Annotated in this window: 54 protein-coding genes (2 of these 54 running past the window's edge); 26 read left to right on the top strand and 28 right to left on the bottom strand. The window is 39.4% G+C overall.

The annotated features are described in order from the left end of the window. The 3 genes from G3567_RS05390 to G3567_RS05380 form a co-directional block, all read left to right on the top strand. Nucleotides 1-688: the 3' portion of an acetyl-CoA C-acyltransferase gene (locus G3567_RS05390; protein WP_164004289.1), read on the top strand. It extends 500 nt beyond the left edge of the window; 688 of the gene's 1,188 nt are visible here — the last part of the coding sequence; its start codon lies beyond the left edge, outside the window; it ends in the stop codon at nt 686-688. A 32-nt stretch (nt 689-720) separates the two neighbouring features. Next, nucleotides 721-1,020 (top strand): four helix bundle protein, encoded by a 300-nt coding sequence (locus G3567_RS05385; protein ID WP_164004288.1) that lies wholly within the window; start codon nt 721-723, stop codon nt 1,018-1,020. Between the two features lie 121 nt (nt 1,021-1,141). Next, nucleotides 1,142-2,950, top strand: a complete 1,809-nt coding sequence (locus tag G3567_RS05380; protein WP_164004287.1) for an acyl-CoA dehydrogenase family protein — start codon at nt 1,142-1,144, stop codon at nt 2,948-2,950. A 75-nt stretch (nt 2,951-3,025) separates the two neighbouring features. On the opposite strand, the gene G3567_RS05375 is transcribed toward G3567_RS05380, so the two are convergent. The 3 genes from G3567_RS05375 to aroC form a co-directional block, all read right to left on the bottom strand. After that, nucleotides 3,026-3,904: an SMP-30/gluconolactonase/LRE family protein gene (locus G3567_RS05375; protein ID WP_164004286.1), complete on the bottom strand. Its 879-nt coding sequence runs from the start codon at nt 3,902-3,904 to the stop codon at nt 3,026-3,028. Nucleotides 3,905-4,039: 135 nt separating this feature from the next. Continuing rightward, the gene (locus G3567_RS05370; RefSeq protein WP_164004285.1) at nt 4,040-5,356 is read right to left on the bottom strand and encodes a dicarboxylate/amino acid:cation symporter; all 1,317 of its coding nucleotides are present in this window, start codon (nt 5,354-5,356) and stop codon (nt 4,040-4,042) included. A gap of 1 nt (nt 5,357) precedes the next feature. Then, nucleotides 5,358-6,416 (bottom strand): chorismate synthase, encoded by a 1,059-nt coding sequence (gene aroC / locus G3567_RS05365; protein WP_164004284.1) that lies wholly within the window; start codon nt 6,414-6,416, stop codon nt 5,358-5,360. 208 nt (nt 6,417-6,624) lie between these two features. Between aroC and G3567_RS05360 the strand changes: the two genes are divergently transcribed. Beyond that, on the top strand, nt 6,625-6,942 hold the full coding sequence (locus G3567_RS05360; RefSeq protein ID WP_262887111.1) for a UDP-2,3-diacylglucosamine diphosphatase: 318 nt from the start codon (nt 6,625-6,627) through the stop codon (nt 6,940-6,942). Between the two features lie 81 nt (nt 6,943-7,023). After that, nucleotides 7,024-7,815, top strand: coding sequence for a hypothetical protein (locus tag G3567_RS05355; protein WP_164004283.1), 792 nt, complete (start codon nt 7,024-7,026; stop codon nt 7,813-7,815). On the opposite strand, the gene G3567_RS05350 is transcribed toward G3567_RS05355, so the two are convergent. Then, on the bottom strand, nt 7,810-10,731 hold the full coding sequence (locus G3567_RS05350; protein ID WP_164004282.1) for an FAD-binding and (Fe-S)-binding domain-containing protein: 2,922 nt from the start codon (nt 10,729-10,731) through the stop codon (nt 7,810-7,812). The two genes, G3567_RS05355 and G3567_RS05350, sit on opposite strands and share 6 nt — an antisense overlap. Nucleotides 10,732-11,007: 276 nt before the next feature. Between G3567_RS05350 and hpf the strand changes: the two genes are divergently transcribed. After that, nucleotides 11,008-11,310 carry a ribosome hibernation-promoting factor, HPF/YfiA family gene (hpf, locus tag G3567_RS05345; RefSeq protein ID WP_164004281.1) on the top strand — a complete coding sequence of 101 codons (303 nt, stop codon included), beginning with the start codon at nt 11,008-11,010 and terminating at the stop codon, nt 11,308-11,310. 75 nt (nt 11,311-11,385) lie between these two features. Here the strand turns inward: hpf and G3567_RS05340 are convergent, their stop codons facing one another. After that, complete coding sequence (locus tag G3567_RS05340) at nt 11,386-13,347, bottom strand: aconitate hydratase (RefSeq protein ID WP_164004280.1); 1,962 nt, start codon at nt 13,345-13,347, stop codon at nt 11,386-11,388. 134 nt (nt 13,348-13,481) lie between these two features. Here G3567_RS05340 and upp point away from each other — a divergent pair, with 134 nt between their 5' ends. Next, nucleotides 13,482-14,138, top strand: a complete 657-nt coding sequence (gene upp / locus G3567_RS05335; RefSeq protein ID WP_164004321.1) for a uracil phosphoribosyltransferase — start codon at nt 13,482-13,484, stop codon at nt 14,136-14,138. A 71-nt stretch (nt 14,139-14,209) separates the two neighbouring features. On the opposite strand, the gene G3567_RS05330 is transcribed toward upp, so the two are convergent. Continuing rightward, nucleotides 14,210-15,055: a dienelactone hydrolase family protein gene (locus G3567_RS05330; protein WP_164004279.1), complete on the bottom strand. Its 846-nt coding sequence runs from the start codon at nt 15,053-15,055 to the stop codon at nt 14,210-14,212. A gap of 5 nt (nt 15,056-15,060) precedes the next feature. Continuing rightward, nucleotides 15,061-15,495 (bottom strand): DUF2452 domain-containing protein, encoded by a 435-nt coding sequence (locus G3567_RS05325; protein WP_164004278.1) that lies wholly within the window; start codon nt 15,493-15,495, stop codon nt 15,061-15,063. Nucleotides 15,496-15,683: 188 nt separating this feature from the next. Between G3567_RS05325 and G3567_RS05320 the strand changes: the two genes are divergently transcribed. The 5 genes from G3567_RS05320 (at nt 15,684) to G3567_RS05300 (ending at nt 18,688) form a co-directional block, all read left to right on the top strand. Beyond that, nucleotides 15,684-16,118, top strand: a complete 435-nt coding sequence (locus tag G3567_RS05320) for an FKBP-type peptidyl-prolyl cis-trans isomerase (protein WP_164004277.1) — start codon at nt 15,684-15,686, stop codon at nt 16,116-16,118. Nucleotides 16,119-16,228: 110 nt separating this feature from the next. Further along, a complete protein-coding gene (locus G3567_RS05315) occupies nt 16,229-16,774 on the top strand; it encodes a carboxymuconolactone decarboxylase family protein (RefSeq protein WP_164004276.1) in 546 nt (181 codons plus the stop codon). A 116-nt stretch (nt 16,775-16,890) separates the two neighbouring features. Continuing rightward, complete coding sequence (locus tag G3567_RS05310; RefSeq protein WP_164004275.1) at nt 16,891-17,277, top strand: alkyl hydroperoxide reductase; 387 nt, start codon at nt 16,891-16,893, stop codon at nt 17,275-17,277. Then, on the top strand, nt 17,277-17,705 hold the full coding sequence (locus tag G3567_RS05305) for a hypothetical protein (RefSeq protein WP_235923479.1): 429 nt from the start codon (nt 17,277-17,279) through the stop codon (nt 17,703-17,705). Before G3567_RS05310 ends, G3567_RS05305 begins: the two co-directional genes overlap by 1 nt. 116 nt (nt 17,706-17,821) lie before the next feature. Further along, nucleotides 17,822-18,688, top strand: a complete 867-nt coding sequence (locus G3567_RS05300) for a sigma-70 family RNA polymerase sigma factor (protein ID WP_093368251.1) — start codon at nt 17,822-17,824, stop codon at nt 18,686-18,688. Nucleotides 18,689-18,760: 72 nt separating this feature from the next. Here G3567_RS05300 and ribB read toward each other — a convergent pair whose 3' ends face one another. The 9 genes from ribB to G3567_RS05255 form a co-directional block, all read right to left on the bottom strand. Beyond that, entirely contained in the window at nt 18,761-19,894 is a 1,134-nt protein-coding gene (gene ribB / locus G3567_RS05295) for a 3,4-dihydroxy-2-butanone-4-phosphate synthase (protein ID WP_164004274.1), read from the bottom strand. After that, entirely contained in the window at nt 19,887-21,443 is a 1,557-nt protein-coding gene (locus G3567_RS05290; RefSeq protein WP_164004273.1) for an LptF/LptG family permease, read from the bottom strand. The genes ribB and G3567_RS05290 overlap by 8 nt, the downstream gene beginning before the upstream one ends. A gap of 10 nt (nt 21,444-21,453) precedes the next feature. Continuing rightward, nucleotides 21,454-22,107 carry a LolA family protein gene (locus G3567_RS05285; protein ID WP_164004272.1) on the bottom strand — a complete coding sequence of 218 codons (654 nt, stop codon included), beginning with the start codon at nt 22,105-22,107 and terminating at the stop codon, nt 21,454-21,456. Between the two features lie 9 nt (nt 22,108-22,116). Further along, nucleotides 22,117-24,498 carry a DNA translocase FtsK gene (locus G3567_RS05280; protein WP_164004271.1) on the bottom strand — a complete coding sequence of 794 codons (2,382 nt, stop codon included), beginning with the start codon at nt 24,496-24,498 and terminating at the stop codon, nt 22,117-22,119. A gap of 50 nt (nt 24,499-24,548) precedes the next feature. Further along, complete coding sequence (locus tag G3567_RS05275; protein WP_164004270.1) at nt 24,549-24,923, bottom strand: diacylglycerol kinase family protein; 375 nt, start codon at nt 24,921-24,923, stop codon at nt 24,549-24,551. 92 nt (nt 24,924-25,015) lie between these two features. After that, the gene (locus G3567_RS05270) at nt 25,016-25,264 is read right to left on the bottom strand and encodes a DUF6952 family protein (protein ID WP_164004269.1); all 249 of its coding nucleotides are present in this window, start codon (nt 25,262-25,264) and stop codon (nt 25,016-25,018) included. Further along, entirely contained in the window at nt 25,245-25,559 is a 315-nt protein-coding gene (locus G3567_RS05265; protein ID WP_164004268.1) for a thioredoxin family protein, read from the bottom strand. Before G3567_RS05265 ends, G3567_RS05270 begins: the two co-directional genes overlap by 20 nt. A gap of 36 nt (nt 25,560-25,595) precedes the next feature. Then, nucleotides 25,596-26,234: a peroxiredoxin gene (locus G3567_RS05260; RefSeq protein ID WP_164004267.1), complete on the bottom strand. Its 639-nt coding sequence runs from the start codon at nt 26,232-26,234 to the stop codon at nt 25,596-25,598. Between the two features lie 116 nt (nt 26,235-26,350). Then, the gene (locus G3567_RS05255; RefSeq protein ID WP_164004266.1) at nt 26,351-27,502 is read right to left on the bottom strand and encodes a trans-sulfuration enzyme family protein; all 1,152 of its coding nucleotides are present in this window, start codon (nt 27,500-27,502) and stop codon (nt 26,351-26,353) included. A 110-nt stretch (nt 27,503-27,612) separates the two neighbouring features. Between G3567_RS05255 and G3567_RS05250 the strand changes: the two genes are divergently transcribed. After that, a complete protein-coding gene (locus G3567_RS05250; RefSeq protein WP_164004265.1) occupies nt 27,613-28,554 on the top strand; it encodes an arginase family protein in 942 nt (313 codons plus the stop codon). Here G3567_RS05250 and porQ read toward each other — a convergent pair whose 3' ends face one another. After that, nucleotides 28,555-29,577, bottom strand: a complete 1,023-nt coding sequence (gene porQ, locus G3567_RS05245) for a type IX secretion system protein PorQ (RefSeq protein WP_164004264.1) — start codon at nt 29,575-29,577, stop codon at nt 28,555-28,557. Nucleotides 29,578-29,716: 139 nt separating this feature from the next. Next, a complete protein-coding gene (lon, locus tag G3567_RS05240) occupies nt 29,717-32,164 on the bottom strand; it encodes an endopeptidase La (protein WP_164004263.1) in 2,448 nt (815 codons plus the stop codon). Nucleotides 32,165-32,367: 203 nt separating this feature from the next. Here lon and G3567_RS05235 point away from each other — a divergent pair, with 203 nt between their 5' ends. Genes G3567_RS05235 through G3567_RS05210 form a run of 6 tightly spaced genes read left to right on the top strand, consistent with a single transcriptional unit; the run spans nt 32,368 to nt 37,030 of the window. Then, nucleotides 32,368-32,910, top strand: a complete 543-nt coding sequence (locus G3567_RS05235; RefSeq protein WP_164004262.1) for a DUF1599 domain-containing protein — start codon at nt 32,368-32,370, stop codon at nt 32,908-32,910. A 34-nt stretch (nt 32,911-32,944) separates the two neighbouring features. Next, nucleotides 32,945-34,039, top strand: a complete 1,095-nt coding sequence (locus G3567_RS05230; protein ID WP_164004261.1) for a BT_3928 family protein — start codon at nt 32,945-32,947, stop codon at nt 34,037-34,039. Between the two features lie 6 nt (nt 34,040-34,045). Continuing rightward, nucleotides 34,046-35,113 carry an ABC transporter permease gene (locus G3567_RS05225; protein WP_164004260.1) on the top strand — a complete coding sequence of 356 codons (1,068 nt, stop codon included), beginning with the start codon at nt 34,046-34,048 and terminating at the stop codon, nt 35,111-35,113. Nucleotides 35,114-35,130: 17 nt separating this feature from the next. Beyond that, nucleotides 35,131-35,883, top strand: coding sequence for a triose-phosphate isomerase (tpiA, locus tag G3567_RS05220; RefSeq protein ID WP_164004259.1), 753 nt, complete (start codon nt 35,131-35,133; stop codon nt 35,881-35,883). Nucleotide 35,884: 1 nt separating this feature from the next. Then, nucleotides 35,885-36,709: a 50S ribosomal protein L11 methyltransferase gene (prmA, locus tag G3567_RS05215; protein WP_164004258.1), complete on the top strand. Its 825-nt coding sequence runs from the start codon at nt 35,885-35,887 to the stop codon at nt 36,707-36,709. Between the two features lie 45 nt (nt 36,710-36,754). Beyond that, entirely contained in the window at nt 36,755-37,030 is a 276-nt protein-coding gene (locus tag G3567_RS05210; protein WP_164004257.1) for an ATP-dependent Clp protease adaptor ClpS, read from the top strand. Nucleotides 37,031-37,221: 191 nt separating this feature from the next. Here G3567_RS05210 and G3567_RS05205 read toward each other — a convergent pair whose 3' ends face one another. Both G3567_RS05205 and G3567_RS05200 read right to left on the bottom strand, forming a co-directional pair. Continuing rightward, entirely contained in the window at nt 37,222-37,779 is a 558-nt protein-coding gene (locus tag G3567_RS05205; RefSeq protein WP_164004256.1) for a hypothetical protein, read from the bottom strand. A gap of 227 nt (nt 37,780-38,006) precedes the next feature. Then, on the bottom strand, nt 38,007-39,173 hold the full coding sequence (locus G3567_RS05200; protein WP_164004255.1) for a DegT/DnrJ/EryC1/StrS family aminotransferase: 1,167 nt from the start codon (nt 39,171-39,173) through the stop codon (nt 38,007-38,009). Between the two features lie 86 nt (nt 39,174-39,259). On the opposite strand from G3567_RS05200, the gene G3567_RS05195 reads away from it, so the two are divergent. Next, a complete protein-coding gene (locus G3567_RS05195) occupies nt 39,260-40,495 on the top strand; it encodes a 3-deoxy-D-manno-octulosonic acid transferase (protein WP_235923477.1) in 1,236 nt (411 codons plus the stop codon). Between the two features lie 29 nt (nt 40,496-40,524). On the opposite strand, the gene G3567_RS05190 is transcribed toward G3567_RS05195, so the two are convergent. Genes G3567_RS05190 through G3567_RS05180 form a run of 3 tightly spaced genes read right to left on the bottom strand, consistent with a single transcriptional unit; the run spans nt 40,525 to nt 43,455 of the window. Beyond that, nucleotides 40,525-42,015 (bottom strand): BCCT family transporter, encoded by a 1,491-nt coding sequence (locus G3567_RS05190; protein WP_235923475.1) that lies wholly within the window; start codon nt 42,013-42,015, stop codon nt 40,525-40,527. A gap of 9 nt (nt 42,016-42,024) precedes the next feature. Continuing rightward, the gene (locus G3567_RS05185) at nt 42,025-42,681 is read right to left on the bottom strand and encodes a DUF2461 domain-containing protein (protein WP_164004254.1); all 657 of its coding nucleotides are present in this window, start codon (nt 42,679-42,681) and stop codon (nt 42,025-42,027) included. After that, nucleotides 42,682-43,455: a LexA family transcriptional regulator gene (locus tag G3567_RS05180; RefSeq protein WP_164004253.1), complete on the bottom strand. Its 774-nt coding sequence runs from the start codon at nt 43,453-43,455 to the stop codon at nt 42,682-42,684. Between the two features lie 342 nt (nt 43,456-43,797). Between G3567_RS05180 and aroQ the strand changes: the two genes are divergently transcribed. The 6 genes from aroQ to G3567_RS05150 all read left to right on the top strand — a co-directional run bounded on the left by aroQ (nt 43,798) and on the right by G3567_RS05150 (nt 52,341). Next, nucleotides 43,798-44,214 (top strand): type II 3-dehydroquinate dehydratase, encoded by a 417-nt coding sequence (gene aroQ, locus G3567_RS05175; protein ID WP_164004252.1) that lies wholly within the window; start codon nt 43,798-43,800, stop codon nt 44,212-44,214. Nucleotides 44,215-44,225: 11 nt separating this feature from the next. Continuing rightward, complete coding sequence (locus tag G3567_RS05170) at nt 44,226-44,798, top strand: hypothetical protein (protein ID WP_164004251.1); 573 nt, start codon at nt 44,226-44,228, stop codon at nt 44,796-44,798. A gap of 2 nt (nt 44,799-44,800) precedes the next feature. Next, the gene (locus G3567_RS05165) at nt 44,801-45,481 is read left to right on the top strand and encodes a DUF2490 domain-containing protein (protein ID WP_164004250.1); all 681 of its coding nucleotides are present in this window, start codon (nt 44,801-44,803) and stop codon (nt 45,479-45,481) included. Nucleotides 45,482-45,489: 8 nt separating this feature from the next. After that, nucleotides 45,490-46,701: an exonuclease subunit SbcD gene (gene sbcD, locus G3567_RS05160; protein WP_164004249.1), complete on the top strand. Its 1,212-nt coding sequence runs from the start codon at nt 45,490-45,492 to the stop codon at nt 46,699-46,701. Next, nucleotides 46,698-49,721, top strand: a complete 3,024-nt coding sequence (locus G3567_RS05155) for an AAA family ATPase (protein WP_164004248.1) — start codon at nt 46,698-46,700, stop codon at nt 49,719-49,721. Before sbcD ends, G3567_RS05155 begins: the two co-directional genes overlap by 4 nt. Before the next feature lie 208 nt (nt 49,722-49,929). Then, nucleotides 49,930-52,341 carry an alpha-ketoacid dehydrogenase subunit alpha/beta gene (locus G3567_RS05150; protein WP_164004247.1) on the top strand — a complete coding sequence of 804 codons (2,412 nt, stop codon included), beginning with the start codon at nt 49,930-49,932 and terminating at the stop codon, nt 52,339-52,341. Between the two features lie 98 nt (nt 52,342-52,439). Here the strand turns inward: G3567_RS05150 and G3567_RS05145 are convergent, their stop codons facing one another. From G3567_RS05145 to G3567_RS05125, 5 genes are all read right to left on the bottom strand, one after another. After that, nucleotides 52,440-53,468, bottom strand: coding sequence for a PAS domain S-box protein (locus G3567_RS05145; protein WP_164004246.1), 1,029 nt, complete (start codon nt 53,466-53,468; stop codon nt 52,440-52,442). A gap of 376 nt (nt 53,469-53,844) precedes the next feature. Beyond that, the gene (locus G3567_RS05140; protein ID WP_164004245.1) at nt 53,845-54,876 is read right to left on the bottom strand and encodes a PAS domain-containing protein; all 1,032 of its coding nucleotides are present in this window, start codon (nt 54,874-54,876) and stop codon (nt 53,845-53,847) included. Between the two features lie 128 nt (nt 54,877-55,004). After that, nucleotides 55,005-55,754, bottom strand: a complete 750-nt coding sequence (locus tag G3567_RS05135; RefSeq protein ID WP_164004244.1) for a hypothetical protein — start codon at nt 55,752-55,754, stop codon at nt 55,005-55,007. Nucleotides 55,755-55,770: 16 nt separating this feature from the next. Then, nucleotides 55,771-57,138: an alpha/beta hydrolase family protein gene (locus G3567_RS05130; RefSeq protein WP_164004243.1), complete on the bottom strand. Its 1,368-nt coding sequence runs from the start codon at nt 57,136-57,138 to the stop codon at nt 55,771-55,773. A gap of 28 nt (nt 57,139-57,166) precedes the next feature. Next, nucleotides 57,167-57,671, bottom strand: partial view of an MBL fold metallo-hydrolase gene (locus tag G3567_RS05125; RefSeq protein ID WP_164004242.1) — the 3' portion only. Its footprint extends 260 nt past the window's final position; only the last 505 of its 765 coding nucleotides appear in the window; its start codon lies beyond the right edge, outside the window; the stop codon is at nt 57,167-57,169.

The following is a 57,671-nucleotide window of genomic DNA, read 5'->3' as shown; positions in this document are numbered from 1 at the left end:
AAATGAGTTTGCTTACCATTCTCATCAGAAAGCTATAAAGGCTCAAAAAGAGAATCGTTTTCAGGATCAAATCGTTCCAATTGAGGTTGAGGATATTTTTGTGGATTCCAAAGGGAAAAGACAATCTAAAACCTATACCGTAGATAAGGACCAGGGTCCCAGAGCAGATACTTCCGAACAGGTATTGAATAAACTCCGGCCGGTTTTTGCTGAAGGGGGTAGCGTTACAGCTGGAAATTCATCTCAAATGAGTGATGGTGCAGCTTTTGTCATGGTCATGAGCGAAGAGATGGTCAAGGAACTGAATCTTGAACCTGTAGCAAGACTTGTGTCTTATGCCACGGTTGGCGTAGAACCAAGAATAATGGGTATTGGTCCTGTTAAAGCCATACCAAAAGCTTTGGATCAAGCCGGGCTGAAACTGAATGACATTGAACTCATCGAATTGAATGAAGCTTTTGCTTCTCAATCCCTCGCCGTAGCCAGAGAACTGGATATCAATCAGGATATTTTAAACGTAAATGGAGGCGCTATTGCACTTGGACATCCACTTGGCTGCACCGGAGCAAAATTATCTGTACAGATCTTTGATGAGATGAAGAAAAGACAGTTGAAAAATAAATACGCGATGGTTACCATGTGTGTGGGAACCGGACAAGGTGCTGCCGGGATATATGAGGTGTTTTAGTGTAGAGGAACTGGTATTTAATAAATAGATTTATGCATGATTTTAAAAATTTTAAAGTTTGGCAAAAAGCTATTGAGTTGATAAAATCTGTTTTTAAATCTTATGAACACTTACCAAATGATGAAAAGTTTGGTATAAAAAGCCAAATAAAACGTTCAGCCGTATCTATAGCTTCAAACCTTGCTGAAGGTGCTGGAAGAAATACTGATAAACAATTCGTGAATTTTATTAACATGAGTCAAGGGTTCAGTTTTGAACTAGAAACTCAATTTATTTTAATTCAAGATCTCTTTAATATAGAAAATCAAGATGAATTTGTTAAAATATTTTGATAAAATAATGAAATTCAGCGAATGCTATACAAACTGATACTTTCAAAATCATAACTGTAAGTTTTATCATTAATACTGCTTACTTGATACTTAATAGAGAATAAATTATAAAAAAGAAAAAATGGAAACAAAAGAAAAACTAGATGACATGATTCGCGGAGGTCAGTTCATCGTAAAAGAAACCAAAGCTGAAGAAGTTTTCACCCCTGAAGATTTTTCTGATGAACAAAAGATGATGAGAGACTCTGTAAAAGAGTTTGTCGACAGAGAAATCTGGCCTAAAAAAGAAGAGTTTGAGAAGAAAAATTACGACTTGACTGAAGAAGTTATGCGTAAGGCTGGTGAATTAGGATTCCTGGGCGTTGCCGTACCTGAAGAATACGGCGGGCTGGGAATGGATTTCGTTTCTACCATGCTGGTTTGTGACTATATTTCAGGTGCTACCGGATCTATCGCAACAGCATTTGGTGCGCATACAGGAATTGGTACGTTGCCTATTACCTTATATGGTACTGAAGAGCAAAAGCAAAAATACATTCCGAAATTAGCAACCGGTGAATGGTTTGGGGCTTATTGTCTTACTGAACCTGGCGCAGGATCTGATGCTAATTCTGGAAAAACCAGAGCTGTTTTGTCCGAAGATGGTTCGCATTATAAGATTACAGGTCAAAAGATGTGGATTTCCAATGCTGGATTTTGTGATATATTCATCGTATTTGCACGAATAGAAGATGATAAAAACATCACAGGATTTATCGTTGAAAAAGATTTGGAAAACGGGATCTCAATGGGAGATGAAGAGAAAAAATTAGGTATTCACTCCTCTTCTACCCGCCAGGTTTTCTTCAATGAAACCAAAGTCCCTGCTGAAAATTTACTTGGAGAAAGAAATGGCGGTTTTAAAATTGCTATGAATGCCTTAAACGTAGGACGAATAAAGTTAGCCGCTGCTTGTCTCGATGCTCAGCGTCGCGTTATAGGTTCAGCGGTAAGTTATGCTAACGACAGGGTTCAGTTTGATACGCCTATTTCAAAATTTGGGGCCATTCGATCTAAACTGGCTGAAATGGCTATGTCCACTTACGCTGGTGAAGCGGCTTGTTATAGAGCTTCAAAGAATATCGAAGACCGCATCAATTTGAGAATGGAAAGTGGCAGTTCACATCAAGAGGCCGAGCTTAAAGGTGTTGAAGAATTCGCTATTGAATGTTCTATTTTAAAAGTAGCGGTTTCAGAAGATATTCAGAAGTGTACTGATGAAGGTATTCAGATTTATGGAGGTATGGGATTCTCTGCAGATGCTCCCATGGAATCTGCCTGGAGAGATGCCAGAATTTCAAGAATATATGAAGGAACCAATGAAATCAATAGAATGCTTTCTGTGGGTATGTTAGTCAAAAAAGCGATGAAAGGTCATGTGGATTTACTGGGTCCCGCTAAAGCGGTTTCTGATGAACTCACCGGCATTCCTTCGTTTGAAACTCCAGATTACTCAGCCCTTCTTTCAGAAGAAAAAGCGATGCTGAAAAAACTCAAAAAAGTGTTTTTGATGGTGGCAGGAAGCGCTGCTCAAAAGTATGGAGAAGAACTTGATCAGCATCAACAATTGCTATTGGCGTCTGCCGATATCTTGATCGAAACCTATATGGCAGAATCTGCCATTTTAAGAGCAGAGAAAAATGCAAATCGTTTTGGTGAAGAATCTCAAAACGTTCAAATTGCCATGGCTAAACTGAGATTATATAAAGCTGTTGATAAAATCAATGAAAAAGCTAAAGAAGCAATTATTTCTTTTGCTGAAGGCGACGAGCAAAAAATGATGTTGATGGGATTAAAACGTTATACCAAATACGAAAATTTCCCCAATATTGTTGAACTTAGAAATACCATTGCGGATAAAATTGTAGAAGACAATAAATATGCAGTGTAGTCTGAACGAAAATTCTTAAAGTAAAAAAGCTGTCTCTTTCAGAGACAGCTTTTTTGTTTTCAAGAATGTCTTGAATCAATTCTGAAGCTCAACCCTGTATACTTTGTCTGAAGCGGTTATATACAAGGTTTCACCAATAGTTTTCCCCCATGACAGATTGGTGATTTGTTCGTCAAACTTCAACTGAGCTATCTGCGTACCGGATTCATCGAATACCATCAAACCATTGGGACCCGTAGTATAAAGACGCTTATCCGTATCCAGCAGCATACCATCAGCTGCCCCCAATTGAGTTGGCTTACCAATATTGGCAAAAAATGCTTTAGAAACAACTTCTCCTTCTTCATCGAGATTGAACTTTATAATGTCCCCTGTTTCAGAGTCGCCTGCAAATAGTAAGCGCTCATCAACAGACAAGGCAATGCCATTTGGCAGATTAAATTCATCATAAATTAGATGTAAACTATCGTTTTTCAGCTGGTAAACCCCAGAAAAATCCAATTCAGGCTCGCCAGTTACTCCATAGGTAGGATCGGTAAAGTAAACGACACCAGCCGATGTAATGGCTAAATCGTTTGGACTGTTTAGTTTTTTCCCCTTATAAGTAGATACGAGTACATCTGTGCTTTTATCTGAATTTACAAGACTGATTTTGCCGGAATGTTGTGCAATAATAATATCTCCGTTCGGCATTTCATCTATACCATTTGAACGACCAGAAGGGTCTAGCCACACCTCGACAGTGTCCTGATCAGCTTTCCATATGTAAATTTTACTTGCTGGAATATCACTAAAAATCAAACCTTCCCCCTCAAGCCAGTGGGGACCTTCCGTAAATTGAAATCCACTTGCGATGACTTCAGGTTCTCCAAATATTTTTTTTTCTTCCGCTTTGCAGGATACCAGTAAGGTGACGGCACTAAGGACAAAACATAAGTGATTAAATAGTTTCATGTTCTTTTTTTTTATAACAAGGTTAATGACGTTTAAACCTTAATTTTCAAACCCAATTCAAGGATTATCCCAGCTGAAATCAAATGCTTTAATAAACAGCAGTATTCGGTTTATATCAGGCTTTATTTAGTCAATTTATTTTTCAGATTCTTCTTTTTTATAGTTATCATCCCAATCTTTAACCTGAGGGTCTCCCAGCTTATCCTGTGATTTGGCAACTAACATGGCAACGGCTGCATCACCAGTTACATTGACACTAGTTCTCAACATGTCTAAAGGTCTGTCTACCGCAAAGATGAGGGCTAGACCGGCTTCAGGTATACCTGCCTGACCTAAGACGATAACCAGCATCACCATTCCTGCCCCAGGCACTGCTGCAGAACCAATAGAAGCTAATGTAGCTGTGGCAATAATACCCAGTTGGGCGGCAAAACTCAACTCTATTCCGAAGGCCTGCGCAATAAACACAGCAGCAACCGCCTGATAAAGGCTTGTTCCGTCCATATTAATCGTCGCACCAATAGGCAGGACAAAACTCGACACCTGTGGATGTACACCTAAGTGTTCCTCTACGCGTTCCATGGTGACCGGTAATGTAGCAGCACTGGAACTTGTAGAAAAGGCTAATAATTGGGCTGGAGAAATTCCGTTAAGAAAAAATCGAGGGGTTTTTTTAGTAAAAATTCCAACGATCAAAGCGTAAATCCCTATCATAAGGAGCAATCCACCAACCACACAAAGCGCATAATAGGCTAAAGCTATAAATAAATCTGCGCTTGGAGCTTCTACAACGAGTGCTGCCAGTAAGGCAAAGACCCCGTAAGGTGCCGCAAGCATGATGAGGTCTATCATCTTTAAGATGACTTCATTGAGCGAATCAAAAAATTCCTTGATGGGTCTCGATTGTTTTTCTGGAATTAAAATCATACCTATCCCAAAGAAAATGGCAAAGAAAATAACCTGCAACATATTGGAATTGCTTGAAGCAGCTCCAAAAATATTCTCTGGCACCAAATCTTCTAGCGCTTGTAACGGACCAGATTCCTTTTGTTTTTGTGCACTTTGACGAGTCGTTTCAGCATCGCCACCGTAACTTTCCACTAGTTCTTCTCGGGTATCACTCTCGATGCTTTTTCCAGGTTCAAAAACATTTACAATGATGAGACCTATACTTACAGCAATTACAGTTGTCGTCAGATAGGTTAATATGGTTCGCAGCCCCATTTTGGAAAGGCTTGAAATATCCTTCAAATCTGATACGCCTTTAATAAGTGAAGCAAGAATTAAAGGAACGGCAATCAGTTTTAGAGCATTGATAAAGATCGTACCAAAGGGCTTGATCCAGTCTGTAATAAAACCGCTTCCCCATTCAAAATAGGATAATATAAACGCAAATAATACTCCAAGGCCCATTCCTATAAGGATTTGCCAGTGTAGTTCTAATTTTTTCATCTTAATGGATTGATTTATTTAATAAATAGGCATCTGCCAAAACTAAGGCAGACATAGCTTCAACGACAGGAATGGCTCTGGGAACCACACAGGGGTCATGTCGCCCTTTGCCCTGCATTTCAACTTCTTCAGCGTTTTTATTGATGGTTTGCTGCTTTTGCATGAGTGTAGCTACGGGTTTGAACGCTACCCTGAAAGTGATATCCATACCGTTGGAAATCCCACCCTGTATACCACCGCTATGATTGGTTTTAGTACTCCCGTCGGTATTGAACAAATCATTATGTTCACTTCCTCTCATGGAAACACCTTCAAATCCGGAACCGTAATCAAAGCCTTTTACTGCATTGATGGTCATCATGGCTTTACCCAGATTGGCGTGTAGTTTTTCGAAGATAGGATCACCCAGATTTTTAGGAACGTTTGAAATGACACATTTCACAATCCCTCCAATGGTATCTCCTTCTTTCCGAATCTGTCTGATATAGTCTTCCATTTGTGAAGCCACTTTTTCATTCGGGCAACGCACAGGATTTTTCTCGATCACGTCAAAGTCAACGGTATCTTTCGCTGTCAATTCAAGAGCACCTACAGCATGGGTATAGGCCGTAAATTTGACGTCACTGAGTATTTGTTTGGCAATAGCTCCTGCTACTACCCAGGAAGCCGTTTCTCTGGCGCTGGATCTTCCTCCTCCCCGATGATCTCTCTGTCCGTATTTTTGGTCGTAAGTATAGTCTGCATGATTTGGCCGAAATACATCTTTAATATGTCCGTAATCGTTTGATTTATTATCGGTATTTTGAATTTCAAACCCAATAGGTAAGCCTGTGGTTATTCCTTCAAAGATTCCGGATTTAAAATGAACTATATCAGATTCTTTTCGCTGTGTCACTATAGACGATTGCCCAGGTTTTCTCCTATCCATTTCGAGTTGAATTTTATCCAAATCCAGTTGAATTCCGGGGGGCACCCCGTCTAAAATACCTCCTATAGAAACTCCATGAGATTCACCATAGGTAGTGAGCTTTAAAAAACTGCCGAAACTATTTGATGCCATGTGTTGTTTTGAACAAATGTAATTGTTTTAAGCAATAATCAAAAAGCAATTAAACCAGATAATTAATAAATATAGCCGGAATGCTCCAAAACGTAAAGTTGAAGTTAACCAACACCTCTGTGAGATAACACACAGGTAGAATTATAGTAATCTTCAGTTTACTAGATTAGGCTTTAGCTTTTGTTTTTTTTATAGAAAACTATATAGTTTGAAGAGAAAAGTTGATTTAGTTGTTTTATCAGATATCCACTTGAGTACTTTTGGCTGTCATGCCCAGGAACTATCGAATTACCTTAATTCTATAATTCCTAAAAAAATAATTCTCAATGGTGACATCGTGGATATATGGCAATTCAGAAAAAATTACTTTCCAAAAACACATTTGGAAATCATCAGAACATTTATTGAATTTTCGATGTCCGGTACGGAAATCGTTTACATTACCGGCAACCATGACGAAATGTTAAGGAAACTAAGTGATTTTGAAAAAAAAAGAAGAAGACATCTCCACTGCCATTTTGGTTAATTTTGTTGATGAATCTACCGTATTTACTGAGAAGAGAACAAAAAACGTTGAATTTCCGCCTTTATTTGTATATTCATGCCTATGAAAAAACACAGGCTTTCCCTTATAGTAATACTAATCATCTTTTGTTCATCCTGTTCAGAAGAAGAAGATACTTTTTTAAATTCAGATGTTGACTATTTACCTCTTGACATTGGTAATTCCTGGGTTTATGAAAATCATTTAAGTCAGAATGCCAGCAATATTCAAGGAACTGAAATACTGTCTGTCGATGAAAAGATTCAAAACAGATATGGCTTCACTCAAAGCAGTGATGAACTTTTAGGAATTTTTAGCAGTATGCTGGCTGGTGGCAAGGTTTACAAACAAAATGGAAATCAAAAGATAATTCTGGATGGCGAATACAGCATAGATTTAGAAAATGGCTTGTCCCCTCTTCAACTGCCTCTGGAAGATATTGTGCTTTACGATGATTTTTCATCTCAGGGAGATATCATGTCTTCATCCTCCGGGGAATTTCAACAAAGCATCAATGATTATCCTGTAGATTTTATCTTTAAAATCAGCTCAGTAAATAAAGGCTTCTCTACTTCGAAAGTCGTAAATGAGGTGAGTTACGAAAATATTTTTGTCTCAGAAATTCAGATAACGCTTTCAGCAGAGGTGTTCATCGTTTTCACTGATTTCACCTTATTGCAGGAACAACAAATTACGAGTATCACCAATTATTTTGCTGAAGATATTGGTCTTATTTTAAGTGAAGTGAATACGGAAATTATTTTTGAAGATATTCTGGAGCAATTGGAAATAGAAATTCCTGACTTGGATTTTAATTCTTCTCAGGAACTTGACAGTTACCTGCTCGACTCATAATACATATTTATTCAATATGGAGACGGGATGAAGGGCTTCCTTTTGAGTCCCGTCCTTTATCTGATGCCTGCAGCTGGTACCGTTTGCACAAATAAGTCCATTCGATTTTCTCACCGCAGGAAATAAAATCAATTCTCCGATATCCTGACTTACTTTATAGTGTTCTTTCTCATAACCAAAGCTGCCAGCCATACCACAGCAGCCTGACGGGATTAAGGTCACTTTAAAGTTTTTCGGTAAATTCAAGAGATTAAACGTATGAATTTGATTGGATAAAGCTTTCTGATAGCAATGGTTATGAATTTTAATGGCTTTGGATTCTTCTGAAAACTGATCTGATTTTAGATTTCCAGATTGAATTTCAGCATTGAGAAACTCTTCTATCAAAAACACATGCTTAGAAAGTTGTTCTGCTGAAGTTTTGTCTGAGGCCAATTTTAAATATTCATCCCTGAAACTTAAAATGGAAGAAGGCTCAACTCCCAGCAAAGGGGATTCTTGTGAAACTTTAGTGGAAAAGACAGCTACATTTTTATCTACAATTCTCTGACCTTCGTCAAGCAATCCTTTTGAAAAATAAGCCCTTCCGCTTTCTTCATGCCTGAGGACCTTGATTTCATAGCCGAGTTTAGTGAGTAATTCTATGGCATCGATTCCTATTTCAACATCCAGGTAATTCGTGAATTCATCGATGAACAGGTAGACAGATTTCTTTTTCTCTCCGATTGCCTTTAATGAAATCAAGCCTTTGTCGATTTTATACCTCAGGGACTGAGAGCTCAGTCTTGGTAAACTTCGTTCTTTGGCTATTCCGGCTATGCGCTTAATCAAATTCGAGGTCAGTGCATTGGTATTTAACCAGTTATAAATCGGAGCTGCCGGAGAAGCGAGTTTATTGATGAGATTATTATTTGCAAAAACTCTGGTTCTCAGTTCAGTTCCATTCGCTTTTTGATACTGATAAAGAAATTCAGTTTTGAAAGCACCAACATCGACATTGCTGGGACATTCGTTTTTACAAGCCTTACAATTAATACAGAGGTCAAAAACTTCTTTAAGATTCTTATCATCAAAGGCATTCTTATCCTGATGCTTTTGTGTCAGAACTTCCCTTAACATATTAGCTCTTGCCCGTGTCGTGTCCTTTTCATTTTTGGTGGCCTGATAACTCGGGCACATGCCCCCTTCGAATTCATGAGACTTTCTGCAATCTCCACTCCCATTACATTGCTCAGCAGCTCTGAGAATGCCTAGATTTTTAGAAAAATCGAGTTTGGTAGAAATCTCAGGCTCATCCCTGTTCACTTCATACCGTAAATCGGTATCGATAGGCTTGGGGTTGACAATTTTGCCGGGATTGAACAGATTTTTAGGATCGAATACCTGCTTTATCTCCTGAAATATCCTGTAACATTCTTTACCTACCACCAGCTCCGTAAACGGCGCTCTCACCCTGCCGTCTCCATGCTCGCCGCTCAGAGCGCCTCCGTAAGATTTCACCAAATGAGCAACATCGCTGGATATGTTTTTAAACTCTTCAACCCCTTTAGATGTTTTCAAATTCAATATGGGTCTTAAATGTAGTTCACCGGCACCGGCATGAGCGTAATACACTGCTTTTTGATTGTAAGAGGTCATGATTTTGGAAAAATCTGCAATGTAATGCGGTAAATCTTCGATGGCAACCGAGGTGTCTTCTATACAGGCGACAGCTTTTTCATCCCCTTTAAGATTTCCCAGCAAACCAAGACCCGCTTTTCTCAACTCTACCGCAAGATCTATTTCTCCGGCTTTTAAAACCGGCGACGCGTAGGATTTGGTCGAAGACTTTAAATCTGCAAGCAGAGTCTTGACCTGTATTTTCAAATCCTCCAGTGCGTCTGATCTGAGTTCAAGCATCAAAATAGCTTCAGGATCTTTTTCAATAAAAAATCTATGCCCTTTATATTTCATGCTGTCTTTCGTGCAGTCCAGGATGGTTTTATCCATCATCTCACAGGTAAATAACTCATGAGACATGCAGGTTTTTACAGACTCAAGACAGTCTGAAATACTTGTGAAATGCGCTGCCACCATAGCGGAATGCTGAGGCTGTACGGCATCCAGTCTCAATTCAAGTTCTGTGGCTATAAATAAAGTGCCTTCACTACCACACAAGAGTTTATTGAGATTAAAATAGAGGTTAGAATCCGATTTAAAGAAAGATGAGTTATACAGCTCATCTATAGAATATCCCGTGTTTCTTCGATGAATGGAAGATTTCGGAAAGCCTTCTTCAATGAGAGCCTCGATATCTTTTTGCTGAAAAAGCCGGTTGAAGTACTTATAAATTTTGCCTTCAAGTGAATCTGATTTTAATTTGTGCTCAAATTCGGTTTTTGTAAGCGGTTTGACTTCGATAAAGCTGCCATCGGAAAGAAAACCTTTGGAAGATATAATTTTATCGCGTGTCACCCCGTATTTGATAGAGGTTGTTCCTGAGGAATTGTTCCCAAACATACCCCCCACGTTACAACGGTTGCTGGTAGAGGTATTGGGTCCAAAAAATAATCGATTTGGTTTCAACCTGTTATTTAACGCATCCCTTACCACTCCGGGCTGTAAGCGTATGGTCTTTAACTCGGAATTGAAATCGATTTCATCTGTAAAATATTTGCTCAGGTCTAATACAATCCCGTCTGTAACACACTGACCGGCCAGGGAGGTCCCTGCTGCTCTGGGTGTGATGGAAAGTTTGTGTTTTCTTGAAAATTCAATGACCTTTTTTAAATCTGAAAAGGTTTTAGGATATATCACCGCAGCAGGAATTTCCCTGTAAACCGAGGCATCCGTGGCATAAATGGATCGGTGTAATTCATCTTTATAAAGATTTCCTTCTAGTGAATCGGATAAGGTTTGAAAAAGGGAATTTTGCATCTGTTTAAAATCAAATTCAAAAATAACATAGAAGGGCTAACATCAAATGTAAACAAACGATAATTTTAAACAGAAATTCAATTCATGCTCTAGCAGAATACGCTTTTAGATATTAAAAATCAAAAGTTAAATACCTTAATTATAAAATTAAAGTTTCAAAAAAAATCAAGTGACTAACTTTAATTTCTTAAATTTATAATTTAAGTTAACAAAAGTTAGAATGGGCTATAATGGCATTGTAGCCAAATATAAATACACAATTAAAATATATAAACTATGGACATTAATTTCAATTACGTACACGTTACAGCAAGCGACAGACTTGAAGACTTAGTCACTAAAAAATTAGAAAAACTCGAAAACAGGTACGACTGGATCGTAAGAGGTGAAGTATTTTTTAAAAAGGAGAACACCTCAAGCCCTGAAACAGGAATGATTTGCGAAATCAAGCTGAGTGCACCGGGTCAAAATGTGTTTGCTTCTTCCAACGAGAAAGCTTTCGAAATGGCTATTACCAATACAGTTGATGACATCCAGAGACAACTTCAGAAGAAAAAAGAAAAAATGTCAGCTCGATAATAGTTTTAGGCATAAACTTTAAAACCCAGTCTCAAATAAATTGAGACTGGGTTTTTTTTATATTGAAAAATCCGTTTATAATTTTTCCCTGAAATCGTTGATAATACCACCTTTTATCAATACATCTATTTGCCGACCGCTTAAGCTATGCTTGGTCTGTATGGTCTTCTGCTCGCCATTGGATTTATGGATAACCACTTCAATCGGTTCTTTAGACCTCACTGAACTGATGACGTCTTTCAATTCGATATCATCTCCCTGTTCAATCAGGTCATAATCGGACTCCTGTGTAAATTCAAGAGGAAGAATTCCAAAATTAATCAAATTCTGCCAGGCAATCCTGGCGTAACTTTTAGCAATGACAGCTACTTGTCCAAGGTATTTTGGAGCCAGGGCTGCATGTTCACGACTAGAGCCCTGAGCATAATTATCGGCTGCGACAACAACATGACCACCCCGGGAATCTCTAACTTCCATAGCTCTGTCATAAAAGGTTTCATCGATGACTGTATAGGAATATTTACTGATTTCGGGAAGATTACTTCGGAAGGGCAGCACTTCTGCTCCGGCTTTCAAAATTTCATCTGTAGAGATATTATCCCCCATCTTAAGCAGTACAGGGACTTTATAAGATTCTTTAAGTTCAGGGATTTCCGGAAGTGCTTTTATATTTGGTCCTTTTTGCAATTCAACCGATGTATTATCCTCAACCGGCGCTACAAGCATATAGGTATTGATAATTTCGTAAGTCGGGTACTCAAATTTCGGATACTGCATTCCAAATTTTTCTTCCATATCTCTTGGATCGGTAATTTTACCCGTTAATGCAGAAGCTGCTGCGGTTTCCGGACTACAGAGGTAAACCTGATCATCTTTGGTTCCACTTCGATCGGGAAAATTACGCGGCATGGTTCGCAAACTTATCGTTCCACTTGCGGGAGCCTGTCCCATACCAATACAGCCCATGCATCCCGACTGGTGAAATCTGGCACCAGACTTTATCAGATTTCCAAAGGTTCTGTTTTCAATCATGTTTTGCATGATTTGTCTTGAAGTAGGATTAACATCAAAACTAACGTCAGAACTTATGCTTTTATCTTTTACAATAGCGCTTGCCATCCAAAAATCACGTAATCCGGGATTGGCTGAAGACCCAATCACAACCTGACCGATTTCTTTTCCGGCAACTTCAGAAACGGGAACTACATTGCCGGGACTTGTAGGCAGGGCAATGAGAGGGACGAGGTCATCCAAAATGATTTCATCATGGAATTCATATTCACATCCTTCGTCTGCAAGTAATTCTGTCCAGTCCTCTTCCCTGTTTTGAGATTTCAAAAAACGTTTAGTCTCTTCATCACTAGGGAATACAGATGTGGTTGCACCAAGTTCAGCACCCATATTAGCGATGACATGGCGGTCCATAGCGCTTAGTGCTTTAAGACCATCTCCATAGTATTCAATTATCTTTCCAACGCCACCCTTTACATCATGGCGTCTCAGCATTTCTAAAATCACATCTTTTGCGCTTACCCAGTCTGGAAGTTTACCCGTAAGCTTAACCCCCATGACTTTAGGCATTTTTACAAAATAAGGCTGTCCTGCAATAGCAGCGGCTACATCCAGACCGCCTGTACCAATAGCCAGCATACCGAGTGATCCGGCAGCACAGGTATGAGAATCTGAACCTACCATGGTTTTTCCAGGTTTTCCAAAACGTTCCATATGCACAGGGTGGCTTACTCCGTTGCCCGGCCTGCTAAACCACAAGCCGAATCGCTGTGAAGCAGATCTCAAGAATTTATGATCATCTGCATTTTTAAAGTCAGTTTGAAGCAGATTATGATCCACATACTGAACAGCTACTTCTGTTTTTGCCCGGTCTAAGCCCATGGCTTCAAGTTCGAGCTGCACTAAAGTTCCTGTTGCATCCTGTAATAAGGCCTGATCTATTTTAATACCGATTTCCTCACCTGGCTTCATTTCTCCGTCTAACAAATGAGATTCAATTAATTTCTGCGTCACATTCTTTGCCATGATTATGTTTTAAATTTGAATTCATTTAAAAATACCATTATCAAAAGCAATTTTAATTTCAATTAACAAAGATTAAACTCTTAATTTCTATTGGATACAAGACTTAAAATCCATTACTTTTGAAAAAAAATCCTATGACCGTTCATAATTTAAGTCAAACCAACTCAATCCTTAATCGCTTTTTACATCAAATTCGAGATGAAACCATTCAGACCGACCGTATGAAATTCAGAAGAAATATTGAGCGAATTGGTGAGATCCTGAGTTATGAAATGAGTAAAACATTAAATTTTGAATCCCGTTCTTTTCAGACGCCCCTAAGCTCAGCCCGTTTTAATGAACTCACTGAAAATATTGTAGTATGCTCCATTCTAAGGGCTGGAATTCCACTTCATAACGGCGTACTCAATTATTTTGATGAAGCTGATAATGCGTTTGTGTCTGCATTCAGAAAAAAGACAACTACTTCTGAAGAGGATTTCGAAATCGTTGTGGAATATTTAGCATCGCCTGGGCTCGAAGGCAAAACACTTGTTTTGGTAGATCCGATGCTGGCTACAGGACTATCTATGCTCAATGTTTTAAAGGCCCTGAAAAAGCTGGGGAAACCTAAATCCATTCATATTTTATCTGTAATCGGGGCTCAACCTGGAGTGGACTTGATCCAGGACTATTTACCCGAAAATGCTCACCTTTGGATTGGGGACATAGACAAGAAATTAAACGACAAAGGATATATTATCCCAGGACTAGGTGATGCGGGTGACTTAGCTTACGGACAAAAATTATAACTTTAATCCTGAAAAATAGAAAAGCCTGCTTAATTGAAACCAAGCAGGCTTTTCATTGGCAACAAACTTAACTAGTTGCTATAAAGTTCTTCAAAAAACTGAGCCATTCTTTCCCAGGATTTCATGGCGGCGTCCTTATCGTAAGCTAAAGGAAGGTCATATTCCTTGGCGATACTATCTGCATCTTTATTCGTAAAGGAATGCTTCACACCTTCATAAGCTATATACTTATAATCTGCATTAACAGCATCCAATTGGGCTTTTAAGTTCTTAATCTGTTCATCGGTGACCATCGCATCTTCAGCCCCGTTTTGAATTAAAAGTTTCGCTTTCAAATCTTCACCGGGCATAACTGGCAAACCTAATCCGCTATGAAAAACCGCTACGGCATCCAAATCGACTCCGGTATTCGCCATGGCTAAAGCTACACTTCCGCCAAAACAAAATCCAATCGCAGATATCTTTTCGGGATCTACGTTTTCATTTGCTTTCAAAGTTTCCATAGCGGCTTTGAAGCGTTTTTGGGCAGTATCAAAATTATTCATCACGTTACTGGAAAACTCCATGGCCTCCTCCGGGTGTTGTGCTTGTTTACCCTGACCATACATATCCACAGCAAAGGCAACATAGCCTAATTCTGCAAGCTGATCTGCTTTAGTTCTGGCAAATTCATTATGCCCCCACCATTCATGTACTACCAGTATACCAGGTCTTTTTTCTTCCAGATCTTCCTGATGAGCAATGTATCCGGTCATTACTGTAGAATCCGTTTCGTAAGAAATTTCTTCTCCTATCAGTTTAATTTCGTTTTTTTCAGATACAACATTGATTCCCTCTTCGGATTTATCCTTTTGTTCAGACTTGCATGCGGTTAAAACAATCGCGAAAGTCAATAAAATTAGTTTATAAATTTTCATAGGTTTTATTTTAATGATTTACTGTTGGTTTTAGTATCCAGGCGTACCCACATCTTATCTTCATTCAATTTGAAGCTTCCCTTGAATTCAAAATTACATTCGTTAGGAGAAATTATGGATAAAAAGATATTACCATCTTTCTTATTATACAAATGGTAGGTTTGACCTACAATAGGTTCAAAACTAAATTCAGCACTATAAATGAGATTGTTATATTCAAACTGAGCCATCAATTTTTCATACTGGCTTTTCAGTTCTTCATATTCTGTTTTGATTTGATGATTGACTTTACTCACGTTAGAATTTTTCCAACCGGTCAAATCTGTTGGCGTAATTTTGGGAGCACCAGAATTTGTTGCATAAGGCAATAATCCAGCCTCATATTTTTCGGTTTTTTCGTTGTAAACGACTTGGTCTGGCTTTTTGGACTTTTCTCCCATGTTCTTTAATACGTTATATATAAAGCGAAATTAAATTCAATTCTTTCAATAAGCCTTCTAGCTAAGGTTAAAATTCCTTTAAAATACTGAATTTAATGCCTATAAAATTGGGTTTGGTGTTGTAAATCATACCTTTGCAGAGAATTTGAATAGAAATCTAATTAATTAGAAATCAATAAATTAATATTATGAGTCAAGTTAAAGAAAAAGACACAGTAAAAGTTCATTACACTGGTAAACTAGCTTCAACAGGTCAGGTTTTCGATAGTTCTCTGGAAAGAGAACCCATTGAATTTACACTTGGTGAAGGAACCATTATTCCAGGTTTTGAAACTGGGGTCCTTAATATGAAAGAAACCGAGAAAAAAACCATTGAAATACCAAAAGAAGAAGCTTACGGTGAAGTAAGAAAAGATCTTTTTCAAGAAGTACCAAAAGATCAGCTTCCTGAAGAAATCAAACCAGAAGTAGGAATGGGATTGGTTTCTCAAAACCCTGATGGTACCGAGCGTCAGTTAAGAGTTGCTGAAGTTAAAGATGATCACATCATTGTAGATGCTAACCATCCGCTTGCAGGACACGATTTAACTTTTGAATTAGAATTGGTTGAAATTAAAAATTAAGCCTTCCACTTCAAAAAATTTAAGCTATTAAAACCACTCCTTCGAGTGGTTTTTTTTGTAAGCTAATTTAGAAGCTTTCGACTAATGGTATAAATCTAAAAACAACAAAAATGAAAGCATTAGAAATAAGCGAAGCTAAAGCGCCAGCTAAAGACATTCTGGAAGCTACAAAATCTAAGATGGGAGTTGTTCCTAATATGTTTAAAATGATGGCTAACAACCCTTCATTGCTGAAGGCTTATACACAGGCAGACGACACCTTTAGAAATGATTCTGGTTTTACTTCACAGGAGCAGGAAGTCATTCTATTGTCCGTTGCTATTTATAATGGTTGCCGGTATTGCGTGGCAGCACACAGCTTTATAGCTAAAAACCAGAGTGGTGTAGCCTCCGAGGTTTTAGACGCCCTGAGGCAGCAAAAGGAATTACCCGACGCTAAGCTTGATGCCCTTTCAAACTTTACGACTTCTGTAGCCAAAGAAAGAGGTTATCCAACCGAAACGGCTACAAAAGCACTTAAAGAGGCCGGGTATACTGACCAGCATATCGCAGGAGTTATCACCGGCGTGGGGATGAAAACCATGAGTAACTACCTCAATCATATCGCCGAAACTGAAGTAGACGACATGTTTGCTGAGTTTAAGTGGGAAAACTAAGTTAGCAGAGTTCATAATTCCATTAGCGTTCAACCTAATCGTTGAACGCTTTTTTGTTTAAAGTATTTAAATAATATTTAAACTTGTTTCATAGAAGACGAAGTAGATTTGCAGCTATGAAATTAACATTACAATTAGCCGCCGTTTATAATATCCTCTGGGGAACCTGGGTAGTTATTTTTCCAAATCATTTCTTCAATCTTGTCGGGATGGAGCTTCCCTCCCAGCCTATGATCTGGCAAGGAATGGGAATGGTTATTGGCGTTTTTGGACTGGGATACTGGTGGGCCTCGTATGACCCGTTAAGACACTGGCCAATCGTGGCTGTTGGCTTTCTGGGAAAGATTTTCGGCCCGCTGGGTTTCGTCTTCAATTATGCAGAGGGAAAAGTTCCATTTGAATTCTTCTATACCTTGATCACGAATGATTTTATATGGTGGATTCCTTTTTTTCTTATCTTGAAAAAAGTACATCAGGATTATAACTGGAAACTCACAGCCTAATGACTTCAATTTTAGAGTACATACATTCCATCAGAATGGTTATAGATTTTGGTCTTGTCGTTCTTATCTGGATGGTTCAGCTTATTATTTATCCCGGATTTTTATTTTACGGAGACTCCGATCTTTTGAAGTGGCATAAATATTACACACCCAGAATTACTTTTGTGGTAGCGCCTTTGATGTTTATTCAGATGGGAATTGCCATCTATTTATCCGTTTTTGAATTTTCACTCTTAAATCTGATCTATGCCCTACTCGTGCTTTCCACCTGGGCGAGTACCTTTCTTTATTTTGTTCCCCTGCATCAAAAAATAGAAGGCAATCGAGACCTGAAAATCTCAGCTGACCAATTGGCTTCACTTAACTGGATAAGGACTTTACAATGGTCTTTTATCTTCCTTTACGGATTATTCCTTTTGACTTCTTAATTATATAATAAAATACTGAGTCTGACAGACATATAAAACTAATATACTTGACTTTCTTAGTTTAAAGTTGTATTATAGCAAGATTTCAGTTATTAACTATACTATAAAAATTATATATGAGACAGCTTAAAATTACCAAACAAGTCACCAATCGTGAATCTAAGTCCTTAGACAAGTATCTCCAGGATATAAGTAAAGTTGACTTAATAACCGCTGAGGAAGAAGTAGAGTTAGCTCAGCGAATCAGAGAAGGTGATCAGGCAGCTTTGGAAAAGTTAACCAATGCTAACTTAAGGTTTGTCGTCTCAGTTGCAAAGCAATATCAAAATCAGGGTCTAAAACTTCCAGATTTAATAAATGAAGGAAATGTTGGTCTGGTGAAAGCAGCCAAGCGTTTCGATGAAACCCGGGGTTTCAAATTTATATCCTATGCTGTCTGGTGGATCAGACAGTCTATTTTACAAGCTCTCGCAGAACAATCCCGTGTGGTAAGACTTCCGCTGAATAAGATTGGAGTCATCAATAAAATAAATAAAACCTTTTCGCATCTTGAGCAGGTTAACGAGCGTCCACCTTCGGCCATTGAAATTGCCAAGGAACTGGATATGAGTGAATCTCAGGTTAAGGTAGCTCTCAAGAATTCCGGGCGCCATCTTTCGATGGATGCGCCGTTTAAAGAGGGAGAAAATGATTCTAACCTTTACGATGTCCTGAGTTCCGGAGATTCTCCTACGCCAGATGATCAATTGATGAGAGACTCTTTGAGTATCGAAATCAACAGAGCGCTTGAAACTTTGTCTCAGCGTGAAGCTGATGTGATTCGCCTTAATTATGGTATTGGAAATCAGCCTGCCATGACGCTTCAGGAAATCGGGGATACCTTTGATTTGAGCAGAGAACGCGTCAGACAAATAAGAGAAAAAGGGATTAGACGCTTAAAGCATCAGTCCAAAAACAAAATGCTTAAAAAATATTTAGGTTAAGAGTTTGTCCTCAAACTAAAAAACCATCCACCTAAGGCGGATGGTTTTTTTTTTTGATCTCAATCCTAAGTGTTAATAAGTAACGTAATCGATGATTTCCAAACCATAGCCTATCATCCCCACCCTTTTCTTTTGCTGAGAATTGGACATCAGTTTAATTTTATGCACGCCCAGGTCATGTAATATCTGAGCTCCAATACCAAAGTCCTTTTCATCCATGACGACTCCCGGTGCCTTGGCTACACCTTCGTTTTGATTCTTTTTCAGTTCTTTCAGTCTGGAAATCAGGTTCAATCCCTGAACATCCTGGTTAATAAAGACAATAGCCCCTTTGCCTTCAGCATTGAGCTGCTTAAACATATTATCAAGTTTTTGATCTGCATTGGAAGTCAATGTACCCAGAATATCGTTATTGACAAGGGTGGAGTTCATACGAACCAAAACCGGTTCATCGGTTTTCCACGTGCCTTTGGTTAGAGCTAAATGGACCTGATCGTTGGTCGTTTGATGATAAGCTCTCAATCTGTACTGACCAAATCTTGTATTGCATTCAAAATCCTCAGATTTCTCAATAAGTGAATCGTGCTGCATTCTATACGCCACAAGGTCTTCAATAGAAACCAGTTTGAGATCGTGTTTTCTGGCTACGTCCACCAGCTGAGGCAGTCTGGCCATACTCCCGTCCTCATTCATGATTTCACAAATGACACCGGCCGGTTTTAAACCTGCCAATCTTGCAAAATCTATAGAAGCTTCTGTATGTCCCGTACGCCGTAAAACGCCTCCCTCTTTAGCGATTAAAGGGAAGATATGTCCTGGCCTATTGAGGTCATAAGGCTTAATGCTTTCATCACAAAGTGCTTTGATCGTCTTGGCTCTGTCGGAGGCAGAAATACCTGTAGTGACACCATGCCCTCTTAGATCTACAGAAACAGTGAAGGCCGTTTCCAAAGGGTCGGTATTGTTACCAACCATGGATGTAAGATTTAAATCCTTACACCGACTTTCGGTAAGCGGGGAACAAATAAGACCTCGTCCATATTTAGCCATGAAATTGATCATTTCAGGAGTCACTTTTTCTGCGGCTGCCAGAAAATCTCCTTCATTCTCCCTGTCTTCATCATCTACCACTATGATGATCTTGCCTGCTCTCACATCATCTATGGCTTCCTGTATAGCGTCTAGCTTAATTTTTCCTTCAGTCATTTTTTTTAGTTCTAATATTAAAAACCTTCGTTTTAATCTTGTCTATAATCTTCTCAATGGGTACGGTTATAACATCTAAATTTACAAATCCTTGATCTGTCGTCGCTCTGTATGTGAGGTAAACACTTAATGGAAAAAGAATAATGGTTGACAACCAGGATCCCAAAAACGCAGGGATACTTCCTCCTTCCGCACTGTTACCAGCAAATAAGCCTATAAAATGATAGGTTAAAAAAACCAGTATGGCTACGACCATAGGCAGACCCAAACCACCTTTCCTTATGATAGCACCCAAAGGTGCACCTACAAAAAACAAAATGACACAGGCAAATGGTAAAGCATACTTATTATGCATAGACATTTCTATCTTGTTTAACAGCATTTCTTTCTTTTTCAATCTGCTTTTTTTTGAACTTATCTGTGGAATAATGCTATTGACTGAGTTTTTAGCCACATTGAAAAGTTGTGTACGTTGCCTGTAATCATATTCCCAGAATAAGCTGTCCAGTGATAAATTGGCATACACATCGTAGGTACTGTCTTGCTCTTTTTTAGCAATGAATGTTGAATCCTTAGCTCTTCCTTGCCCTTGATTGATATTTCTAGGCTTTTTTATCTCTTTTGCAGGTTTATTTACGTTTAAAGCTCTTAATACACCACTTCGTTGTTTGACTAACCTGTCATAATTCTGCTGACTTCTCTTATAATCTATGGAAAACGAATCTAATTGAATTTTAAGTTCGTTTACATTCAACATTTTATAAGGGTGCTTTAAACTTTCATCTTCGAGGTCAACATCATTAAAATTGGAAAGGTCAATATTTAAGACATACCTGTCAAATGCAGACTTTACAAAGGGAGCCTTTAAGCTCTGCTGGTAGGTTTTCGTACGAATTTCATCGTAATAATTGCCATCAAACAACACAAGAGACAGCACATTGGAATTCAATCCGGATTCCAAAACACCTCGATCTGCTTTGATCACGGTATAGTTACCTATCCTGTTTTCAGACTTTTTATGAATAATGACGTCCTCCAGGTTTTCACCATTCGGACCGCTTTTTTCACTGACTTTGATATTGATATTTCCCAGTTCATTGAAAGCACCTTCAACAATAGCCATAGAAGGTTTTACCTGAGCAATATTTTTTCGCATATTGAGCACCTTGCCTTCGGCATGTGGAATGACAGTATTGGCAAAGTAAAACGTAACAACGGCAAGCAGTAAAATAAAAACAATTAAACTTCGCATTGCTCTTTGCAACGAGATGCCCGCAGATTTCATGGCTGCAAATTCGTATTGTTCTGCAAAGCTGCCAAAGGTCATGATTGAAGCCAGTAAAATGGTCAATGGCAAAACCATGGGAATCAGGTTGGGAAGAAGAAAAAACAAAAACTTGGAAATGATTTCCAGATCGATATCTTTTCCGGCAAATTCTTCAATAAATCTCCAGACCGACTGGAGAATGAATATAAACATCAAAATTATAAAAACAGAAAGAAAGGTTTTTATAAATGAGGTGAGAATATAGCGATCTAAAATTTTCAATACCTGAAATTTAATCTAATTCGTTGATGTAGTAATCTGCATATTTAGATCTGTCAAATTCAAAATGCTTAGCCGATAAAGGTTCATTTGTTTTAAATTTTGTCACTCTAAACTCAATCTTCGTGTCGTCTGGCTGAATTTGAATCAGATTATAGATATGCTTAGTTTGCTTATCAATACCGAGTAATATTTTCTTCATTTCATTGTTTGAATCCATCGGAATTAACTCCACATATTGGATTTTTCTTCCTTTAACATCTTGTAACAAATCCATTTTAAAGCGGTAACCGTCTTTGTAAAATGTCAGCATTTTGGAAGGTGTGATTTGGTCGTCATTGGTTTCATCGTAATCTGAAATGGTCACCTCATCATCCTCCGGAACGATGGTGTATATTTTTTCACCGTCAAAAATCTGAGTGGTTCCCAAAAGGTTCAAAACATATTTTTCGCCTTTGATACTGACGTCACCGCGGGTTTCCTGGCTCATATTTTGCTCGGTGTTCTTGAGTGAGTAGATGAAATCAATCACGAAGTTATCGTAGGACTCCACTTTATCCAGCACCTCTTTTACCAAGGCTTTCGCCTCATTATCATTTTGAGCAAACGCAATATTAGTAAGGGGCAGGGTCAAAAAAATCAAGCTTAGTATGTATGTTATTTTCATGATATTGGATTATGAATTTTGTTCTTTTTTAAGTAATTCTTCAAGAGCTAGAAGATCTGGAACAAGCACCTGTCTGGCTTTACTGCCCTCGAAAGGGCCAACTATTCCTGCGGCTTCAAGCTGATCTATGATTCGACCAGCACGGTTATAGCCAAGTTTTAATTTTCGCTGTAAAAGCGAAGCGGAACCCTGCTGAGCAGTAATGATCACTTCTGCAGCATCTTTAAAGAGTTTGTCTCTGTCTTCGATATCATTATCAACACCTATGCCAGATTCCTCCCCAGAATACTCGGGTAAAAGATGAGCGTCGGCATAGGCTTTTTGGGAACCGATAAAGTCTGTGATTTTTTCAACTTCCGGAGTATCCACAAAAGCACATTGCAAGCGTATTAAATCATTACCCTGGGTAAACAACATATCTCCCCGACCTATTAACTGGTCTGCTCCACCGGCATCCAGTATGGTTCTCGAATCGATTTTGGATGTCACTCGAAAAGCCATTCTGGCCGGGAAGTTAGCTTTAATCATCCCCGTAATGACATTTACAGAGGGACGCTGCGTAGCGATAATCAGGTGAATACCAATGGCTCGTGCCAGTTGAGCCAGTCTGGCTATAGGGGTTTCCACCTCTTTGCCTGCGGTCATGATAAGGTCGGCAAATTCATCAACCACCAGAATGATATAGGGCAAAAACTTATGACCGTTTTCAGGATTCAATTTTCGAGCCTTAAATTTCGTATTGTATTCCTTGATATTACGAACCATGGCATCTTTCAATAAATCGTAACGATTATCCATTTCGATGCAAAGCGAATTCAAGGTATTAATCACTTTGGTATTATCTGTAATAATAGCTTCTTCGGTATCGGGAAGCTTCGCCAGGTAATGTCTTTCAATTTTATTGAACAAAGTCAGTTCTACCTTTTTGGGATCCACTAAAACGAACTTGACTTCAGCAGGGTGCTTTTGATACAAAAGCGAAGTCAGTATGACGTTAAGACCGACAGATTTTCCCTGCCCTGTTGCCCCTGCCATAAGCAGGTGAGGCATTTTGGCAAGATCCACAGTATAGGTTTCGTTAGAAATGGTTTTCCCCATGGCAATGGGAAGTTCCATCTCTGCATTTTGAAATTTATTGGAGGCTACAACAGACCGCATTGGAACCACAGACGGATTTTGGTTAGGAACCTCTATCCCTATCGTTCCTTTCCCTGGAATTGGAGCAATGATTCTGATGCCCAGCGCTGACAGCGATAAGGCGATATCGTCTTCCAGGTTTTTAATTTTTGAAATTCGGATTCCCGCTTCCGGTACGATTTCGTAGAGCGTGACCGTGGGTCCAACCGTCGCTTTGATTTGAGCAATCTCAATTTTATAGTTCTTGAGTGTATCTACAATTTTATTTTTATTCTGTTCCAGTTCCTTCTGGTCTATGGTAATACCACGTCCGGAATTGTAGTCTTTAAGTAATTCTATACTTGGAAACTGGTAATTAGCCAATTCCAGGGTTGGATCGAATTCACCGAAATCCTCAACTAATTTTTTACTGAGCAGATCGGATTCTTCTTCATCCTGGGCAGTCTCTACCTCCATTTCAACATCGTCCTCATCTTCAGACCTGATGACAATTTTCTCTTTTTCGGCTGGTGTTTCCGGTGATTTTTCACTGAAGCTGTGCTCAATCTCTACATCTTCATCCTGGCTGGAAGGGGATTCGGAAGGCGTAACTTTAGCTTCGCTCTCTTCCGTAGCGGTATGGCCTTCAAATTTCACTTCAGAAACCTCTTCTTTTACGTTTTCATTCTGTTTAGAGAAGGATTTTGATAAGGCATCCGGAGTCCAGTTTAATCTGGTGACCAAATAGATGATCAGCATAAATATCAAAACAAGAATAACGCCTAATTTACCTATATAATCCTGAAGAAAATCATTGACTTCATAGCCTACCACACCCCCTAAGATGGGATTTGAACTGGCAAAAAAACCAAAGCACAAAGAGAACCACAGAATGAGATAGGCACCCCAAAACCAAAGCGATCGGATCTTAAACAGTTTTAAATTCAGGAATAAATATATGCCGGTAACAAATAACATGGCTGGCAGACTAATGATGGAAACTCCAAAGCCCTTATAAATCAACAAATGACTGATATAAGCTCCAAATTTACTAAGCCAGTTTCTGGCGGTTTCTCCCCGTTCCAAAACATTTCCCAGCATGGATTGATCGGCCTGCCAGTTGAAAAAGTAAGAAATAAAGGAAATAAAAAGACCTACAGAAAAAAGTATAAGGAAACTACCAAATATAATTTTGGTACGCTTAGAGGTTTTAAAACTAAAGCTTTTCCGGGGTTGCTTTGGTCCAGTTGTTTTACTCCGTTTTGTTTTGGCCATAGAGATTGTAAGTAGGAAACAAAAATACAAATATTAACCGCTTTAACTAATCAAATTAAAGCAAGGATGTAGGGAATATAAATAATTATACCGATGATGAATGCAAAGATGCCGGCGACCAATACGGCGCCTGCAGAAATATCCTTAATTTTACCTATGGCCAGGTCATGTTCAGGCTGATTATAGTTTGCCAGTTCTTCTATAGCAGAATTGATCCCCTCTAAACTCAACACCAGAGCCATCATACCGAGTTGTGCAAACCATTCTGAAGGCGTTATTTTAAAATAAAAGCCCGCCATTACAAAAAGGACGGAAAACAGCACCTGAAATTTAAAACTATCTTCTTTTAAGCACAAATGGGATAAGCCTTTCCAGGCAAACACAAAAGATCTGAGGCGTCCCTTAATGGTTTTCAGCTTAAACATAGTCCTGATTTTTAATTTAAATTTATCATTTATTTATGCAAAAAAAAAGGAAACTGAGTTAACAGTTTCCTTTTAAAAATATGGAATGCATTTTATCTGTCGATTGAACCTAAAACCCGCTGGGCAAAGGTGTTGGCGGCGTCTTTTTCAGACATGCCTTCTTTCACCAACTTGTCCATTTCAATAGCTCCGGCTATGTTTGTAATAAGCTCTCCAACAACATCCATTTCTTCTTCTTTTACAGATCTGTGCTCGGTAAAAGATTCCAAAACTTCAATGCTATGTTCAAGTTTTTGAACATCGTTGTTTTTTTGAAAATGCTTAATTATCGGTAACTTCATTGACTAATTCTTTTAGAGATTCAAACTTGTTGGTTTGAACCTGATTCTTAAATTCTCCGTTTACAAATGTTGCAAAAGTAGGAAGGTTATCGACATTCGCCAATTTTCTAGATTCAGGATATTTCTCTGCATCTACCATGATGAATGGAATATCTTCATTCTCTCCTGCTAACTTTTTAAATTTTGGCTTCATCAGTCTGCAGTTTCCACACCAGGAAGCTGAGTATTGAACGACTACAACATCATTTTCCTTAACTGATTCCGCTAAATTATCTTGATCTAATTCTTTAAACATAATTTTAAATTTTTATGGATTCTGTAATTCAGACAACTAGTTGCTGGATAAGTAAGAAGCCACACCTTCACGGTCTGCTTTCATGCTGTCTTTACCTTCTTCCCAGTTTGCCGGACAAACCTCACCATGTTTTTGAACGTGCGTGTAGGCATCAATCATTCTAATGAACTCATTCACATTTCTTCCCAATGGCATGTGGTTAATGCTTTCCTGGAATACTGTGCCTTCTTCATCTATCAGATAAGTAGCTCTGTATGTTACATTATCTCCATCTACAGTAAGGTGTCCTTCTTCGTCGTCATACCGTTCATTGGTGACATCGAGGATGCCTAATCTGTTGCTCAAGTTTCTGTTAGAATCTGCCAGGATCGGGTAAGAAACCCCTTCAATTCCTCCGTTGTCTTTAGAGGTGTTTAACCATGCAAAATGAACTTCAGCAGTATCACAGGAAGCCCCTATAACAATAGTATTTCTTTTTTCAAATTCTGGTAAAGCTTCTTGAAAAGCATGTAGTTCAGTAGGACATACATAGGTGAAGTCTTTTGGATACCAGAATAAAACAATTTTCTTATTTTCTTTTTGAGCTTTTTCTAAAATATTAATTTGAAACGTGTCTCCCATTTCATCCATGGCATTTACTTTCAAATTCGGGAATTTTTTACCTACTAGTGTCATATGTATTTGTTTAGCTAATTATTGATTTACACGCAAAAATACATTACAGAAAGCCTGTTAACCTATAAAAATTAACATCTCTTCTTATACTGTAATAAGTTCTGCTTATAATCTTTTTATTTCGTGTTCAAACTCGAAGCAAAAGCCATTTGCAAATCTCTCTTAAGGTCCTTTGTATCTTCAATCCCCACAGAAAATCTGACGAGATTTGACTTTATGCCCTGAGCTTTACGCTCTTCGGGCGTGAGAAGCGAATGTGAAGTTTTTTCAGGTGACAAAACCGTGCTCTCCACGCCGCCCAGACTCAATACATTTTTGATGAGTTTAAGCCCGTCAAAAAACTTTTTTACATCGCATTTATCATTCAAATCGAATGACAGCATTCCTCCAAAACCATGCATCTGCGCTTTGGCAAGTTCATGCTGCGGATGTGATTTTAAGCCGGGGTAATACACGCGATCCACATAGTCGGAATTCTCCAGATATTCGGCCATGTCCTGTGCATTTATAGTTTGCTGAGTAACACGCAAATTCAAGGTTTTCATACTGCGTTCTAATAACCATACAGTCTGGTCTGCCAGGCTGCCTCCAAAGTTTTTAGCCTTGGAAAATACCTTTTTCATGATTGCTTTGGAAGAGGCTACTGCCCCTGCTGTGATGTCGCTATGTCCGCCGAGGTACTTGGTTGCACTATGAATGACGATATCGACTCCAAAATCAATAGGTGTTTGGTTGATAGGACTGGCGAAGGTATTGTCTGCCATCGTAAGCACATTATGTGTTTTGGCAAATTTAGTAACCCCTGCCATATCCGTTATTTCTAATAAGGGATTGGAGGGTGTTTCAATATAAATCAGTTTGGTTTCAGGCTTTAAAGCGGACTTTAATTTCTCCAGATTATTTACATCTACAAAATCATAGTGGATTCCATACTGCTCACATTCTTCTATTATGAAATTTCGTGTCCCTCCATAAATTTGATTTTGAAGAATCACATGATCACCAGACTTCAGGATACTCAGCATAGCAGTAGTAATTGCAGCCATTCCACTGCCAAAAATCAATGCGGATTCTGCATGCTCCAACTCAGCTACCTTTTCGGCTAACATGTGCTGATTTGGACTATTGAAATATCTTGGGTAAATAGAGGTCTCTAAACCGTCATACGCATAGGCTGTAGATAAATACATCGGAGACACTGCTCCTTTATACACTTTATCTTCTACTTCTCCGCTGTGAACACATATTGTATTAAGTCCTTTTTTCATTTTCTTTTTTTCCAAATTTAATTCTTTAGAAACAACTGGTAGATTTTGACTTTAAAATTTTTAGATAAAGGAATTTTTATCTAATTTCAGAAGCTATAAGCAAAGCCCTTATGAACTATTTCAAATTCAGTGATACTCCAGGTCTTTTAAAATACATTGATTCTGAGTCAAAAGGTCAGCCCTTTGGAGAAAAAGTGGTCAGCCTTACAAACCTCAGTGAACTCGAAACAACAGATGCTGAATATGTATTGTTTGGAATACCCACGCTTTCAAATTCAGCAGATGAATTTAAACCTGGTGATTTTAAAATGTTTCAGGCAGTCTTGCAAAGTTTATTGAATATTCAGCACAATGACTTTAACCGGGCAGAAAACCTGGTGGTTTTAGGTGAACTGGATGTAGAACTTATTTCTCATGAGATCAATCAACTGAAAACAGTTTCAGAAAAGAAAGAGCGCTATGAGCAGATCGTGAAAGAGACCACGCATAGCATCACTCAGGCCATTTGTAATCTGGGTAAAATTCCCATAGTCATAGGGGGTGATTCCGGCGATACCCTCAATCTCCTGAAAGCATCGAATTCTACAGAACAGTCCCCGCTCAACCTTTTAGACCTTTCAACACACGTCACTTTTGAACTTGAAAACTCAGGCGAATTTTTTGACAAGTACAGTGGGTTTGGTCTTCATAAAAATACGACCACGCAGGCAGAACTGGACGTTTCAACTACTTCTAAAAAACTGTCTTTTCAATTTTATGAAGATTGTTTACACCTGACCACACTGGATAAGTGCGTCAAATTTAAAAATGCCGTCGATTTTTTGAATGGACATCTCGGATTCAAACTGGATTTACAATCCATTCAGGGCATGTCTACCAACTGTGACTCATCATCTGGATTTAGCGTGAGAGACATCAGGACCTTCCTGAAAGTGATTAGAAAAGAGCAGGCAAAATTTTTCCATATGTGTGGCTTTGAAGTCTATTTGAAAGAGAACACCGGGTTTATCCTGAGTTATTTCATCTCTGACTTTATCAGAAAAGAGAATTAATTACTGCAGGTTAATCGTTAGTCCAAAAAAGCTGGAGCTTGCTGCCCTGTTGAATTGAGCATACGAATAACTAAATCTGAAGTTGTTAAATCGAACGCTCAAACCTCCTGTAAGACCTGAAAAGGCGCGTTGATCCTGAATTCTGAGCTCCTCTCCCCTTCTGAAATTATAACCAACCTGAATACTGAACACCCCATCGGGAAATAGCTCGGCCCCCAAAATAGCATGTCGCAGGGTGTTGTTGATGAATCCAGGATCATCTGCAGTTACGTTTCCACTTAAATCCTCTACATCTCTGGCTGTGTTTCTAAAGGCTATATCCCATTCCTGAAGGTTTTCAAGGGTGATATGCCAGCGGATAGGGGCATTTTTTAAAGTCTGAGAAATTCCAATCAAAACTTCGAAAGGCAGAGGTTCTCTTACTTCATCAAAAGCTTTAAACTGTGTCCCGGCGTTTCTCACAACACCCGAAACAATCAGATCCCATTCGGGATAAATGTAGCTGACACCCAGGTCTAAAGCACCGGCAAAAGAGGTGTACTGTTCTAGCTTGGAAGATATTAATTTAAGATTGGCACCCACATAGAAGTCTGTTTTTCCTATGCGTCTTGCATAACCTACAGATAATGCAGCTTCCTGTCCTCCAAAGCCAAAGGTAGAATTTCCCGACTCGTCGTAACCATCAAAACGGCCATAATCTATAAAGGTGACCCCGGCTTGTATGACCTGTGTCCTCCTGCCAAGCTCATAAGCATAAGAAGCCGTACCATAATTGACATCTGCAAAATAATTCATGTAATTGGCAGACATTTGATTGTGCATTTCAAAATTAATCAAAGCCGGATTGGCCAGAGCATTGGCAGGATCGGATGAGTAGGACGTGATGTTTTTTCCCCCAAGAGCAGAAATTTTTGGAGAAACAGGCAGGTTTAAAAACTGATACGTATTCTGACCCCCAACCTGGGCTAACGAAGGCCAGGTCATGCCCAAAAGTATGACCAAAAAAAATAACTTAAGTTTCATGAAAGTCGGTAATGCCCTGTATAAAACGAATCGCAATGTAATTTATTTTGACTTTGTGAGTATAATCGAAGTCAGGTTATTAATAAAAAACCAGATGAATTGCTCATCTGGTTTAAATATATTTCCAAATACTTAAGGATTAAAGAACCTTAGCATCTTTTACCTTTTGTTTTAAAAGCGCCAAATCCAAAACTTCATACATATCACTGACATAATTTATAGTAAGGCCTTTCAGGTATTCTTCTTTTATTTCTTCGATATCTTTTCTGTTCTCTTCACAAAGTATAAGCTCTTTGATTTTAGCACGCTTAGCCGCCAGGATTTTTTCTTTGATTCCTCCTACCGGTAAGACTTTACCTCTTAGTGTAATTTCTCCGGTCATGGCCAGATTCTTTTTCACTTTACGCTGGGTGAAAAGGGATACCAAAGAAGTTAACATGGTGATTCCTGCACTGGGACCATCTTTGGGGGTTGCGCCTTCAGGAACGTGAATATGCACATTGTAATCTGTAAAAATATCTGGGTTCAGATCAAATTTATCGGCGTTGGACTTGATGTATTCCATCGCGATGGTAGCCGACTCCTTCATGACTTTCCCCAGGTTTCCTGTAATGCTAAGATTCCCTTTTCCTTTGGATAAAATAGACTCGATAAATAAAATCTCACCCCCAACACTTGTCCAGGCTAAACCTGTGACTACGCCAGCAACTTCGTTGTTTTCATACGTATTTTTAGGTCTGTAAGGCCCCAAAATTTTCTCCAATTGTTCACTGCTCACCTTAGGCTCGTAGTCTTCTTCCATAGCGATACTTTTGGCTATGTTTCTGACCACTTTAGCGATTTTCTTCTCGAGATTACGCACCCCGGATTCTCTGGTATATCCGTCAATAATCTTTTCCAGTTGTTGCTTACCAAGCTTGATGTCTTCTTTTTGGATACCATGCTCTTGGATCTGCTTGGGAAGTAAGTGTCGCTTCGCAATTTCAATCTTCTCTTCAACCGTATACCCATTCACACGGATGATCTCCATCCTGTCCTTAAGCGCAGGATGAATAGAAGACAAATCATTGGAAGTCGCAACAAACATGACTTTGGACAAGTCATAACCGACTTCTAGGAAGTTATCGTGGAAATCGTCGTTTTGTTCGGGATCCAGTACTTCAAGCAAAGCCGAAGAGGGGTCGCCCTGATGGCTATTGCCCAGTTTATCGATCTCATCCAAAACAAAAACAGGGTTATTGGTGCCCACTTTTTTCAGGCTTTGAATAATTCTACCCGGCATGGCTCCGATATAGGTTTTACGGTGTCCGCGTATTTCAGCTTCATCGCGTAAGCCGCCAAGAGAAATCCTGGCATATTTTCTTCCCAAAGCTTCAGCTATGGATTTGCCCAAAGAGGTTTTACCTACGCCGGGAGGTCCATATAGACAAAGTATAGGCGATTTCATGTCTTTCCTCAATTTAAGTACAGCCAGGTACTCCACTATTCTTCTTTTGACATCTTCCAGACCATAATGATCTCGATCGAGTATTTTTTGAGCTCTCTTTAAGTCAAAAAGATCTTCACTGGTCTTATCCCAGGGCAGATCTAAAAACAAATCCAGATAATTACGCTGAATGGAATATTCAGCGACCTGAGGGTTCATTTTTTGAAGTTTGGCCAATTCCTTTTTAAAATGAGAATTTACAGACTCTTTCCAGGTTTTGGACTTAGCCCGCTCGCGCATGTCTTCAATTTCACCTTCCGAAGAAACCCCACCCAGTTCTTCCTGTATGGTTTTCATCTGCTGATGAAGAAAATACTCGCGCTGCTGCTGGCTCATGTCACTTTGAACTTTGGACTGAATGTCGTTTTTGAGCTCCAGCTTTTGAAACTCCACATTCATATACTTTAAAGTAGAAAGCGCTCTTTCCTTGAGATCGCTGGTTTCCAAAAGTTTTTGCTTGTCTCCCACATCTACATTCATATTGGAGGACACAAAATTGATTAGAAATGAAGAACTCTCAATATTTTTGATTGCAAAAGAAGCTTCAGAAGGAATATTTGGGCTGTCCTTGATGATACGAAGCGATAAGTCCTTAACAGAATCAATAATGGTATTGAATTCTTCGTCATCCGGAACAGGTTTCAACTCTTCAAATTCTTCAATCTTACATCTTAAATAAGGCTGATCTGTTACAGGTTCTGTGATTTTAAATCGCTTTTTTCCCTGGATAATGACGGTAGTATTCCCATCAGGCATTTTTAAAACCCTGAGAATTCTTGCCACAACACCTACTTTATGAATATCCTGAAAGCTAGGATGTTCGTCTTCATCATTTCTTTGAGCAACAACACCAATGATTTTATTGCCATTGTTGGCATCGTTAATCAATTTGATAGACTTATCTCTGCCGGCAGTTATTGGAATAACAACTCCAGGAAAAAGGACGGTATTCTTTAAGGGAAGAATGGGTAAGTCTTCTGGTAAGACTTCACGATTAATTTCTTCTTCATCTTCAGAGGTCATGAGAGGGATTAACTCTGCATCTTCATCTATGTTTTCTGTTGATAAATTATCTAGATTAAATAGTCCGGATTTTGCCATAATTATTTTTTTGTCAAAATGTCAGTTAATACTGACTCAGCTTCTCTTTTTGCGTTAAATTCTTTGAAAAACCTTGATTTTCAATTGGAATCAAGATTCAATGTGAATAGGTTCAATTCCTATGCCACGCTAAATTACTACTATTCTGTCTTTTGTTTTTGTATTCTATGATAATTAGTCGAAATTTACCCTTTTGTTAAGCTATGAACACAAACGAACAATTCGATCTGATCATTAAGGACACACGAACTCTTTTTGTTAAGAAAACCAAAGACTATGGGACAGCCTGGAGAATTTTAAGGCTTACCTCCCTTACTGATCAAATATTCATCAAAGCCAGCAGGATTAGAAGCCTGCAGGAAAATGATACCCAGAAAGTAGAGGAAAATGAAGATTCTGAATTTATCGGGATCATCAATTATTCCATCATGGCGCTGATTCAAATTGAGCTGGGTATTTCTGAAAAGGCTGATCTGAGTGCAGATGAAGCGGTTATACAATACAACCTTCAAGTCGAAAAAGCTAAAGCCCTGATGATCGATAAAAACCACGATTATGGGGAAGTGTGGCGAAAAATGAGAGTGAGTTCGCTTACCGATCTCATTTTACAAAAACTGCTGCGCATCAAACAAATTGAAGATAATGCAGGTCAGACCCTCGTAAGCGAAGGTATTGAAGCAGGTTATCTGGACATCATTAACTATGCGGTGTTTGCGCTCATTCATTTAAATTTCTCATCAGAATGAAACCCAGCTGGTCAAAGGCATTAAAAATAAACACATGAAACATATCGTCGGCTTTTCAAGAATTTTTGTCAGTGTCTTATTCATCTTCAGTGGTTTTGTCAAACTGAATGATCCTATTGGGTTTTCTTACAAACTTGAGGAATACTTTGGAGAAGGCGTTCTTAACCTTGAATTTCTGGTCCCCTACGCCCTGGTTCTGGCTATTTTCATCGTGATTTATGAGCTGCTTTTAGGCGTGAGTTTACTCCTAGGCTATGCTCCAAAATTCACCAGATGGAGTTTACTCCTGATGATTCTGTTTTTCACCTTCCTGACCTTTTATTCTGCTTATTTCAACAAAGTTACCGATTGCGGCTGCTTTGGAGATGCCATCCCCCTAACGCCATGGCAATCCTTTGGAAAAGATGTGATACTGCTTATTTTGATTTTGATCATCTTCTTCAATGAAACCTATCTCAAACCTATTTTTGCAAAAACCTCTTTAAAATGGATCATGTTTGCGACCGGAATCGCCTGTTTATATTTCGCAAACTACGTTCTGATGCACTTACCTGCCATCGACTTTAGAGCTTATAAAATCGGAACCCATATTCCTCAAGCTATGAGCTTTCCTGAAGATGCCCAAAAAGCGGTCTACGAATATGCGTGGACTTTTGAAGTCGACGGTGAGAAACAAACCTATATTACCAATGGCAGTTATCCAGACGTGGCAGGTGAATTTATAGGAGTCGATACACAACTCATACAAGAAGGCTTCACCCCGCCTATTCATGATTTTTCTCTGATAAAAAACGGCGAAAACTATACCGATGAATTGATGCAGGAGGATAAGTTGCTTATCGTCGTCGCTTATAACCTTTCCAAAACTGAAACTGAAGGCTGGACTGAAATCAAGTCGGCACTGGATGAAGCTGCTGAAGAAAACTTTAGAATTATTGGACTCACAGCTTCAGGAGAAGAAGCCATCACTGATTTTAAAGAAGCATTCAATCTTGATTTTGAATTCTATTTTGCAGATGAAACAGCGATTAAAACTATAATTAGAGCAAATCCTGGTCTGGTTTTTCTTAACCAGGGAACCATAACCAATAAACTCCACTGGAATGACTCGGATGAATTTCAAAACTAATGCCTCTTGGTAAAAAAAGTCTTACAGAAAACGATATATGCGCTCTTCACCGTCCTGGGTGTCGTTACGGTGATTTTCTTTTTGTTTAGCGTCTTGCCTGGAGATCCGGCACAGATGATGCTTGGTCAAAACGAAACCAAAGAACAGTTACAGCGACAAAAAGAAAAATATGGCTTCGATAAAAGTATAGGTCAGCAGTATTTATATTATATCAATGACTTGTCACCGTTGTCCTGGCATAGTTCAGACGAAGCAGACTTTACCTACTTTGAAGAAGACAAGTACACAGGGACTCAGCTGTTCTCGTTTTTTGACGGCGCTATGTACCTGAAAACACCTTACCTAAGAACTTCGTTTCAGCGGCAGGATCAAAAAGTGCTAGACATCATCAGTCAAACCTTACCGAATACGGCTATTCTCGCAGTATCCTCCATTCTGATTGCCTTAGCCATCGGAATTATTTTAGGCGTTGTCTCAGCGCTTCAAAAAGACACATGGATAGATAAGAGCATACAGGTTTTAAGTACCTTCGGAATGAGTCTGCCGTCTTTTTTTAGTGCCATTCTAGCCGCCTGGCTTTTCGGTTATGTGCTTAAAGAATATACAGGGCTCAATATGACCGGAAATCTTTACGAGCTTGATGATTTTGGAGAACGCCAGGTATTTCACCTTAAAAATTTGATCTTACCCGCCTTTGTATTGGGAATACGGCCATTAGCTGTTGTTATCCAGCTTATGAGAAGTTCTTTACTGGAAGTGTTTCAGCAGGATTATATAAGAACGGCAAGAGCCAAAGGCTTAAACTCCTATTCCGTCATTATGAATCACAGCCTCAAAAATGCTCTAAACCCGGTAGTGACTGCTATATCTGGATGGTTTGCCTCCATGCTGGCAGGAGCCGTTTTTGTAGAATACATCTTCGGATGGAATGGCCTAGGAAAAGAAATTGTAGACGCTTTAAATACCTTAGATTTGCCAATTATAATGGGATCTGTATTAACGATTTCCATCCTATTTATCTTAATTAATATCTTAGTAGATATCATTTATAAATTATTAGACCCAAGAATATAAACGAATAAACGAAACCTATGAGAACTCAAATTGTAGCCGGAAACTGGAAAATGAATTGCAACCTGGATGAATCGCTTCATCTTTTAAACGCGTTGAAGCTAAAGGATTTTTCCAAGGCGGATGTTGAGGTTGTGATAGCCCCCCCTTTTACCAACCTGTATCCTATTCATCAAAATTTAAATGATTCTTCCATCAAAATCTCCGCTCAAAACATTAATGAGAATGAAGAAGGCGCCTACACCGGTGAAATTTCTCCTGACATGCTCAAAAGTGTAGGCGTAGAATATGTCATCATTGGTCACAGCGAACGCAGAGCAATTTATAACGAATCTGATGAGTTACTTGCTAAAAAAGTGACGGCTGCTTTGAAGCATGACTTTAAAATCATGTTTTGTATTGGTGAAATGCTGGATCAGAGAAAAGCTGACAAGCATTTTGATGTGGTTAAAGAACAATTGGAAAAAGGACTTTTTCACCTCAGTGCTTCGGAAATGAAACAGGTGGTAATCGCCTACGAACCGGTCTGGGCTATTGGAACCGGAGAAACGGCGTCACCCGAGCAGGCTCAGGACATTCACCAGTATATTCGTCAGGTTTTAGCTGAACAATACAATCAGGATGTAGCCGATCAAACCTCTATTCTTTACGGAGGAAGTGTAAAGCCTAATAATGCCAGGGAAATTTTTGCCAAAAAAGATGTTGACGGCGGTCTCATCGGTGGTGCTTCTTTGGATGCCGATAGTTTTGCTGAAATCGTGATGTCGTTTTAAAATGATCTATATAGCATATACATTTACAATTCACCCACTTCAGCCTGGCAGGGATATCCTGTTGGCCGAATTGGGTGAATTGGCTTTCGACAGCTTTGAGGATTTCGACAACGGACTTCTAGCTTATATCGAAAAAGCGGAAGACAAAGCAGATCTGCTGGAAGAGATTCATATTTTGAAATCGGATGAATTTGAGATTTCTTATGACAAATCGACCATTGAGCAGGTCAACTGGAATGAAGAATGGGAGAAAAACTTTCACCCCATTCATATCGATACAAGATGCACAATTCGCGCACCTTTTCATCCCAAAACCGATGCTGACACAGACATTATCATAGAACCCAAAATGTCTTTTGGCACTGGTCATCATGCCACGACGTATCAGATTTCTGAAATGCTCCTTGACGAAGACTGTGAAGGCAAACGGGTGCTGGACATGGGTTGCGGTACCGGAGTTCTGGGGATTCTTGCGGATATTCGCGGTGCTAAATCCGTAGATTATATCGACATTGATCCCTGGTGTGTGGAAAACACTGAAGAAAATCTGGAACGCAATTCCTGCGAAGGTCAGGTTATTCTGGGGGGTGCTGAGAAAATCGAAACCGATTACGATTTGATCCTGGCCAATATCAATAGAAATATATTGCTGAACGACATGCCTGCCTATGCCAGCCACCTGGTGTCCGGAGGTATCATTTATTTCAGTGGATTTTATAAGGAAGACCTGGAATTGATTCAGAACGAAGCCTTTAGGAATGAATTGACATTCGTTAAAAATCAGGTAAAAGAAAATTGGGTAGCTGCCAAATTCACAAAAAATTAAAAATTGCTTTTAGTTTTCTCTTTATATTTGCATTAAAAATGGATTATGAGTGTTAAGGAAGAAGTTTTAGAAGAAGTTGATGTTGAGGAAAAGCTGACGGATTCACACGAAATCATTGTATATAACGATGAGGTCAACACCTTTGACCACGTCATTGAAACCCTGATCAAAACCTGTGACCATGATCCGCTTCAGGCAGAACAATGCACCTTACTCATCCACTACAAAGGAAAATGCGCTGTTAAATCTGGTGATTACGACGATTTAAAACCCCGCTGTTCTGAAATCTTAAGAGCAGGCATTAGTGCTGAAATTGTCTAAATTATAGCTTATACGCTAGGAAATATATGATGATGTCATAAAACTCATTCATTTTTCCCATACATTCTCTTGTTCACAATTTACGTCACGACGCTTTCTGGTCGGGATGCAAATTATTCATAACACATATATGAAACAAGCAATTTTCAGTTAGTCCCTAAAGAGGTTATTGCTTTTTTGTAAATCCTAAATTAGAGTTTAATCAACACCCCTAGAGATAAAAGATTTAAATAAAACTTATCATCCCTGGCATCAAATTCTGTTGGTAGTCTCTTATCTTCCAACATTATTGTCCTGAAGGAAGTTGTAAGGTATAAATAATCTTTTACCTGATATTGAGATTTCAAAGCGAAATAGGCACCATTTTGAGCATCCCGGTGCGTCACACCAAAGGCATAGCCTACATCTGCACCAAAAGAAAGTCTTTCCGTAGCCTTAAAACGCAGAGACGCTGCAAGGGGTATAAATCCCGTATTATCAACTTGGGTATATCTAACAGCATTATCTCCTATTATACTAAAACTGGTATAATCATTATTGCCAAGACTAAGCAAATAACCTGTTGATGCTCCAAGTTTAATTGTATTCGACATTTCAAACAAGAATTCTGCATCTAATACAAAAGCAGAAGTGAACAACTCATTTGCCTCCCCGGCTGTTGTTGCTGCACTTAAACCTAAATTTACCTCTTGCGCTTTAACCGAATAATTAAAGCAAATAATTAAGCAAATTACAATTAATCTTTTCATGATAAGTTTTTTTTTGACCGGTAAATAACTTTATTAAAGCACTGCAGATGCAATTAATTATTAAATTAATAACAAATATTTACCTTAACATTAAGATTTCACAAGAAGTATCAAAACTATGTATTAAATTCTAATTGATTTTGACTTTATGGTTATAATCAAACTCTGTTTATTAAAAAAAGCCTCTGGTAGAGGCTTTTTAACTATTGTTTTTCAGGCTCAAACTACTACGTAACCACTTTAATGATTTCTGAGGTAATGTACTCAATTTGTTCTTTATCTAATTCGGTATGCATAGGTAAAGAAATGACTTCATCGACCAGCTGATTGGTGACTGTAAACTCCTTTTCATCATAACGTTCATCTTTATAAGCCTTTTGGGAATGTAGCGGAATCGGGTAATAAATGCCATGAGGGATGTTGTTTTGCTTAAAGTGTTCAGCTAATTCATCACGTTTTCCGTTTTTGATTTTGATGGTATACTGATGGAACACATGACAATCACAGGTATGGCAGATGCCATTGGAATTATCACATTGTTTGTAAGTTTCGGTTTGCGGGGTTTGAATATGTTCAGACTTGCTCAAGGCTTCAGTATAATGTCTGGCTGCATTTTGACGTCTAGAACTGTAATCGTCCAGGTGTTTGAGTTTGATGTCCAGAACCGCAGCCTGTACGCTGTCCAGCCTTGAATTGACACCTACCACATCGTGGTGGTAACGCTCGTACATCCCGTGATTGACAATTCCTCTAATGGTATGCGCTAACGCATCATCATTGGTGAAAATAGCGCCACCATCCCCGTAGGCTCCCAGATTTTTGGAAGGAAAAAAGGAGGTAGCTCCTACATGTCCAATGGTACCCGCTTTTTGCTGAGAGCCATCTTTAAAGGTATAGTTGGCTCCTATGGCTTGAGCATTATCTTCAATCACATAGAGATCATGCTTTTTGGCAAGCGCCATGATGTCTTCCATCTGGGCGACGTGTCCAAACAGATGCACAGGCACAATGGCTTTGGTTTTCGGCGTAATCGCTTCTTCCAATTTCTTTAAATCTATATTGAAAGTGTCTTTATCTACATCTATGAGTACCGGGGTCAAATTCAACAGTGCTATGACTTCTACGGTTGCTGCAAAAGTAAAATCGACAGTGATGACTTCATCCCCCGGCTTCAAACCCAATCCCATCATGGCGATTTGCAAAGCATCGGTTCCGTTGGCACAGGGAATCACGTGCTTAACGCCCAAATAGGATTCCAAATTTTCCTGAAACTGTCTAACCGCAGGACCGTTGATGTAGGAAGTTGAATTTAAAACCTCAAAAATGGACTTATCCACTTCATCCTTTATTTTATCGTATTGACCCTTCAGGTCAACCATTTGTAGTTTTTTCATAGTCTTTTTTTCTTTACAAAAATAAGAATATAAAGTATCTAAAGGGACTATTCAGCTAAAAGCTTATTTTTGAAAAAAAAAACGATTTGAAGTCACTATACCAGTTTATCATCTCTAGTTTTCAATTCCTGCAGCCCGTTTTAAAATTTTTGAGTCCTAAAATGAGATTGTTCGTGGAAGGAAGAACGAACTGGAAAACCAAATTACAGGCGCAGGTTTCTGTACATGACAAAGTCATATGGTTTCATGCCGCTTCGCTGGGCGAATATGAACAGGCAGTTCCTGTTATTGACGCTTTAAAGCAAACGCATCCCGACTATAAAATCGCAGTGAGTTTCTTCTCACCTTCGGGATATGAGGTTAAAAAAAAGGACTCCAAACTGGATATCGCCACCTATTTACCCCTGGACACCCAAAAAAATGCCCGAGAATTTCTGGATATTCTCAAGCCTGAAGTCGCCTTTTTCATCAAATATGAGATTTGGCCGAACCTGATGGAGGTTCTGTCCAACAGACGAATCAAATCCTATCTGATTTCGGGACTATTCAGACCTGAGCAGCTTTATTTCAGACCCATGGGAAAATTTATGACGGAAGCCCTGAGCAGGTTTGACCACCTTTTCGTGCAGAATGAAGAGTCTTTAAACCTGCTGAAAAAACATGGTTTCGATCAGGCCAGCATTTCCGGAGATACACGCTACGACCGGGTCACTGCTCAGTTAGGCATGGATAATCAGTTAAGTTTCATGGAATACTTTACGGCTTCAGGCGAACTTACAGTGGTGTTTGGAAGCACCTGGCCTGAAGATCTGTCGATCGCTTTGGACGCCATCAACAAAGCACCTGAAGGCATCAGGATCGTTATCGCTCCACATCAAATTAACGCGACGCAAATTCAGAAATTGAAAAAAAACATTCGCAAGAACCTAATCTGCTATTCTGAGATGCAAAGCCAGGACCTTCAGGACTACGAAGTCCTGATTGTGGACACCATAGGTTTGCTGACCAAAATTTACAGCTATGCCAATATAGCTTATGTAGGCGGTGGCATGGGCTCAAGTGGTCTGCATAACATTCTGGAACCAGCGGCTTTTGGAGTTCCAATCCTCATTGGCAAACATTATGAAAAATTTCCCGAAGCCAAGATGCTAAGACGTCTAGGCGGAGTGTTTAGTGTAGCGTCTAAAAACGAATTTGATGAAGTCTTCAATAAACTTATTACAGACCAGACCCTTAGAGAGAAAAGCGGACAGATTTGCGGTCATTTTGTGAATTCTGAAGCCGGAGCCACGCAAAAGATCATGTCTACGATTTCCTTCTGAACCTGCCCGTCCAAGAAGCGCAGGCGGGTTTATTTGGAGTTTGATTGATGATTGCGAATGAGACTCAAAGTAAACCCGATCACAAACAGGATACTGAGCAAAGCCAGGGCCAGTGAGCTTACGATAAGCAGCTTCTGGACCGCCTCTAGCACATCTGTGGCTGCACTGAACTTACCTATAATCAGAAAGCCTAAGGTGACGAGAAACAGTAGAATGCCCCAGATCCATTTATGAAATGGTGATGGATCGATTTTACTAAGATCGGAGAACATGCTCAGGACGTATATGGCTGAATCGACCGACGTGATGAGAAACCCCACCAGAAGTAAGATGGCCAAAATCACGGCATAAAATCCAAGAGGGAACTGTTCCAGGAGGACAAACGTAGCCGAAAACACATTATCGAAAGCAAAGCTGGAAACCACCTCCGAGTTAATCAATTCAATAGCCGACGTACCAAAGCTGGTAAACCACAGAAATGAGCCAAAACTAGGGACAATAAGCACCCCTAGAATTAACTCCCTGATGCTTTTCCCTTTCGAAATTCTCGCGATAAAAATTCCCGTAAAGGGTGCCCAGGCCAGCCAGAATGCCCAGTAATAATAGGTCCAGTCTGATAAAAATTCTTCACTAAAATCAAACTTACCCATCGATAAACTCAAGGGTATAAAATCCTCAAGCAAAGCCAAAGTGGCTTCATAAAAATTGAGGAGTATCAGACTCATATCCGTATTAAAGACAACGTAGGCCAGCAGTAAAAGCGTCAGAGAAATATTGATGTTGGATAAATGCCGGATGCCTTTACTGAGTCCTTTTATAGAAGAAAAAAGAGCCAGCGAAAAGATAAGTACACACAGAAGCACACTCAAAGCAATTCCTAAATTAGTCTCTGAAGCAAAGCTAATGCCGCCTTCCACCTGTCTAATCCCAAGTGCTACAGCGCTAACGACCCCAAAAACAGTGGTGAGTACGACCAGTAAATCTATGCCTTTGGCGACAACAGGATTTGAGAGTTTAGGAAGGAGGTGACTGAGCTGTATGTTTTGGTTTTTGACAAAAAGCAGGTAGGCGATGAATAAGGCAAAAAGCCCGTAAAAGGCCCAGGCGGTGAACCCCCAGTGGTAAAATGTCATTTCAAAGCCATGTATCTGCTCCGGTCGTGAAATTTCTATGCCGGGTTGCTGTATCATAAAAACAGGTTCCTGCACAGCTCTTAAGATAATACCAGCTCCCATGCCTGTAGAATACATCATGGCCAGCCATGACAAAGTGGAATATTCGGACTTACCAGAACCCAGTCTCATTTTTCCTAAAGGCGAAAAGGCTATGCCTAAGAGATAAAGACAAATGCTAAACCCAAGGACCAGATAGAACTGACCAAACAGGGATCTAACCCAGACCGAGGTGGTATGAATGATTTGAAAAGAATCTTCAGGAAAGACCACAAAACACAGCCCCATAAGCCCTAAAATAAAAAGGGAGGCTGTAACTAACTGGTTTTTGTCCTTCAGAAATTTCAAACCCTAGAATTAAACGCTTACCGCTTTGTTCAGGTATCTTCTGAAGGGCAGCATGGCTTTATAGGTTTCGATCACCTGATCTTTGAAATCCTCTGCCAGGACGTCTTTTCTTTCCAAAGGCTTCATGGCTGCAAAACTTTTCAGTCGGAGTAAATCGATGTGTTTATGATTCTGGGAAAAGCCTTTGGGTGCTGTTTTCAACTGGTCTTCATCTTCCATAAGGCCACCGAAATGCTTCTGAAAAGATTTTGAATTTAAGATGTCTTTAAATTCATCCCCATTGTAATCTATAGCCTCGCGAATGCTCTTCAGGGTTTCCGATTTAGGTTTATAAAAGCCTCCGGCCACAAAGATCTCATCGATGCCTAAATGAATATAAAAATCGCCGGTCTTAGGCCGCTTGTCCAGTCCGGCTCCAAAATGGTCTTTGTAGGTAGGTTTGTTGGGATGGTACAATAGGTTATTATTGATGCGATTGATGGCTTTTTTACCTGAGGAGGAATAGTAATCCGCATCGACTTTGGAAAGTTTAAAGTCGAGATCTTCAAGCCAGTTGACGTAATCTGTTTTTACGGTTTCGTAGAAACTCCTGTGTTCATCCATCCACTCCTTGCTGTTGTTTTTGTTGAGCGTTTCAAGAAAATCAAATAAACGTTCGAAATTCATTTAGCTGGATTTTATAGAATTGAGCTGAGTTTTTAATTCTTCCATCGACTGCTCCAGTTTTTTGAGCATGCTGTTTTCGGAATTTTCATTGATAGAGAAGGTAAGTTTACTGGTCACTTCCCAGATTTCCTGGACTTCAGAAGCCTCCACCTCATAAGGTGGATAATAAGAATTGGTGGAGATCAAGGAAATTTTATGAGAATGCGGATGCTTATGCAATTTTTTAACCATTACAGAATCCTGTAGCACAAACACATAGACTTTATGATTCATCGCCTGCTGAAGGCTTTCTACTGATTTTCCCAAAACCCAGTCTTCAGAATGAAAGTTGGGTTCCATGCTATCCCCTTCGACCTGAAAACCTCTATAGGATGCATTCCTGAACTGGGGAATGGGCATTTCAAAAGCAGGCAACTGCTGATACCATTCGGCATCGCCTATGTTTTGAGGATAACCCGCAGCCGCTTTTTGATTGACCAGCAGCATGTTTTCTCTGGAATTGGTTTCGTCTACTGAAATCACCTTCGGCATAGAATTGATGTGATGCACATCCAGTTTTTTCTGAAAGCTTTCTCCATAGAGCCAAAGCGGATTGACTTCAAATATTTTTAAAAGGCTCATCACGACCTGACCTGACAGCTTGGTTTTACCGCGTTCAATATCTGAAGTGGTATTTTTGATGTTCAGGAGATCAGCAAATTCAGATTGCGTGAAATTATGCTCTTCTCGAATTTGTTTGAAACGCCGAATTTCTAAGGGTAAATCTGATTTCATATCCGTTTGTGCTTAATTAGGAATAATTCCATAAATCTAAGGAAAAAATCCTAATCTATTCTAATGCTTGATGCAAAAATTAGAATAGATGTTATATGTACAAAAGTTCAAGCAGGGTTTTAAGCCTTTGATCACTTAAAGAAGGTTCTCAACTTCGCCTGCCTGTGTTCCGCTTAGGAAGGCAGGATCGAACTTAAAACAAAAGGATTTGTGATTCCTTAGAGAATACACTTATTTTATAGGGTCAAAACAGGCTTCATGTCTTATTTAAAATTATAACTTGTATAATAAAGTAGTCACAACGCATTTATTTTAATAAATTTGAACATAAAGTCATTCGCTATGAAAATACACATCATCAACGGCCCTAATTTAAATATATTAGGAAAAAGAGAACCTGAAATTTACGGCAAATCTACCTTCAAAGATTACTTTTCAGAACTTCAATTTGAATTTAAAGACCTTGAATTATCCTACTTTCAATCCAATATTGAAGGGGAAATCATTTCCGAACTACAGGAAGCTGATGACAATGTGGATGGGATTATACTTAATGCTGCGGCCTACACGCATACCTCGGTAGCCATTGGAGATGCTATCAAAGCCATTGGAACACCGGTTATTGAAGTACATATTTCCAATACACATGCCAGGGAAGATTTTAGAAAACACTCTTATATCTCCCCAAATGCGTTTGGTATCATTATTGGTTTTGGTTTGAGAAGCTATGAATTAGCCATACGAAGTTTCTTAGATTAAATTTCTTACTTATGATTAGATCAATAACACGTTTATTAATTATGCTTTGTTTTTCTTTTGGTTTTGCCCAGGAAAAAAATGAAGTCGAAAAAAGAATTGAAAAGCAGGAAGTCCCTCAGCAGGCGAAAGCATGGCTAAACGATGCCTATGAAAACAAAAGGAGAACCAAATGGTATTTTCAAACCGATGATGAGGAACAGGTTTTTGAGGCTAAATTGAAACACAATAAACACCTGCATAGTGTTGAGTTTGACTTAGACGGGAATGTCCGGAACATTGAAGTCTTAATCGATGAAAACGAACTCGATGAAGAAGTTAGAAAAGTCATCTCAACCTATCTAAACACCTACTTCAGCAAATTTTCAATTTCAAAAATTCAAATCCAATATACAGGCGAAGGAGATGATCTTGAAGATGTCATCGACGAAGATGAATTTGAGGACATCACTGTGAGTTACGAAATTGAATTCTATGGAAAAACTGAGACTGAGGATGAATTATGGGAAGCCCTGTTTGATTCAGAAGGCATTTTGATTAAAAAAAGAAGTGTTAACCTAAAGGCTACTGATAATTTAGATTATTGATTATGAAGAGACTTATTTTAATGGTTTGTCTCTTAGGATCATTTTTGGCAGAGGCACAAAGCGATAGATTCATTTTTGGTTTTTTCCCTGAAGCCTCCCTGAGTTATAAAGTTTCAGAAAAGTATACTGTGACTCATAAAATCGAATCTCAACATGGCTTATACGACTCCAACAACCTCAATGAGGAACTCGAATATGAACACAGCCTAACCGATTTACAAAGCTTCATCGGGCGACGTCTTTCGCCTTTTGTCAAAGTTGATGTGGGTTATCAATATAGAATTGAAGAAGGAGAAAACACACACAGAACTATTCAGCAGGTTTCTATTCTGCAAAGGGCCTCGTTCTATAGAATTGGTCATCGCATCCGAATCGATGAGACTTTTTTCAAAGAGGCCCCTCTCCTCTTCAGAGCGCGTTACCGATTAAAAGGACAAATTCCCTTACAGGGTTTAAGTTTAGATCCGGGTGAAAAGTATTTGGCGGTTTCCAACGAACTTATCTACATGATTCAAAGCAGTGAAGACGATCTGGAAAATAGATTTGCCGCCTCCCTGGGCTTTTATTTCGATGACAAGAATAAATTTGAAGTCGGCTTGGATTACAGAACCGATGATTATCTGGTTGAAGATAAATTCAGACATCGCTTATGGTTTAAAGTAGGCTATTACAAATCGCTTTAACATTTTTCATGAAAATACTACATACGGCAGACTGGCATATTGGAAAACGACTTCACAAAACAGACCTGGCTCATGATTTCGACCTTTTCATCAACTGGCTGTGTGATTATTTAAGAGCACATCCGGTAGACGTCCTTTTGATATCCGGTGATGTTTTCGATTTTTCAAACCCTTCCAGCGAGTCCAGAAGTCAGTATTATAAAACCCTCATCAAACTCAAAAAGTTTGATTTTAAAATCATTATCACTGGCGGAAATCACGATTCTCCGAGCGTGCTGGATGCTCCGAGAGACATTTTAAACGAGCTGGACATTCATGTCATCAGTCAGATGCCGGAGCAGTTTGAAGACTGCCTGATTCCGATTCCTTCTGAAGACCAGGCTGAACTGGTCGTTGCAGCCATTCCTTACCTGAGAAGCAGAAACCTTCAGCGACAGTTTGATGCAGAAAATTACGAGAATAAGCAGGAGGCCGTAAAAGAAAGTATCGCCTTTCACTTTCAGGAAACGGCTAAACTTGCCAAAGACAACTATCCTGATATTCCCTTAATCGGCATGGGTCATCTCTTTGCGACGGGGGCAAGCGTATCGGAAAGTGAGCGCGATATCCAAATCGGGAATCTGGCTGGCCTGGAAGTCTCCCATTTCGGGAATGCTTACGATTATATGGCCCTTGGACACATCCACAAGCCGCAGCGACTAAGTGCTGAAACCCCCATTTTTTATAGCGGCTCCCCTATCCCCTTGTCGTTTAGTGAACGCGCAAATGAAAAACGCATTTTGATCCTGGATACGGAAACCTCTTTCGAACCCGAAAGCGTTTCCATTCCAAAATTCAGAGATTTGGTCTTGATCAAAGGAAATCTGGAAGAGATCAAAGAAAAACTGGAGTTGATTAAAAATGAGTATCCCTTAAAGACTTTAATTGAAGTGGAGCTGATTGAAGCTGAATTTTCGGCTACCAAAACCTATGAACTGGAACAGGTGATTGAAGCCTTTAATACTACAAACTGCGAAATCGTCAAGCACAAAGTCACTTTCAAAAATACCTCTGACGTTGAACGCGGGGTGTCATCCGCAGAAAACCAGGTCTCTGATTTTACACCGAAAGAGGTTTTTCAGAAAAGACTGGAGGGTTTAGACGAAACCAAAGAGACGAAGCTGGAACTCTTTTCCGCTTTTGAAGACATCCTGGAAGAACTGAATTATAAGGAAGAATGAAAATTGAACGACTGCATTTTAAAAATATCAATTCACTCAAAGGTGAACATGAAGTCAATTTTAATGAATCTCCATTAAATTCTGGCGGTTTGTTTGCGATTACCGGCCCGACCGGCAGTGGAAAAAGCAGTCTGCTCGATGCGATTTGCCTGGCACTTTACGCCCGAACTCCTAGAATATCCAGTGTTACCAAAAACAAGATTGAACAGGATGGAAGCATCCTGACGAAATATCAAAAAGAAGCCTACGCGAAAGTGGAATTTTCCTGCAATGCCGGGACCTTTATATCTACCTGGTCTATTTCAACCAACAGGAATAACAAATTAAGGGAATATGACATGGATTTGTGGGATCCCGTAACCGAAACTTCCTTTAGTGAAAAGAAATCAGAGGTACTGACAGAAATTCAAAGGCTGATAGGTTTATCCTATGACCAATTCGTCAAATCGGTGCTGTTGTCTCAGGGTGAATTTGCAAGCCTGCTTCAATCCAATGAAAAAGAGCGAAGTGAACTACTGGAAAAAATAACCAACACGTCGATTTACCGACAAATCGGAAGAAAAGTATTTGAAAAGTACAAAAGCTTAGACGCTAAAATCGCTGAGCAGAAGACCTTATTGAAGGATCTCAAAGAAAAACTTTTGGATGAGAAAGAACTTCAGGAAAAGGAACACCTTAAAGCTCAACTCGGGGAGACGGAAAGCTTGCAACAGAAGACTCTCTCGCAGTATGAGAAAAACCTGGAACAACTCAAGTCTAAAGAAAAACTGGATCAGGAGCTGGACACCGAGTCCAAAAGGCTTAATTCTTATACTGAAGAACTCTCAGAGTTTCAGGAAAAAAATGGGGAGAGATTGAAACAGCATGCCAAAACCTTAGCTTTTGAAGAGGAATTGCTGAGTTACAATACGCTAACCGATAAAAAGGAAGCCCATTCTGAAGCCATCGAAGACTTTGCCAGGAAAAGAGCTCAGATTCAAAACGAACTGGAATCCCTGAAGAGTAAAGCCGCAAAGCTTCTTAAAAAGGATCTTGAAGAAGCTAAGGTTGAACCTGAACTGACTGCTTTTTTGAAATCTTATCAAAACCTTGACAGTGAAAGAAAACTTAAGCGCAATGATTATAAGTCCAAAATGGACGCCCTCAATAAAGAGTTAGACCTTTTAGGATTACAATTTCAGAAGCAGCCGGTAAATGAATTTGAGGATAAACTTCAGACCCGACTGGAAGCTACTGAACAGAGGATTAAATCCCTGAATATTGAAACTAAAGCTGATGAAACTCTTGAAGAAAGCATCAAAGCTCAAAATCAGTTTTTACGCCAATTAAAGGAGGCCAAGCATGAGGATAAATCCATCAAAGACTTAGAAGAGCAGGCCCTTAAATTAGACACTCAGCTCAAAAAGGAGCAGGAAGAACTTTCAAAATTTCCGGAATTGATTTCAACCCAGGAGACAACGTTGAAAGCAGCAGAAGAAAAAGTAAATCACCTGGAGACGGAGAAGGAAAACCAAAGCCTGAGACTTGAGGTGGAAGAACTTAGGAAGAAACTGGTTGAAAATGAAGCCTGCCCCGTTTGTGGGTCTGAACAGCATCCTTTTGCCGAACATGCGCCTGGCATAGATTCAGAACTGGATAAAAAGCTTCAGCATCAAAAGCAAAAACTTCAGTTGATTTCCCATGAACTGGCAAAATTGAAAGCTGAGCAGGTTACAACATCCAAACGCGCTTCTGAGATTAAGGAAGAGCTGAGGCTAATTCAAACCAATCTTCAAAACAAAAAAGAGGCTTTCACAAAAAACTACCAGAGCGTTTTATCTGAGGCAAAGAACAAATCACTTCAGGCCCTGGAAACTATCACTGAACAACAGATTGAAAATCTTGAGGAATTGAAAACACTTCAACTGGAAGCCAAAGCCCTGAAAATTTCTGTATCCACCTTAAAAGAACTCGACGAAATCGGGAAAGAAGGAAGCCGGCTTAAAGCTGAAATGGAGGATTTATATGCGGGTGAAAATCTGGAGGAACTAGTTTCTAAGATGACATCAGACTGGATCAGGCTGAAGTCAAACCTGGCATCAACTCAGGAGTCTTTGGACAAAGAGAAAAACAGCCTAAGCTCTGTTGAGAATAAGCTGCTAAAACTTCAGGCAAGCTTAGAGCCTAAAATAAAAGCCAGTGCATTTTTAAGCATTTCGGAAGCCAATTCATCTCGAATGAAAGCGGCAGACTACCAGGCCTTAAGCCAGCGGCTCAACGAATTAAGCGAACGCTTACAAATTCAGAAGGAAAAAATAAAAGGTTTAAAAACGCAGATTAAAAACTTGAGATTTGAATGCTTCACCGATAAAAATGAAGCTGAACTTGCCTTGAACAGGCTAAAGGATGACTTGAAAAAGGTCAGAACTGAACTTGAAGAAGTCAACAGGCAGTTAAAAAACAACAGCGACCGAATTGACCGGCTTAAAAGCATTGAGGACAGCATTGTCCGGGAGCAGAAAGCGAATAAAACCTGGGAGATATTGAACAGTCTCATCGGAGATGCTGAAGGACATAAATTCAATAAATTCGCCCAGGATTTAAGCTTGCAGCGCCTGATATACCTGGGAAACAAACGTTTAAAGCATTTGAATTCCCGCTATGAACTGGACCGCTATCTCCCGAATGAGGATAAAGACCAGCTCTACATTATCGATCATCATATGGGCGGCATGCGGCGTTCGGTAAAAACCCTCTCTGGAGGTGAAACCTTCCTGATGAGCCTGGCTCTGGCCCTTGGATTGTCCGATTTAGCGTCCAGGAATGTCGAAATCAACAGTTTGTTTATCGATGAGGGCTTTGGAACTCTGGATCCGGAGACGCTCGATGTTACTTTAGACACCCTGGAACGCCTGCAGGCGGAAAGCAATAAAACTATTGGCATCATCAGTCATGTCAGCAGCCTGAAAGAACGCATTCAAACGCAGATCGTCTTGGACCGAAACGCTCAGGGCTACAGCAGTCTACAGGTGGTTGGCTAAAATTTAACTGAAGTCGATCAGGTGAATTTGATAGGTTTTAAAGCTCTATCCTTGAAATATTATCAATTTAATTTGATTTAAACTGACATATATTCATGAAAATTAAATAAATCCTAATTTCATTACGAATAATTCATTTCAGCTTTAATTACAGGCAAAATTTCTCATCAAAATTTAGTATCTTCGCAAGAGTCACAAAATTGATAAAATGCAAGATAAACTTCAAAAAAAAGAAAATCTTTCTTTTGACGAGTTCAAAACACAAGTTCTAGACGATTATAAAATAGCCGTAACCAGCAGAGAATGCAGTTTGCTTGGAAGACGTGAAGTCTTGACCGGTAAAGCTAAATTTGGAATTTTTGGAGACGGTAAGGAAGTGCCTCAATTGGCCTGGGCGAAGTCCTTCAAGAATGGGGATTTCCGTTCCGGTTATTATAGAGATCAAACCTTTATGATGGCCATTGGGGAGCTGACGATTGAGCAATTTTTTGCCGGACTCTACGCCAACACCAATTTGGAAGATGAGCCTATGTCGGGTGGACGCCAGATGGGTGGTCATTTTATGACGCACAGTTTGAATGAAGACGGGAGCTGGAAGAATTTAACTGAACAAAAAAACTCAAGTGCAGACATTTCTCCTACTGCAGGTCAGATGCCGCGTTTGCTGGGTCTTGCGCAGGCTTCCAAAATTTACAGACATGTAGAGGGCATCGATACTGAAAAATTTTCTAACCACGGAAATGAAATTGCCTGGGGAACCATTGGAAATGCAAGTACTAGTGAAGGGCATTTCTGGGAAACCTTCAATGCTGCAGGCGTTCTTCAGGTCCCTATGGTTATCAACGTCTGGGACGATGACTATGGCATATCCGTTCATGCCAGACACCAAACTACCAAAGAAAACATTTCTGAAATCCTCAAAGGCTTTCAGAAAGAAAACGATACCAACGGCTATGAAATATTAGTTGTTAAAGCCTGGGATTATCCTGCCTTAATTGAAACTTACGAAAAGGCAGAACAAATTGCTCGAGAGCAGCATGTTCCGGTTTTAATACATGTGGTTGAAGTAACTCAGCCTCAGGGTCATTCTACCTCAGGATCACACGAACGTTATAAATCGGAAGACCGACTGCAGTGGGAAAGAGAACACGACTGCAATGTAAAAATGCGGGAATGGATGATCTCCAACGGATTTTCTACCGAAGAGGAACTGGCTGAGCTCGAAAAAAGCATCAAGAAAGAAGTCAGAGACGGTAAAAAAGCGGCTTGGACTGCTTTTGGAAAAACGGCAAAAACGGAAAACAAAACCGTCATACAATTACTTACCGATTTGGCAAATTCTTCTGAGAACAAGAATTTCATCACCGCTTTGGTCAAAGAACTCAAAGACAATGATGAACCCTTAAAATCGGTTATTCTGGCGACCGCCAGACGTGCTTTACGTTATGTAAGAGGAGAGCAGTCTGAAGCTAAGGAAAATCTGATTCAGTGGATCAAAGCCTTTAAAGCCAGGACCCAGCCCGATTACAGCAGTCACCTGTGGAGTGAATATGAAGGGAAGGCTACCAATATTGAGGCTTTGGAACCTAGCTATGCGGAGGATGCTGAACAGGTAGATGCCAGGGTTATCCTGAGAGATAATTTTGACAAAATATTTGAGACCCGACCGGAAACTTTAATCTTTGGAGAAGACGCCGGAGAGATTGGAGATGTTAACCAGGGACTTGAGGGTCTTCAGGAAAAATACGGAAAATTAAGAGTGGCGGATACCGGAATACGGGAAGCTACCATTTTAGGTCAGGGTATCGGTATGTCCTTACGGGGACTACGTCCTATAGCGGAGATACAGTATCTGGATTATGTGCTTTACGCCTTACAGATTATGAGTGATGATCTGGCTACCACGGCCTACAGAACCAAGGGAAAACAAAAATCGCCGCTTATCATCAGAACACGGGGTCACAGACTTGAAGGCATCTGGCATTCTGGCTCACCTATGGGTGGAATCCTGAATTTGATACGCGGAGTGAATGTTCTGGTTCCAAGAAACATGACCAAAGCTGCAGGATTTTACAATACCATGCTGGAAAGCGATGAACCAGCCCTCATTGTGGAATGCCTGAACGGTTACAGACTTAAGGAAAAGAAACCGAATAACCTGGGCGAATTCAAAACTCCGGTCGGGAAAGTAGAAACCATTCGGGAAGGGAAAGACTTGACCATCGTTTCTTATGGATCCACCTTAAGAATTATTGAGCAGGCGGCCAAGGATTTGCAGGAAGTCGATATCGATGTGGAAATCATAGATTGTCAGTCTCTGTTACCTTTTGACATAAGCCACGATATTGTAAAAAGCGTTGAGAAAACAAACCGATTACTGGTTATAGATGAAGACGTTCCCGGCGGCGCTTCGGCCTATATCTTACAAAAGATACTGGAAGAACAGAATGCCTATGAAGTCTTAGACAGCAAGCCGCAAACCCTCACGGCTAAGGCGCATCGTCCGGCCTATGGTACGGATGGTGATTATTTTTCAAAACCTTCTGCTGAAGACGTTTTTGAAAAAGTCTATAGTATTTTGCGAGAATTTAAACCAGAGCATTATCCTGAACTGATGTAAGAATCGTCAGTAAAACAAAAAAAGCTATCCGCCTGAGGCAGATAGCTTTTTTTGTTTTGCATTTGACTTAAGTCTGCTTCAGATTAAAATGACCCACATTAAAACAAATTTCGCTTGTGTTTTTTGAATTTTATATGCTCATTTTCACTGGCTTCCTTAACAATACTCTGTGTGATAAGGTCAAGATCGTTGGCAGCATCTTTTAAATAAGAAATGGTTTTATAATTGGTTTCGCTCTGAATATTTTCAAGTTCCAATAAGTTAGAAAGGCCTAAAATATTAGCGACCGGTTTTCTCAACTCATGAGAATGTTTCCAGGCGATTTCCCTAAAAGCATTGTTTTGATTGATAATGATATCTTGGTTTTGCTTGGCTAGGGTCAAGTCTTCAATGATCATAATGATATTCAGCTTATCATCATCCTTAAAACTATTTAAACTAATACCCACGGTTAGGGTTTCATTGTTATGGGTTCTAAAATTCCGGTAGTTATTTAGTCTTAATTTTTTAGGTTCATCATTGATGTAATTATCGAAAAGTTTTGAATACTGTAATTTGTATTTTTCAGGAAAGAGGAGATCTAATTTTTCACCTAAAATGTCATTTACTGAAAAACCAAAGACAAGCTCAAACTCAGCATTGGCATAACTAATGGTTTGTTTATCATCCAAAATAAGCAAAGGGTGAGGAATAGACTCAATCGTTTTGGTTAGCTGTGTTTTAAATTCTTTAAGTTTCATATTATTATGCTCTGGTCTGGTAATATCGAAGCCAACGCATAAAATACCGGCAGGTTGTTGATTTTTATCCAGCAAAGCTGAAAACTCCCATTGCGTCCAGTTATATCCTTCTTCATTTTCAATATGTTTTCTGATTTCAACTGGAAAACAATGCTGAGGATGGGAAAGACACTTTAAGACGATGTCCTCAATTTTATGGTACTCATCAGGATGGGTGGTAATGAAAGAATGTTTTCCGATAAAATCATCTGTAATAAATGAAAAACGATTTTTAAACGTCTCATTTACAAAAATATAATTGCCGGCTAAATCTATTACTACAACATCATAAAGTTTAGAATTTTTAAGAGATTGTGGTATGGTATCGGTGAGAAATCCATTTTGCATTGACATCCATTTAAAGTGATCGCTCACCAAAAGTGAGGCAAACTTAAAAAATAAAAACGAAATCAAATTAAATGTGTAAGAAATACTTATTGTAGTATAAGAATGTTTAATCAAAAAAACAAAAGGAATATTTAGAATTAAAACAGCCTGTTTCTTGCTCAGAAAAGCAACAGAATCAAGCTCTGAAATAGAGAGTACTAAATTTCAGAAATAAAAAAATTTTAGCTGAATATGTCTTTAAAAAGTTTCTTTAAATGAATCAAATATTAATTCCATTAAATTTGATGTAAAAAGCTCCATAGCTTAAAAACGCTTGCAAAACTGAATAAAGACTAAACCTTATACGTTTTCATGTGTACGATCAAACCTATTCGATTTAAAACAAATTTCGTTTGTTTTTTTCGAATTTAACCTCGTGTTCATTTTCACTGGCTTCTTTCACGATGCTCTGAGTGATAAGATCAAGTTCGCTGGCCGCCTCTTTTAAGTAAGAAATGGTTTTATAATTGGTATCGCTTTCAATATTTTTAAGGTCCAGCAGGTTGGAAAGCCCTAAAATATTAGCTACCGGTTTTCTCAACTCATGCGAATGTTTCCAGGCGATGTGCCTAAATGCATTGTTTTGATTGATAATGATGTCCTGATTTAGTTTAGCCATTGTCAAATCTTCAATGATCATAATGATATTCAGCTTATCATCGTCCACAAAACTGTTTAAACTAACCCCTACCGTTATATTTTCTTTGTTTTTGTTTTGAAAATTACGAAAGTGATTCACCCTTAATTTTTTAGGATTTTCGGTGATGTAAGTATCGATTAGTCTTTTATATTTTTCTTCAAGAGCTTTGGGGAACAACATATCTAATTTTTTACCGACGATCTCACTAATTGAATATCCAAAGACCGCCTCAAATTCGGTATTTATAAAATTGATGTTCCGTTCTGCATCCAAAATAAGCATGGGGTGAGGAATAGACTCTATGGTTTTGGTCAGCTTCGTTTGAAATTCCTTAAGTTTCAGATTATTATGCCCGGGTCCGGTAATATCGAAACCAACGCATAGAATACCGACAGGCTGTTGATTTTCGTTCAGCATAGCTGAAAACTCCCACTGCGTCCAGTTGTATCCTTTTTCATTTTCAATGGGTTTTCTGAGTTCAACAGGGAAACAATGCTGCGGATGGGAAAGACATTTAATGACTATTTCTTCAGTTTTCAGGTGTTCCTCCGGGTGCATGGTTATAGTGGAATGCTTACCAATAAAATCATCCGCAATAAATGAAAACCGGGTTTGAAACGAAGTATTCACAAAAATATAATTGCCGTTTAAATCCGTTACAACAACATCATAAAGTTTAGAATTTTTAAGCGATTGAGGGATGATGTTGATAAGAATATCATTTTGCATTTATATGTATTTAACTGAAGAGAGCATTCAATCATCAGTAAACAAATGTAAATAGAAATGAAAAGACAGCAAAAGACGACAACAAAGAATTGTGATATTGAAATGTGTAACAATAGGTTTATAACTCATTAATTCTGTCTTATAAAATCAGTAGGATAAGCTTCAGCATAAGGAGACCAGAGTTCATAAATGGACTCGCCTTTAGAACTTTCTCCCTGATGATGCCACTTGCCGTCGATGACTTCAAAGTTGAAATCAAGATTTGCTCCTACCCGGTCTCTATCCTTTGAAAAAAAAGTGAGGTGTTCCGTATAGACTCCGTCCTGGGCAGTATAGCTGCCACCTCCTGAAGCCATGAAGGTTTTGCTTGCAGAATTAAAGGCTACCCATTGAAAACGCTCTCCATGTAAAATTTTGAGAGTGCGCCTGTCACCAGGAGTCATGGTCTTCATTTCCCCGTTGCGCTCACGGCCTGTAATGAGCCAGTTACCTGATAATTCGTCGGTTGCTGAAGAGCGTCTTTCCCAAATCTTAGTATGCGCATGATCTGAAATTTGAATTTTGTCCTCACCTACCCATGTCAAGTCATAGTGCCTCTCCTCATTGATTTTGCTTTCATCATAGGTATCAAAATCTCTCTTTTCGATAAGCCTATCCTCTATTACTTTATAGGCACCGCCCGCTGCGCCGAGAAAGCTATCATCCTCCATTCGCTTTGAGCCTAAGGCAAAGTATCCATCCACAATTATCTTAATAACTTCTCTGTCGGCAACCTCATCTCCGTTCAGATGTGTCAGCTGCCAGGAACCTTCCAGAGACTGAGCAGAAAGAAAGCTAACGAAACACAGCAATATGATCGTAAAACACAGGTTTTTCATCGGTTTAATTTTTAGGTTATTTATCTAAAGTTTTAGTAAGCCAGGTTTTTATATAATCGAGAACCCTTGGCGACATGGTCTGCTCAAGCGCTGCATATTCACTAACATCTCCCGTGTCGCTTTCCTGCAAAAGATGATTCAGTCCTTCAAACTCACGGGTTTCCACCCGGGTATTACCACCTTGAGAAACCTTAAGCTGAATGGCTTCCAGGTTTTCTGTTGAAGACACCTGAAAGTCTTTACTTCCTCCGATCGCAAGCACCGGACAATCCACTTTCTCCAGATATTGAGCAGGGCGGTTCCTCAACAAACCGATAAATTCGTTGCTGCTTATCTGATCTACCAGAACGGCCCTTTGTTTATCCATCAATTCCTCGGCGTACTGCGTGGCCAGAAAACGCATGATTTCTGTTTTCAGTGGTTTTCCTACGGCGGAGGTCGTATTTATAAATTCATAAGTCGCCTTAAAGATGGCATTGGACTCTTCAATCTGAGCCTCATCAATACCCCTTAATTTAAGAAAGTCGGCTCTTTGTTTTAGCATCAGTTCATCACCTCTTATGCCCGGTGAAGCCAGTAAAATCAAAAAAGAGACATTTTTCTCTATAGCCACCCGCGGTGCAATTATACCGCCTATGCTATGTCCCAGGAGCCCAATTTGACTTGAATCAATCTCAGGCCGGTTCTTAAGAAAATCGAAAGCATAGGTTACATCTTTCACGAAATCGTCCAAACTGGCTTGTTTAAAATCCCCTTCAGACTGTCCAACTCCCCGCTCATCAAATCTTAAAACCCCTACACCGCTTTGCGTGAGTTCATCAGCCAAAAGCAAAAACGGCTTATGCCCCATGATAGTGCTGTTTCTATCCTGCGGCCCGCTTCCACTGATCAGGATGACCACAGGAAATGGCCCTCCTGTTTTTGGCAAGGTTAGCGTTCCGGAGAGATTGATGCTGTCGGCTTCATTTCTAAAGACAACCTCTTCCACCTCATACGCAAACGGGGGCTGAGGCTCCTGGGGTCTGTTCAATTGGGACTGACCTCGGATTAAATTCAGCTTTAGAAGCATTCCATTTTGAAAAAACTCCCCGACTATGGTATCTTTTGCAGACCAGGTCCCCTGGTATTTTATTCCTAAAGGCTGTAGTTCGATCCTTACTATTGAATCCGTTAAAGACGTAGAGGTAGATTTATAATCATTGAGGGATTGTGCGGGAACGCTTAATAAGGATGCATAATCACCTTCCTTTTTATAGATTTTGAAATTAAGGTCCAGTGTGTAGCCTTCAAATTTCAATTCGCCGGTCCAGTCCCCAGAGATGTCCTGAGCATGGCTTGAAATTGAACATAAAACAATAAGCAGGGAGATGTAAATTACTTTCATAGGTCTGTTTAATTGGGTTTGTAATGAATTAAAATAGCTTCGATTCTCCATCTTCCGGAATCCACACCTTGTGACTAAGTTTTTGTTCCTTAAATTTTGACGTCAAGTCTTCTCTCTTGGTCGGACAGTGATTCAGGGCTTCCAGATGATTACAAATCGTTGTTCCAAAATTCAGGTTGGTAAATCTGACGATATCGTCTTCTGTCATCAGAATGGGTTCGTAGGCATCCAGTTGAGCAGAACCGCAGGGAATGACTGAAATATCAGGTTGATAATCCACCAGAACTCTGGCCACCTCATCCGTCAAAATAGTATCTGAGGCTAAGTATAAGTCTGGCTCATTCGGCATTTGAATATAGAACCCCATCACATTCCCCATCAACTCCGCTACTTTGCCATACCCGTGGCGGGCAGGAATTCCCTCAATCGTTCCACCCAAAAAGTCCCGGGGCGTGCTGTAATCCAGTTCCAGGACCACCCGCAGCCCTTTTTCTTGCAACTTTTCGGCATCCAAAACACTACAGGTGACCGGG

The sequence above is a fragment of the Psychroflexus aurantiacus genome, from assembly GCF_010820555.1.
GTDB classification, from domain to species: domain Bacteria; phylum Bacteroidota; class Bacteroidia; order Flavobacteriales; family Flavobacteriaceae; genus Psychroflexus; species Psychroflexus aurantiacus.
Note: the sequence above shows the minus strand (reverse complement) of the source record. Positions and strands in the feature narration are given on the sequence as shown.

What these genes read in the sequence shown, in the direction of transcription:
- G3567_RS05370 (WP_164004285.1), bottom strand. Translation starts at nt 5,356, where the DNA reads ATGAAAAAATTAGAACTACACTGGCAAATCCTTATAGGAATGGGCCTT.
- G3567_RS05250 (WP_164004265.1), top strand. Translation starts at nt 27,613, where the DNA reads ATGAACTATTTCAAATTCAGTGATACTCCAGGTCTTTTAAAATACATT.
- G3567_RS05300 (WP_093368251.1), top strand. Translation starts at nt 17,822, where the DNA reads ATGAGACAGCTTAAAATTACCAAACAAGTCACCAATCGTGAATCTAAG.
- porQ (WP_164004264.1), bottom strand. Translation starts at nt 29,577, where the DNA reads ATGAAACTTAAGTTATTTTTTTTGGTCATACTTTTGGGCATGACCTGG.
- G3567_RS05235 (WP_164004262.1), top strand. Translation starts at nt 32,368, where the DNA reads ATGAACACAAACGAACAATTCGATCTGATCATTAAGGACACACGAACT.
- ribB (WP_164004274.1), bottom strand. Translation starts at nt 19,894, where the DNA reads ATGACTGAAGGAAAAATTAAGCTAGACGCTATACAGGAAGCCATAGAT.
- G3567_RS05205 (WP_164004256.1), bottom strand. Translation starts at nt 37,779, where the DNA reads ATGAAAAGATTAATTGTAATTTGCTTAATTATTTGCTTTAATTATTCG.
- G3567_RS05185 (WP_164004254.1), bottom strand. Translation starts at nt 42,681, where the DNA reads ATGAATTTCGAACGTTTATTTGATTTTCTTGAAACGCTCAACAAAAAC.
- G3567_RS05140 (WP_164004245.1), bottom strand. Translation starts at nt 54,876, where the DNA reads ATGCAAAATGATATTCTTATCAACATCATCCCTCAATCGCTTAAAAAT.
- G3567_RS05180 (WP_164004253.1), bottom strand. Translation starts at nt 43,455, where the DNA reads ATGAAATCAGATTTACCCTTAGAAATTCGGCGTTTCAAACAAATTCGA.
- G3567_RS05275 (WP_164004270.1), bottom strand. Translation starts at nt 24,923, where the DNA reads ATGTTTAAGCTGAAAACCATTAAGGGACGCCTCAGATCTTTTGTGTTT.
- G3567_RS05135 (WP_164004244.1), bottom strand. Translation starts at nt 55,754, where the DNA reads ATGAAAAACCTGTGTTTTACGATCATATTGCTGTGTTTCGTTAGCTTT.
- G3567_RS05230 (WP_164004261.1), top strand. Translation starts at nt 32,945, where the DNA reads ATGAAACATATCGTCGGCTTTTCAAGAATTTTTGTCAGTGTCTTATTC.
- G3567_RS05165 (WP_164004250.1), top strand. Translation starts at nt 44,801, where the DNA reads ATGAAGAGACTTATTTTAATGGTTTGTCTCTTAGGATCATTTTTGGCA.
- G3567_RS05355 (WP_164004283.1), top strand. Translation starts at nt 7,024, where the DNA reads ATGAAAAAACACAGGCTTTCCCTTATAGTAATACTAATCATCTTTTGT.
- G3567_RS05145 (WP_164004246.1), bottom strand. Translation starts at nt 53,468, where the DNA reads ATGCAAAATGGATTTCTCACCGATACCATACCACAATCTCTTAAAAAT.
- lon (WP_164004263.1), bottom strand. Translation starts at nt 32,164, where the DNA reads ATGGCAAAATCCGGACTATTTAATCTAGATAATTTATCAACAGAAAAC.
- G3567_RS05385 (WP_164004288.1), top strand. Translation starts at nt 721, where the DNA reads ATGCATGATTTTAAAAATTTTAAAGTTTGGCAAAAAGCTATTGAGTTG.
- G3567_RS05315 (WP_164004276.1), top strand. Translation starts at nt 16,229, where the DNA reads ATGAAAGCATTAGAAATAAGCGAAGCTAAAGCGCCAGCTAAAGACATT.
- sbcD (WP_164004249.1), top strand. Translation starts at nt 45,490, where the DNA reads ATGAAAATACTACATACGGCAGACTGGCATATTGGAAAACGACTTCAC.
- G3567_RS05350 (WP_164004282.1), bottom strand. Translation starts at nt 10,731, where the DNA reads ATGCAAAATTCCCTTTTTCAAACCTTATCCGATTCACTAGAAGGAAAT.
- G3567_RS05170 (WP_164004251.1), top strand. Translation starts at nt 44,226, where the DNA reads ATGATTAGATCAATAACACGTTTATTAATTATGCTTTGTTTTTCTTTT.
- G3567_RS05155 (WP_164004248.1), top strand. Translation starts at nt 46,698, where the DNA reads ATGAAAATTGAACGACTGCATTTTAAAAATATCAATTCACTCAAAGGT.
- upp (WP_164004321.1), top strand. Translation starts at nt 13,482, where the DNA reads ATGACCGTTCATAATTTAAGTCAAACCAACTCAATCCTTAATCGCTTT.
- G3567_RS05375 (WP_164004286.1), bottom strand. Translation starts at nt 3,904, where the DNA reads ATGAAACTATTTAATCACTTATGTTTTGTCCTTAGTGCCGTCACCTTA.
- G3567_RS05330 (WP_164004279.1), bottom strand. Translation starts at nt 15,055, where the DNA reads ATGAAAATTTATAAACTAATTTTATTGACTTTCGCGATTGTTTTAACC.
- G3567_RS05340 (WP_164004280.1), bottom strand. Translation starts at nt 13,347, where the DNA reads ATGGCAAAGAATGTGACGCAGAAATTAATTGAATCTCATTTGTTAGAC.
- G3567_RS05310 (WP_164004275.1), top strand. Translation starts at nt 16,891, where the DNA reads ATGAAATTAACATTACAATTAGCCGCCGTTTATAATATCCTCTGGGGA.
- G3567_RS05200 (WP_164004255.1), bottom strand. Translation starts at nt 39,173, where the DNA reads ATGAAAAAACTACAAATGGTTGACCTGAAGGGTCAATACGATAAAATA.
- G3567_RS05285 (WP_164004272.1), bottom strand. Translation starts at nt 22,107, where the DNA reads ATGAAAATAACATACATACTAAGCTTGATTTTTTTGACCCTGCCCCTT.
- G3567_RS05325 (WP_164004278.1), bottom strand. Translation starts at nt 15,495, where the DNA reads ATGGGAGAAAAGTCCAAAAAGCCAGACCAAGTCGTTTACAACGAAAAA.
- hpf (WP_164004281.1), top strand. Translation starts at nt 11,008, where the DNA reads ATGGACATTAATTTCAATTACGTACACGTTACAGCAAGCGACAGACTT.
- G3567_RS05255 (WP_164004266.1), bottom strand. Translation starts at nt 27,502, where the DNA reads ATGAAAAAAGGACTTAATACAATATGTGTTCACAGCGGAGAAGTAGAA.
- aroQ (WP_164004252.1), top strand. Translation starts at nt 43,798, where the DNA reads ATGAAAATACACATCATCAACGGCCCTAATTTAAATATATTAGGAAAA.
- G3567_RS05305 (WP_235923479.1), top strand. Translation starts at nt 17,277, where the DNA reads ATGACTTCAATTTTAGAGTACATACATTCCATCAGAATGGTTATAGAT.
- G3567_RS05270 (WP_164004269.1), bottom strand. Translation starts at nt 25,264, where the DNA reads ATGAAGTTACCGATAATTAAGCATTTTCAAAAAAACAACGATGTTCAA.
- G3567_RS05265 (WP_164004268.1), bottom strand. Translation starts at nt 25,559, where the DNA reads ATGTTTAAAGAATTAGATCAAGATAATTTAGCGGAATCAGTTAAGGAA.
- tpiA (WP_164004259.1), top strand. Translation starts at nt 35,131, where the DNA reads ATGAGAACTCAAATTGTAGCCGGAAACTGGAAAATGAATTGCAACCTG.
- G3567_RS05280 (WP_164004271.1), bottom strand. Translation starts at nt 24,498, where the DNA reads ATGGCCAAAACAAAACGGAGTAAAACAACTGGACCAAAGCAACCCCGG.
- aroC (WP_164004284.1), bottom strand. Translation starts at nt 6,416, where the DNA reads ATGGCATCAAATAGTTTCGGCAGTTTTTTAAAGCTCACTACCTATGGT.
- G3567_RS05380 (WP_164004287.1), top strand. Translation starts at nt 1,142, where the DNA reads ATGGAAACAAAAGAAAAACTAGATGACATGATTCGCGGAGGTCAGTTC.
- G3567_RS05210 (WP_164004257.1), top strand. Translation starts at nt 36,755, where the DNA reads ATGAGTGTTAAGGAAGAAGTTTTAGAAGAAGTTGATGTTGAGGAAAAG.
- G3567_RS05320 (WP_164004277.1), top strand. Translation starts at nt 15,684, where the DNA reads ATGAGTCAAGTTAAAGAAAAAGACACAGTAAAAGTTCATTACACTGGT.
- G3567_RS05260 (WP_164004267.1), bottom strand. Translation starts at nt 26,234, where the DNA reads ATGACACTAGTAGGTAAAAAATTCCCGAATTTGAAAGTAAATGCCATG.
- prmA (WP_164004258.1), top strand. Translation starts at nt 35,885, where the DNA reads ATGATCTATATAGCATATACATTTACAATTCACCCACTTCAGCCTGGC.
- G3567_RS05150 (WP_164004247.1), top strand. Translation starts at nt 49,930, where the DNA reads ATGCAAGATAAACTTCAAAAAAAAGAAAATCTTTCTTTTGACGAGTTC.
- G3567_RS05130 (WP_164004243.1), bottom strand. Translation starts at nt 57,138, where the DNA reads ATGAAAGTAATTTACATCTCCCTGCTTATTGTTTTATGTTCAATTTCA.